Origin of the sequence: Spirillospora albida (assembly GCF_000718255.1) — a bacterium.
Taxonomy (GTDB): domain Bacteria; phylum Actinomycetota; class Actinomycetes; order Streptosporangiales; family Streptosporangiaceae; genus Spirillospora; species Spirillospora albida.
The window spans coordinates 1-56,172 of sequence record NZ_JOFJ01000022.1 but is presented as its reverse complement, the minus strand read 5'-3'; the positions used below and the strand labels follow the sequence as shown (position 1 = coordinate 56,172).

General features: G+C 72.2%; 52 protein-coding genes, 1 tRNA gene and 1 riboswitch (1 of these 54 only partly in view). Of the genes, 27 read left to right on the top strand and 26 right to left on the bottom strand.

Annotation, left to right across the window (positions count from 1 at the left end):
• Together IE99_RS0124680 and IE99_RS0124675 are read left to right on the top strand one after the other, a co-directional pair.
• Positions 1 to 1,031, top strand: partial view of a Glu/Leu/Phe/Val family dehydrogenase gene (locus tag IE99_RS0124680; RefSeq protein ID WP_030175576.1) — the 3' portion only. Its footprint begins 94 nt before the window's first position; 1,031 of the gene's 1,125 nt are visible here — the last part of the coding sequence; its start codon lies off the left edge, out of view; its stop codon occupies positions 1,029 to 1,031.
• A 257-nt stretch (positions 1,032 to 1,288) separates the two neighbouring features.
• The gene (locus IE99_RS0124675) at positions 1,289 to 1,495 is read left to right on the top strand and encodes a DUF3073 domain-containing protein (protein ID WP_030175572.1); all 207 of its coding nucleotides are present in this window, start codon (positions 1,289 to 1,291) and stop codon (positions 1,493 to 1,495) included.
• Positions 1,496 to 1,546: 51 nt separating this feature from the next.
• Here the strand turns inward: IE99_RS0124675 and IE99_RS0124670 are convergent, their stop codons facing one another.
• The 5 genes from IE99_RS0124670 to IE99_RS0124650 all read right to left on the bottom strand — a co-directional run bounded on the left by IE99_RS0124670 (position 1,547) and on the right by IE99_RS0124650 (position 6,408).
• Positions 1,547 to 2,170, bottom strand: coding sequence for a SanA/YdcF family protein (locus IE99_RS0124670; RefSeq protein ID WP_245623331.1), 624 nt, complete (start codon positions 2,168 to 2,170; stop codon positions 1,547 to 1,549).
• A gap of 263 nt (positions 2,171 to 2,433) precedes the next feature.
• On the bottom strand, positions 2,434 to 3,459 hold the full coding sequence (gene purM, locus IE99_RS0124665) for a phosphoribosylformylglycinamidine cyclo-ligase (protein WP_030175567.1): 1,026 nt from the start codon (positions 3,457 to 3,459) through the stop codon (positions 2,434 to 2,436).
• Positions 3,460 to 3,714: 255 nt separating this feature from the next.
• Positions 3,715 to 5,169 (bottom strand): amidophosphoribosyltransferase, encoded by a 1,455-nt coding sequence (gene purF / locus IE99_RS0124660; RefSeq protein WP_030175564.1) that lies wholly within the window; start codon positions 5,167 to 5,169, stop codon positions 3,715 to 3,717.
• 88 nt (positions 5,170 to 5,257) lie between these two features.
• Entirely contained in the window at positions 5,258 to 5,929 is a 672-nt protein-coding gene (locus tag IE99_RS0124655; RefSeq protein ID WP_157610478.1) for a LamG domain-containing protein, read from the bottom strand.
• 164 nt (positions 5,930 to 6,093) lie between these two features.
• Entirely contained in the window at positions 6,094 to 6,408 is a 315-nt protein-coding gene (locus tag IE99_RS0124650; RefSeq protein WP_425423856.1) for a sterol carrier family protein, read from the bottom strand.
• 240 nt (positions 6,409 to 6,648) lie between these two features.
• Between IE99_RS0124650 and IE99_RS30715 the strand changes: the two genes are divergently transcribed.
• The 3 genes from IE99_RS30715 to IE99_RS0124635 all read left to right on the top strand — a co-directional run bounded on the left by IE99_RS30715 (position 6,649) and on the right by IE99_RS0124635 (position 10,876).
• Complete coding sequence (locus IE99_RS30715) at positions 6,649 to 8,259, top strand: serine/threonine protein kinase (protein WP_051713180.1); 1,611 nt, start codon at positions 6,649 to 6,651, stop codon at positions 8,257 to 8,259.
• Between the two features lie 180 nt (positions 8,260 to 8,439).
• Positions 8,440 to 9,612 carry a S8 family peptidase gene (locus IE99_RS0124640; RefSeq protein ID WP_030175552.1) on the top strand — a complete coding sequence of 391 codons (1,173 nt, stop codon included), beginning with the start codon at positions 8,440 to 8,442 and terminating at the stop codon, positions 9,610 to 9,612.
• Positions 9,613 to 9,751: 139 nt separating this feature from the next.
• Positions 9,752 to 9,910: riboswitch (cyclic di-AMP (ydaO/yuaA leader) on the top strand.
• 3 nt (positions 9,911 to 9,913) lie between these two features.
• Entirely contained in the window at positions 9,914 to 10,876 is a 963-nt protein-coding gene (locus tag IE99_RS0124635; protein ID WP_030175549.1) for a coiled-coil domain-containing protein, read from the top strand.
• 161 nt (positions 10,877 to 11,037) lie between these two features.
• Here the strand turns inward: IE99_RS0124635 and purL are convergent, their stop codons facing one another.
• The 4 genes from purL to purS all read right to left on the bottom strand — a co-directional run bounded on the left by purL (position 11,038) and on the right by purS (position 15,768).
• Complete coding sequence (purL, locus tag IE99_RS0124630) at positions 11,038 to 13,227, bottom strand: phosphoribosylformylglycinamidine synthase subunit PurL (RefSeq protein WP_211258915.1); 2,190 nt, start codon at positions 13,225 to 13,227, stop codon at positions 11,038 to 11,040.
• A gap of 868 nt (positions 13,228 to 14,095) precedes the next feature.
• Positions 14,096 to 14,776 (bottom strand): phosphoribosylformylglycinamidine synthase subunit PurQ, encoded by a 681-nt coding sequence (gene purQ, locus IE99_RS0124625; protein WP_030175541.1) that lies wholly within the window; start codon positions 14,774 to 14,776, stop codon positions 14,096 to 14,098.
• Between the two features lie 94 nt (positions 14,777 to 14,870).
• Positions 14,871 to 15,266: an ATP-binding protein gene (locus tag IE99_RS0124620; protein ID WP_245623330.1), complete on the bottom strand. Its 396-nt coding sequence runs from the start codon at positions 15,264 to 15,266 to the stop codon at positions 14,871 to 14,873.
• A gap of 259 nt (positions 15,267 to 15,525) precedes the next feature.
• On the bottom strand, positions 15,526 to 15,768 hold the full coding sequence (gene purS / locus IE99_RS0124615; RefSeq protein WP_030175536.1) for a phosphoribosylformylglycinamidine synthase subunit PurS: 243 nt from the start codon (positions 15,766 to 15,768) through the stop codon (positions 15,526 to 15,528).
• Between the two features lie 95 nt (positions 15,769 to 15,863).
• Here purS and IE99_RS0124610 point away from each other — a divergent pair, with 95 nt between their 5' ends.
• From IE99_RS0124610 to IE99_RS0124595, 4 genes are all read left to right on the top strand, one after another.
• The gene (locus IE99_RS0124610) at positions 15,864 to 17,483 is read left to right on the top strand and encodes a hypothetical protein (protein WP_030175534.1); all 1,620 of its coding nucleotides are present in this window, start codon (positions 15,864 to 15,866) and stop codon (positions 17,481 to 17,483) included.
• Between the two features lie 209 nt (positions 17,484 to 17,692).
• Positions 17,693 to 18,823 (top strand): pyruvate dehydrogenase (acetyl-transferring) E1 component subunit alpha, encoded by a 1,131-nt coding sequence (pdhA, locus tag IE99_RS0124605; protein WP_030175532.1) that lies wholly within the window; start codon positions 17,693 to 17,695, stop codon positions 18,821 to 18,823.
• Positions 18,820 to 19,797 (top strand): alpha-ketoacid dehydrogenase subunit beta, encoded by a 978-nt coding sequence (locus IE99_RS0124600; protein WP_030175529.1) that lies wholly within the window; start codon positions 18,820 to 18,822, stop codon positions 19,795 to 19,797. The genes pdhA and IE99_RS0124600 overlap by 4 nt, the downstream gene beginning before the upstream one ends.
• On the top strand, positions 19,791 to 21,182 hold the full coding sequence (locus IE99_RS0124595) for a dihydrolipoamide acetyltransferase family protein (protein ID WP_030175527.1): 1,392 nt from the start codon (positions 19,791 to 19,793) through the stop codon (positions 21,180 to 21,182). The genes IE99_RS0124600 and IE99_RS0124595 overlap by 7 nt, the downstream gene beginning before the upstream one ends.
• Before the next feature lie 78 nt (positions 21,183 to 21,260).
• Here IE99_RS0124595 and IE99_RS0124590 read toward each other — a convergent pair whose 3' ends face one another.
• The gene (locus tag IE99_RS0124590; RefSeq protein ID WP_030175525.1) at positions 21,261 to 23,096 is read right to left on the bottom strand and encodes an acyl-CoA dehydrogenase; all 1,836 of its coding nucleotides are present in this window, start codon (positions 23,094 to 23,096) and stop codon (positions 21,261 to 21,263) included.
• 464 nt (positions 23,097 to 23,560) lie between these two features.
• Between IE99_RS0124590 and IE99_RS0124585 the strand changes: the two genes are divergently transcribed.
• The 4 genes from IE99_RS0124585 (at position 23,561) to IE99_RS0124570 (ending at position 28,146) form a co-directional block, all read left to right on the top strand.
• A complete protein-coding gene (locus tag IE99_RS0124585) occupies positions 23,561 to 24,892 on the top strand; it encodes a UDP-glucose dehydrogenase family protein (protein ID WP_030175523.1) in 1,332 nt (443 codons plus the stop codon).
• Between the two features lie 126 nt (positions 24,893 to 25,018).
• Positions 25,019 to 25,804 carry a sporulation protein gene (locus IE99_RS0124580; protein WP_030175521.1) on the top strand — a complete coding sequence of 262 codons (786 nt, stop codon included), beginning with the start codon at positions 25,019 to 25,021 and terminating at the stop codon, positions 25,802 to 25,804.
• 75 nt (positions 25,805 to 25,879) lie between these two features.
• Positions 25,880 to 27,334, top strand: a complete 1,455-nt coding sequence (locus IE99_RS0124575) for a hypothetical protein (protein WP_030175519.1) — start codon at positions 25,880 to 25,882, stop codon at positions 27,332 to 27,334.
• A gap of 56 nt (positions 27,335 to 27,390) precedes the next feature.
• Entirely contained in the window at positions 27,391 to 28,146 is a 756-nt protein-coding gene (locus IE99_RS0124570; RefSeq protein WP_030175516.1) for an SDR family oxidoreductase, read from the top strand.
• Positions 28,147 to 28,152: 6 nt separating this feature from the next.
• Here IE99_RS0124570 and IE99_RS0124565 read toward each other — a convergent pair whose 3' ends face one another.
• The gene (locus IE99_RS0124565; RefSeq protein ID WP_030175514.1) at positions 28,153 to 28,764 is read right to left on the bottom strand and encodes a rhomboid family intramembrane serine protease; all 612 of its coding nucleotides are present in this window, start codon (positions 28,762 to 28,764) and stop codon (positions 28,153 to 28,155) included.
• Positions 28,765 to 28,855: 91 nt separating this feature from the next.
• On the opposite strand from IE99_RS0124565, the gene IE99_RS0124560 reads away from it, so the two are divergent.
• On the top strand, positions 28,856 to 29,794 hold the full coding sequence (locus IE99_RS0124560) for an NADPH:quinone oxidoreductase family protein (RefSeq protein ID WP_030175512.1): 939 nt from the start codon (positions 28,856 to 28,858) through the stop codon (positions 29,792 to 29,794).
• Between the two features lie 30 nt (positions 29,795 to 29,824).
• Here the strand turns inward: IE99_RS0124560 and IE99_RS0124555 are convergent, their stop codons facing one another.
• On the bottom strand, positions 29,825 to 30,163 hold the full coding sequence (locus IE99_RS0124555; protein WP_030175509.1) for a WhiB family transcriptional regulator: 339 nt from the start codon (positions 30,161 to 30,163) through the stop codon (positions 29,825 to 29,827).
• Positions 30,164 to 30,325: 162 nt separating this feature from the next.
• On the opposite strand from IE99_RS0124555, the gene IE99_RS0124550 reads away from it, so the two are divergent.
• Together IE99_RS0124550 and IE99_RS0124545 are read left to right on the top strand one after the other, a co-directional pair.
• Positions 30,326 to 30,778: a GNAT family N-acetyltransferase gene (locus IE99_RS0124550; RefSeq protein ID WP_030175507.1), complete on the top strand. Its 453-nt coding sequence runs from the start codon at positions 30,326 to 30,328 to the stop codon at positions 30,776 to 30,778.
• A 95-nt stretch (positions 30,779 to 30,873) separates the two neighbouring features.
• Positions 30,874 to 32,391: a CYTH and CHAD domain-containing protein gene (locus IE99_RS0124545; protein ID WP_030175504.1), complete on the top strand. Its 1,518-nt coding sequence runs from the start codon at positions 30,874 to 30,876 to the stop codon at positions 32,389 to 32,391.
• Between the two features lie 9 nt (positions 32,392 to 32,400).
• On the opposite strand, the gene IE99_RS0124540 is transcribed toward IE99_RS0124545, so the two are convergent.
• Both IE99_RS0124540 and IE99_RS0124535 read right to left on the bottom strand, forming a co-directional pair.
• On the bottom strand, positions 32,401 to 33,288 hold the full coding sequence (locus tag IE99_RS0124540) for an NUDIX domain-containing protein (RefSeq protein ID WP_037560036.1): 888 nt from the start codon (positions 33,286 to 33,288) through the stop codon (positions 32,401 to 32,403).
• Positions 33,281 to 35,365 carry an RNA degradosome polyphosphate kinase gene (locus IE99_RS0124535; RefSeq protein WP_030175500.1) on the bottom strand — a complete coding sequence of 695 codons (2,085 nt, stop codon included), beginning with the start codon at positions 35,363 to 35,365 and terminating at the stop codon, positions 33,281 to 33,283. Before IE99_RS0124535 ends, IE99_RS0124540 begins: the two co-directional genes overlap by 8 nt.
• Positions 35,366 to 35,647: 282 nt before the next feature.
• Here IE99_RS0124535 and IE99_RS0124530 point away from each other — a divergent pair, with 282 nt between their 5' ends.
• Positions 35,648 to 35,983, top strand: a complete 336-nt coding sequence (locus IE99_RS0124530; protein WP_157610477.1) for a hypothetical protein — start codon at positions 35,648 to 35,650, stop codon at positions 35,981 to 35,983.
• A 123-nt stretch (positions 35,984 to 36,106) separates the two neighbouring features.
• Here the strand turns inward: IE99_RS0124530 and IE99_RS0124525 are convergent, their stop codons facing one another.
• Both IE99_RS0124525 and IE99_RS0124520 read right to left on the bottom strand, forming a co-directional pair.
• Complete coding sequence (locus tag IE99_RS0124525) at positions 36,107 to 37,231, bottom strand: CU044_5270 family protein (protein ID WP_030175495.1); 1,125 nt, start codon at positions 37,229 to 37,231, stop codon at positions 36,107 to 36,109.
• Complete coding sequence (locus tag IE99_RS0124520) at positions 37,228 to 37,794, bottom strand: RNA polymerase sigma factor (protein ID WP_030175494.1); 567 nt, start codon at positions 37,792 to 37,794, stop codon at positions 37,228 to 37,230. Before IE99_RS0124520 ends, IE99_RS0124525 begins: the two co-directional genes overlap by 4 nt.
• 299 nt (positions 37,795 to 38,093) lie before the next feature.
• On the opposite strand from IE99_RS0124520, the gene IE99_RS0124515 reads away from it, so the two are divergent.
• Positions 38,094 to 39,002 (top strand): L,D-transpeptidase, encoded by a 909-nt coding sequence (locus tag IE99_RS0124515; RefSeq protein WP_084219907.1) that lies wholly within the window; start codon positions 38,094 to 38,096, stop codon positions 39,000 to 39,002.
• A 44-nt stretch (positions 39,003 to 39,046) separates the two neighbouring features.
• Positions 39,047 to 39,700: a choice-of-anchor P family protein gene (locus IE99_RS0124510; RefSeq protein ID WP_030175488.1), complete on the top strand. Its 654-nt coding sequence runs from the start codon at positions 39,047 to 39,049 to the stop codon at positions 39,698 to 39,700.
• Positions 39,701 to 39,837: 137 nt separating this feature from the next.
• Here the strand turns inward: IE99_RS0124510 and IE99_RS0124505 are convergent, their stop codons facing one another.
• The 4 genes from IE99_RS0124505 to IE99_RS0124490 form a co-directional block, all read right to left on the bottom strand.
• Positions 39,838 to 40,242: an ATP-binding protein gene (locus IE99_RS0124505; RefSeq protein WP_030175485.1), complete on the bottom strand. Its 405-nt coding sequence runs from the start codon at positions 40,240 to 40,242 to the stop codon at positions 39,838 to 39,840.
• A 157-nt stretch (positions 40,243 to 40,399) separates the two neighbouring features.
• The gene (locus IE99_RS0124500; protein WP_030175482.1) at positions 40,400 to 41,566 is read right to left on the bottom strand and encodes an acyl-CoA dehydrogenase family protein; all 1,167 of its coding nucleotides are present in this window, start codon (positions 41,564 to 41,566) and stop codon (positions 40,400 to 40,402) included.
• On the bottom strand, positions 41,566 to 42,207 hold the full coding sequence (locus tag IE99_RS0124495; RefSeq protein WP_030175479.1) for a carboxymuconolactone decarboxylase family protein: 642 nt from the start codon (positions 42,205 to 42,207) through the stop codon (positions 41,566 to 41,568). Before IE99_RS0124495 ends, IE99_RS0124500 begins: the two co-directional genes overlap by 1 nt.
• Positions 42,191 to 42,772, bottom strand: a complete 582-nt coding sequence (locus IE99_RS0124490) for a VOC family protein (protein ID WP_037560035.1) — start codon at positions 42,770 to 42,772, stop codon at positions 42,191 to 42,193. The genes IE99_RS0124495 and IE99_RS0124490 overlap by 17 nt, the downstream gene beginning before the upstream one ends.
• 115 nt (positions 42,773 to 42,887) lie before the next feature.
• Here IE99_RS0124490 and IE99_RS0124485 point away from each other — a divergent pair, with 115 nt between their 5' ends.
• Positions 42,888 to 43,535, top strand: coding sequence for a TetR/AcrR family transcriptional regulator (locus IE99_RS0124485; protein ID WP_051713174.1), 648 nt, complete (start codon positions 42,888 to 42,890; stop codon positions 43,533 to 43,535).
• Between the two features lie 10 nt (positions 43,536 to 43,545).
• Positions 43,546 to 44,874 (top strand): phosphotransferase family protein, encoded by a 1,329-nt coding sequence (locus IE99_RS0124480; RefSeq protein ID WP_030175470.1) that lies wholly within the window; start codon positions 43,546 to 43,548, stop codon positions 44,872 to 44,874.
• 39 nt (positions 44,875 to 44,913) lie between these two features.
• On the opposite strand, the gene IE99_RS0124475 is transcribed toward IE99_RS0124480, so the two are convergent.
• The gene (locus tag IE99_RS0124475) at positions 44,914 to 45,813 is read right to left on the bottom strand and encodes a hydroxymethylglutaryl-CoA lyase (protein WP_245623329.1); all 900 of its coding nucleotides are present in this window, start codon (positions 45,811 to 45,813) and stop codon (positions 44,914 to 44,916) included.
• A 71-nt stretch (positions 45,814 to 45,884) separates the two neighbouring features.
• Here IE99_RS0124475 and IE99_RS0124470 point away from each other — a divergent pair, with 71 nt between their 5' ends.
• Genes IE99_RS0124470 through IE99_RS0124460 form a run of 3 tightly spaced genes read left to right on the top strand, consistent with a single transcriptional unit; the run spans position 45,885 to position 49,445 of the window.
• Positions 45,885 to 46,511 (top strand): GntR family transcriptional regulator, encoded by a 627-nt coding sequence (locus tag IE99_RS0124470; protein WP_030175464.1) that lies wholly within the window; start codon positions 45,885 to 45,887, stop codon positions 46,509 to 46,511.
• Positions 46,508 to 47,704 carry a CaiB/BaiF CoA transferase family protein gene (locus tag IE99_RS0124465; protein WP_030175461.1) on the top strand — a complete coding sequence of 399 codons (1,197 nt, stop codon included), beginning with the start codon at positions 46,508 to 46,510 and terminating at the stop codon, positions 47,702 to 47,704. Before IE99_RS0124470 ends, IE99_RS0124465 begins: the two co-directional genes overlap by 4 nt.
• A gap of 55 nt (positions 47,705 to 47,759) precedes the next feature.
• Positions 47,760 to 49,445, top strand: coding sequence for a sulfatase-like hydrolase/transferase (locus IE99_RS0124460; RefSeq protein ID WP_157610476.1), 1,686 nt, complete (start codon positions 47,760 to 47,762; stop codon positions 49,443 to 49,445).
• A 55-nt stretch (positions 49,446 to 49,500) separates the two neighbouring features.
• On the opposite strand, the gene IE99_RS0124455 is transcribed toward IE99_RS0124460, so the two are convergent.
• Positions 49,501 to 50,085 carry an NlpC/P60 family protein gene (locus IE99_RS0124455; RefSeq protein ID WP_051713172.1) on the bottom strand — a complete coding sequence of 195 codons (585 nt, stop codon included), beginning with the start codon at positions 50,083 to 50,085 and terminating at the stop codon, positions 49,501 to 49,503.
• A 372-nt stretch (positions 50,086 to 50,457) separates the two neighbouring features.
• Here IE99_RS0124455 and IE99_RS30710 point away from each other — a divergent pair, with 372 nt between their 5' ends.
• Together IE99_RS30710 and IE99_RS31475 are read left to right on the top strand one after the other, a co-directional pair.
• Positions 50,458 to 51,438 (top strand): helix-turn-helix domain-containing protein, encoded by a 981-nt coding sequence (locus IE99_RS30710; protein WP_051713170.1) that lies wholly within the window; start codon positions 50,458 to 50,460, stop codon positions 51,436 to 51,438.
• Between the two features lie 87 nt (positions 51,439 to 51,525).
• Positions 51,526 to 51,966 (top strand): hypothetical protein, encoded by a 441-nt coding sequence (locus IE99_RS31475; protein ID WP_084219905.1) that lies wholly within the window; start codon positions 51,526 to 51,528, stop codon positions 51,964 to 51,966.
• On the opposite strand, the gene IE99_RS0124435 is transcribed toward IE99_RS31475, so the two are convergent.
• Positions 51,866 to 52,522: a class I SAM-dependent methyltransferase gene (locus IE99_RS0124435; protein ID WP_245623328.1), complete on the bottom strand. Its 657-nt coding sequence runs from the start codon at positions 52,520 to 52,522 to the stop codon at positions 51,866 to 51,868. The genes IE99_RS31475 and IE99_RS0124435 overlap by 101 nt on opposite strands.
• 29 nt (positions 52,523 to 52,551) lie before the next feature.
• Positions 52,552 to 53,043: a GNAT family N-acetyltransferase gene (locus tag IE99_RS0124430; RefSeq protein ID WP_030175448.1), complete on the bottom strand. Its 492-nt coding sequence runs from the start codon at positions 53,041 to 53,043 to the stop codon at positions 52,552 to 52,554.
• A 302-nt stretch (positions 53,044 to 53,345) separates the two neighbouring features.
• Here IE99_RS0124430 and IE99_RS0124425 point away from each other — a divergent pair, with 302 nt between their 5' ends.
• Positions 53,346 to 54,029: a hypothetical protein gene (locus IE99_RS0124425; RefSeq protein WP_211258913.1), complete on the top strand. Its 684-nt coding sequence runs from the start codon at positions 53,346 to 53,348 to the stop codon at positions 54,027 to 54,029.
• 12 nt (positions 54,030 to 54,041) lie between these two features.
• On the opposite strand, the gene IE99_RS0124420 is transcribed toward IE99_RS0124425, so the two are convergent.
• Positions 54,042 to 55,868 (bottom strand): ABC transporter ATP-binding protein, encoded by a 1,827-nt coding sequence (locus IE99_RS0124420; protein ID WP_245623327.1) that lies wholly within the window; start codon positions 55,866 to 55,868, stop codon positions 54,042 to 54,044.
• 229 nt (positions 55,869 to 56,097) lie between these two features.
• Positions 56,098 to 56,171, bottom strand: a tRNA-Gly gene (locus IE99_RS0124415).
• Between the last annotated feature and the right edge of the window lies 1 nt (position 56,172).

The following is a 56,172-nucleotide window of genomic DNA, read 5'->3' as shown; positions in this document are numbered from 1 at the left end:
AGGTCGTCTTCTGCCAGGACGAGGCGAGCGGCCTGCGGGCGATCATCGCGATCTACTCCACCGCGCTCGGCCCGTCCCTGGGCGGTACCCGCTTCTACCCCTACGGGTCCGAGGACGAGGCGCTCGCCGACGTGCTCAACCTGTCGCGCGGCATGGCCTACAAGAACGCCCTGGCCGGGCTTGACCTCGGCGGGGGCAAGGCCGTCATCATCGGCGACCCGTCGGCCGACAAGTCCGAGGCGCTGCTGAGGGCGTACGGGCGTTTCGTCCAGTCCCTCAACGGCCGCTACTACACGGCCTGCGACATGGGCACCTTCAGCGAGGACATGGACGTCATCGCCCGTGAGACCCGGTTCGTGACCGGGCGGACGGTCGCGCACGGCGGCGCGGGCGACTCGTCCATCCTCACTGCCTACGGCGTGTTCCAGGGGATGCGCGCCGCGGCCGAGACCGTCTGGGGCACCCCCACGCTGCGCGGCCGGCGCGTCGGCGTCGAGGGCGTCGGCAAGGTCGGCCACCGCCTCGTCCAGCACCTCCGGGAGGACGGCGCGGACGTCGTCGTCTGCGACGTCAGCGAGGCGGCCGTCGAGCGGGTCAGGGCGCAGCACCCCGAGGTGGAGGTCGTCGCGGACAAGGACGCGATGGTCCGCACCCCGCTCGACGTGTACGCGCCCTGCGCGCTGGGCGGGTCCCTGAACGACGACACGGTTCCCGCCCTGACGGCCCGGATCGTCTGCGGCGCCGCCAACAACCAGGTCGCCCACACCGGCATCGAGAAGCAGCTCGCCGACCGCGACGTCCTGTACGCGCCGGACTACGTGGTCAACTCCGGCGGCGTCATCCAGGTGGCGGACGAGATCGGCGGGTTCGACTTCGAGCGCGCCAAGGCCCGGGCGTCCGGGATCTTCGACACGACCCGGAAGATCTTCGCGCTCGCAGCGGACGAGGGCGTTCCGCCCGCGGTCGCCGCCGACCGCCTGGCCGAACGCCGCATGTCCGACATCGGCCGCCTGCGGGGAATCCTGCTCTGACCCGGCACGTCGCGGGCCGGGCGCGGCCCGGCCCGCGACGGCGCCTCGTCGTCCCTCGTCGGGCCACGGAGACCCACCGGATACAATGGGATTCCGCAACAAGAGCGCCGCCACGTACCACCGATGTACCGAGCCGGGCGCAAAACGGGTACGGTTGTACCCGTGACTGACGCATGGCTCATCAGGCATCGGTTCGTGTGGTACACGCGCGCGTTGATGGGCCCACGAAAGCCCTGACCATCGAGGGGGTCGAGCCAATGGGTCGCGGCCGAGCCAAGGCCAAGCAGGTGAAGGTTGCCCGCCAGCTCAAGTACAACAGCGGCAACACGGACCTCGACCGCCTGAAGAGCGAGCTGGGAGTCAACGACCCCGGCGACGACTCCTACGACGAGCTTGCCGAGAAGTACGCCGACTACGCCGAGGACTACGGCACGGAGGGGCGCAAGGACGGCACCTCCGGCTGAACGCACGACGTCGCGCCACTGCCCGGCCCCGGGCAGTGGCGTTTGTTCTGGTCACGGTGAGGTGAGCGCCTCGCCCACGCCGTTCTCCGTCCGTCCGAGCAGTGCCGGATCCGGGTGGAAGACGAGATTTCCGGTGGCCTTCAGCATCGCCAGCGGCTCCCGCAGGTAGCCGTTGACGGTCGGCCCCGTGAGGTTGCCGCCCATGCTGTCGTCCCCGACGCCCCACGCCTGGATGCCCGCCCCGCGGCAGAGCGCGACCGCCCGCGGCAGATGGAACGCCTGCGTGACGACGGTCAGCCGGGTCACCCCGAAGATGCGCTTCGCGCGGGCGCACGAGTCCCACGTGTCGAGGCCGGCGAAATCGCGGACGACCTTGCGTTCCGGGACGCCCTTCCGCTCCAGGTAGGCGCGCATCACCGTCGGCTCGTCGTAGTCGTCGAACCGGTTGTCCCCCGAGACGAGGACCACCTTCACCTTCCCCGTCCGGTAGAGCTCGGCCGCGAGATCGAGTCTCCGCGCCAGGAGCCTCGACGGGTTCTGCCCCCAGATCCCGGCCCCCAGCACCAGCGCCACGGGCGTCTCCGGCACGTTCTGGACGGAGAACCGGTGCGGGGCCGTGCCCGCGTAGGCCCAACCCATCGGCACGAGGACCGCGTACGTCCCGAGTCCGCCCACCACCGCCAGAGGACCCGCCGTTCGCCGCGCCCGCCTCAGGAACCCCCGGACGACCTTCGGCCCCCTGGAGGCCTCTTGATCTCGCCAACGCAAAGCACCCACATCCCTTCGATGCCCGGCCCCCCGGGGAAGTTCGGACAATCATGTATAAAACGCCGTTCATGGCCGTGACGCGCGACGGCGTTTTCCACAGAACGGAGTTCTGGTGACGGGGGGAGGTCGTACGGGGCAGCCTCGGACCTGACGGCCCGAGACCGAGGAGGTCAGATGAGTGCGGCGGTACCGCTCCCGGCGGTGATCTCCCCCAGCACCCAGGCGGGGACGCCCCGCTCCCCGAGCAGGCGCAGCGCGGCGTCGGCCGCGTCCGCTCCGACGATCGCGGCCATGCCCACCCCGAGGTTGAACGTCTTGTCCATCTCGGCCTGCGCCACGTCCCCGTGGCCCTGGAGCACCCGGAACACGGCCGGAACCTCCCACGACGAGCGCCGGAGCACGGCGTCCACCGTGGCGGGCAGGGAGCGCGCCAGGTTGGCGGCCAGGCCGCCGCCGGTGATGTGGGCGAACGCCCGGACGCCGCCGGCGCGCATGAGCGCGAGGCAGTCCTGCGCGTAGATCCGGGTGGGGGTGAGCAGTTCCTCGCCGAGGGTCCGGCCGAGTTCCTCGGGCCGCGCCTCGATCGTGAGGCCCGTGGTGGCGAGGATATGGCGGACGAGCGAGTACCCGTTGGAGTGGATCCCGGACGACGCCATGCCGAGCACGACGTCCCCGGCGCGGACGCGTTCCGGGCCGAGCAGCTCATCGGCCTCGACGACACCCGTCCCGGCTCCGGCGATGTCGAACTCGTCCGGCCCCAGCAGTCCCGGGTGCTCGGCGGTCTCTCCGCCCACCAGGGCGCACCCCGCCAGCGCGCACGCGTCGGCGATGCCCCCGACGATGTCGGCGATCCGCTCCGGCACGACCTTGCCGCACGCGATGTAGTCGGTCATGAACAGGGGCTCGGCGCCGCACACGGCCAGGTCGTCGATGACCATGCCGACGAGGTCGTGCCCGACGGTGTCGTAGACGCCGAGCCGCCGCGCCAGGTCGACCTTGGTCCCGACGCCGTCGGTGGACGTCGCCAGCAGCGGACGCCGGTACCTCAGGAGCGCCGACGCGTCGAACAGCCCCGCGAAACCGCTGGCGTCGTCGACGACCTCCGGCCGCCGCGCCCGCGCGACCCGCGACTTCATCAGCTCGACGGCCCGCTCACCCGCCGCGATATCGACCCCGGCCGCCTCGTAGGAGGTCATCTCATCCTCTCGAACCACTCAGAACGAAAACCGCACGCCCCACCGGCACCCCCGGCGATCGGCCTTCCGCCTCCGCGGGGCGGGCGCCCACCCCCGGCGCTCGGCCGCCCGACTCCGGCGGCCGGCTCCCCGCTTGAGGCGATCGGCCCCCCGGCTCCGGCGGCCGGCGCCTCGTTCGAGGCGATCGACCGCCCGACCCGGCGCGGGCGCGGTGGCCTGCGGCAAAGGCCCGGTCGGACCCTCCCGAGCGGAGGGTCACGTGGGGGTGACTTCCAGAAGGTGCTTGCCCCGGGCGGCCTCGTCCACCTCGATGGGGTAGACGCCGTCGAAGCAGGCGCGGCAGAGCTTGTCCTTGGCGATGTGCGAGGCGGAGATCAGCTCGTCCAGGGAGATGTAGCCGAGGCTGTCGGCGCCGATCGAGTCGCGGATCTCCTCGACCGACAGGTGCCCGGCGATCAGCTCGGCGCGGGTGGCGAAGTCGATGCCGTAGAAGCAGGGCCACGCCACGGGCGGGCTGGAGATCCGGACATGGACCTCGGCGGCGCCCGCGTCGCGGAGCATCTGGACGATCGCGCGCTGGGTGTTCCCGCGCACGATCGAGTCGTCCACCACCACGAGGCGCTTGCCCTCGATGGCCTCGCGAAGGGGGTTCAGCTTGAGCCGGATGCCGCGCTGGCGGATGGTCTGCGACGGCTGGATGAACGTCCGGCCGACGTAGGTGTTCTTGACCAGGCCCTGCCCGTACGGGATCCCGGACGCCTCGGCGTAGCCGATCGCGGCGGGGGTGCCCGACTCGGGCGTCGGGATGACCATGTCGGCCTCGACCGGGTGCTCGCGCGCGAGCCGCCGGCCGACCTCGACGCGGGTCGCCTGGACGCTGCGTCCGGCGATCGTCGTGTCGGGCCGGGCCAGGTACACGTACTCGAACAGGCAGCCCTTGGGGCGCGCCTCGGCGAACCGCTCGGAGCGGACGCCGTCGCCGTCGATGGCGAGCAGCTCACCCGGCTCGACCTCCCGGACGAACCGGGCGCCGACGATGTCGAGGGCGGCGGTCTCCGAGGCGACGACCCAGCCGCGGTGGTCCTCGAGGGAGCCGAGGACCAGCGGGCGGATGCCCTCCGGGTCGCGGGCGGCGTAGAGGACGTTCTCGTCCATGAAGACCAGCGAGTACGCGCCGCGGGTCGCCGGCAGGATCTCCCGGGCCGCCGCGAGCGGGTCGCCGTGCTCCGCGAGGAGCGCGGTCAGCACCTCGGTGTCGGTGGTCGCGGTCAGCACCGAGGCGTCGAGGCGCGCCGCCAGCTCCGGCGTGTTGATCAGATTGCCGTTGTGGGTGAGCGCCAGCCCGCCCGCGTCGGTCGACCGGAACGTGGGCTGGGCGTTCTCCCACGTCGGCGACCCGGTCGTGGAGTAGCGGCAGTGGCCGACGGCGATGTGGCCGCGCAGCGTGTTCAGCACCGACTCGTCGAAGACCTGGGCGACGAGCCCCATGTCCTTGTAGACGACGATGCGGGACCCGTCACTGACCGCGATTCCGGCCGACTCCTGCCCGCGGTGCTGCAGCGCGTAGAGCGCGAAGTAGGTGAGCTTGCTCACTTCGGCCCGTGGCGCCTGGTCCGAGGGGACCCAGACGCCGAATACGCCGCAGGCGTCCTGCGGGGGGCGGTCGGAGGGATCGAGGTCGTGGCTCAGACGTCCATCGCGAAGAGGCACGCCCGCCAGTGTAGATGCCCCCCTCACCTGCTCCGATCGGCGGATCTCCTGAACCGCCCGTTACCTCCCGTCCCAGGGTGCCCGCCGCTCAGCCCCGAAGCTCACCGAGGGCTGCGATCGCGGGCTTGTCCAGGGGTGTCGCAAAGATCCGGAAGTCGTCCATCAAGCCACTGAAGCCCGGTTTGCCGGGCTCTCCGCCGAGATACAGCGGCCCCGCCGGACTCACCACCGCGTGCTCCAGCGGGACGGCCGCGTCCAATTCACCGTCGACGTAGACGAACATGCCGTCGGTGTCGACGACCAGCGCCACGTGCGCCCATTCGCCGAGTCCCAGCCGCGCCCGGCTGTCGGCGAAGTCCGGCCCCTTCACGGTGAACAACTGGACGCGCAGCCGCATGGCGTCCGGATAGAGCCAGATGCCGAGGCCGCGGGCGTCCTGGTCGGCGACCGGTTTGTAGACGAGCCCCCGCCATTCGCCGGTCGGCCCCTGCGTGACCTGCACGGAGAACGCCAGCGTGAACCCGAAGACCTGGCTGAGGACGAGCTGCGGCGCCGCCGGGACCACGGCGTGCCCCCGCCCGTCGAGGGCCAGCGCCTCCCCCAGGCGGCCCGGGACGATCTCCGCGTTCTCGTCCAGCTCCAGCGCCGGGGCACCACCGCCCGCGGCGGCCACCCGCCGCCCGTCCACCGTGTCGAGGTCGAACGTCCAGTGCGCGACGAGCACGGCCATCACCTCCGCGCCCCGATACGTGATTGCCACCACGCTCGCAGCGCCCGCCCGAACGAACAAGACCCCAATCGAAGGACCACCCCTTCCCGCCCCTCCGGGGGGACGAGGGCCAGCCCGCCTGCGGCCCTGCCACCTGGAGGGGCGGTCCACCCGCCGCCACTTGTGGAAGGGCGAGCAGCTCGGCGGGGGGCCGGTCAGTCCAGGGTGAGGGGGAGGTGGGAGGAGAGGTCGGCGCGGGAGCCGCTGGCGCGGATCCTGCCCGCGGCCAGGGCCTCAGGCCAGGCCAGGGTGCCGGTGGCCAGGGCTATCCAGGTCGGTGCGTCCATCTCCACGACGTTCGGGGGGGTCCCGCGGGTATGGTGCGGGCCGGCGATGCACTGGACGGCGGCGTGCGGCGGGATCCTGACCTCCACCGAGCGGCCGGGGGCCGTGTCGGCCAGGCGGTCCAGCAGGTAGCGCACGGCGGCCCGGACGATGGTGCGGGACGGTTCGGTGTCCGCCGCGAGCACGGTGTCGAGGGCCGCGCGACGGAGTGTCGCGGGATCTTCTGGGCCTGGATGGGGCGGGAGCCCTAGAGTGGCGCGTTGCTCGTTCAAGAGGCCGAGGGAGAGCGGTGTTCGTGGCATCGGGGTCGACGGTACCGCCGTCAATGCGGCCCAGGCCGGGTCGCGGGCGGTAAAAATGGACCCCGGTGCCAGGTGGGACCGGCGGGGGGCGTGATCCCCGCGAGCAACACGGAGGTTCGTCAGATGCCCGAGGCGCTGCCTCTGCAGTCCGGTGACCCGCGGCGGCTCGGTTCGTACGAGCTCACCGCGCGGCTGGGCGTGGGCGACCAGGGTGCCGTGTTCCTCGGCCGGGCCGGGGTGGCGGTCAAGCTCCTGCACCTTCGGCTGAGCGGTGAGCCGGTGGCGCGGGAGCGGTTCACGAACGCGTTCGCGGCGGCGCGGCGGGTTTCGGGGTTCGGCACGGCCGCGATCCTGGACGCGGACGTCGACGGTGACCGCGCATACGTGGTGAGCGAGTTCGTGGACGGCCCGTCCCTGCAAAGGCTGGTGGACGAGGAGGGCGCGCGCGGCCCCGCGGTGGTGGAACGGCTGGCCGTGGGCGTGGCGGTCGCGATGGCGGCGGCGCATCGGGCGGGTGCGGCGCATCTGGACCTGAAGCCGGGCAATGTGCTCCTCGGGCAGGACGGCCCGAGGGTGAGCGACCTCGGCATCGCGGGCGCGCTGGAGGCCGTGAACGCGGTGCCGCTGGGCGCGATCCCCCGCAATCCGGCGTACAAGGCCCCCGAGCAGCTCAGCGGGAAGGGCATCGGCCCGGCCGCCGACGTCTTCGCCTGGGCGTCGGTCATGCTCTTCGCCACGTACGGACGGCCCGCGTTCCAGGGCGGTTCCGCGTCCGAGGTCATGCAGCGGATCGTCTACGACGAGCCCGACCTGTCCGCGGTGCCCGACGGGCTGCGCGAGGTGATCGCGGCGGCGCTGGCGAAGGACCCGGCGGAGCGTCCGACCTCGGAGGCCGTGCTCGGGCGGCTGCTGGACGCGCGGAGCCCCCTCGCCGCCCGCATACCGGCGTCGCTGCTGGAGGAGGGGCGCGCGCTCCTCGGAGGTGCCGCCGTCCCGCCGCCGCGGCGCGCGGAGCCGAAGGCCGGGGCGAGGCGGTCCAGGAGGGCGGAGCCGGCGGCGGCGGACATCGATCCGGCGTCGTTCGAGGCGACGACGGCGTTCGGTGCCCTCGGCGCGGACGCCACGTCGATCGACCTGGTCGCCGTGCCGGCGGAGCCGGGCGAGGCCACGGCCCTGTTCACTCCGTCTCCGGAGTTCGACGTCCCGCCGTCGGGATTCGGCGAACGCGGGTCCACGGCGGCGCTGAAGGTGCCCGGCATCAAGCGCCCGGGGGGCCATGTGCTGGGGGTCGCGCTGTCGCTCAGCATCGGCGTCGGGGTCGGTATCGCGATCATCGCGCTGGTGCTGTGGCCGCAGCTCAGGCGGGAGGACGCTCCGCCCGCCGACCAGACGAACGCCGCCGACAACCGTCCGGTGACGACGATCCCGGCGTCGTTCGCCGGACGGTGGACGGGACGCGCCGTCAACAACGCGCGGAACACCTCGTTCCCCATCGAGGTGACGTTCGAGGCGGGCGGCACGACGGCGCGCGCGGTGTACCCGCGGGAGAAGTGCGACGGGCTGCTCACGCTGACCAAGGGCACGGGCAGCAGGCTGGACATGGCGCTGACCGTCGACAAGCCCTGCACCAGCGGGAACGTGCAGATCACCCGGAAGTCCGACGGGACGCTCGAGTACGCGTGGTCGCGGTCCGGCACGAGCCTGCGGTACGCCGGGCGCCTCAGCCGCGGCTGATTCCCCGCACTACCACGGTCGACCTCGGCACCTCCGCGTTGACCGGCTTGGGGCTTTTAGCGGGCTTTATCTGGACATTTCCGCTAGGGTGCCGTCGGTCGAATCGATCGATCTTCCTTGCGGGCAGCAGAACGCGGGCGGCCCTCCGCGCGCGCTGGCCCCCCGACAGAAGGAGACGACTTGCGGGTTGTCCACCGGAGGATGCTGCTGGCCGGCGGGATGGCGGTCGCCGTGGGCGGCGCCGTCGCGCTCCCGACCTTCGCCGCCGATAACTCCCCCTCCCTCGTCCAGGTGACCTCCGCCACCGACGGCACGCCCGTCCCCGGCCGGTACATCGTCACGCTGAAGAGCGGCGCGTCCACCGCGACCACCGCCCAGAGCCTCAAGGCCGCCGACGTCAAGCGGTTCGACGGCGTCCTCAACGGGTTCGCCGCCAAGCTGACCGGCGACCAGCTCCAGAAGCTCCGCCGCGACAAGCGCGTCGCCGCCATCGAGCAGGACCAGATCGTCCGCGCGTCGACCACGCAGAAGGCCCCGCTGCCGTGGGGCCTCGACCGCATCGACCAGCGCGGCCAGAAGCTCTCCAAGAGCTACACCTACACCGCGACCGGCAAGGGCGTGACCGCCTACGTCATCGACTCCGGCATCCAGGCGGGCCACCCCGAGTTCGGCGGGCGCGCCGCCGTCGCGTGGTACGCGTCCCGGTACGCCAACGGGTCGGACTGCAACGGGCACGGGACGCACGTCGCCGGCATCATCGGCTCCAAGTCGTACGGCGCCGCCAAGGGCGTCAAGATCCGGGCGCTGAAGGCGCTCGACTGTGACGGCAGCGGCTACCTGTCCGACATCGTCGCGGCCGCGAACTGGGTGCGGGCGAACGCCGCCAAGCCGGCCGTCGCGAACCTGTCGCTCGGCGGCTCCAAGTCCGCGTCGCTGAACACCGCCGTCACGAACCTGTCCAAGTCGGGCGTGTTCGTGACCGTCGCCGCCGGCAACGACAACATCGACGCCTGCAAGACGTCCCCGGCGAGCGCCGGCTGGGTCATGGCGGTCGGCGCGACCACCGTCTACGACAACCGGGCGGCCTTCTCCAACTGGGGCAAGTGCGTCGACATCAGCGCACCGGGCTACGGCATCTGGTCGACCTGGCCGGGCAGCACCAAGAACAAGATCAGCGGGACGTCGATGGCGGCCCCGTACGTGACCGGTGTCGCGGCGCTGATCCTCCAGAAGTACCCGAAGGCGACGTTCCCGTCCGTGCAGAAGTGGCTGAACGACAACTCCACCAAGAACGCCCTGAAGAAGCTCCGGGGCGGCACGGCCAACCGCATGGTCTACAAGGCCAAGCTCTGACGCTCATCCCGTAGGATGGCCCGGCTCCCGCCAGGGGGCCGGGCCTCTCGGGTTGTATTCCGTGGCACGCGCCACAGGCGTTAACCTTGGCGCGGCAATGAACGTTTCTTTACAGTGCTTTGACGGTTCGTCCGCGCTCGCGACGGACCGGCCGAGTCTCGTGGCGCAAGCCCGAGAGCCGGGGACCCAACACCGTGGACGGCGCACCGTCCCGGAGGGGTGAACTCGCACACCGCGATAGGGCGTACTCCAGCCCGAACCCGTCAGCTAACCCGGCAGGCCTTCGAGGAGAGGAGAAGACGTGGAGATTCCCGCCTCCACCCTTCGGCGCGGCGGACGACGCGCCGCCGTGGCTCTCGTGGCCATCGCCACCGGGCTTTCGGTACCGGGCGTCATCGCCCCGTCCGCCGCGGCCGTCCCCACGGCGCCCGCGCTGCCGGCCGACCCGGGCGACAGCACCAAGTACGACCAGCTCAGCAAGCAGATCGCGAAACTGGACAAGGCCTACGGCGGTGACCTCGCCAAGCTGCGGGACGCCCAGTACGCCGCGAAGAAGGCCCTCGACAAGGCCAAGGTCCTGCAGAGCGACCTCATCAAGGCCCGCGACCTCGTCGCGCAGCTCGCCGCGAACCAGTACATGATGAACGGCGAGGACCCGTCCGTCAGCGTCCTGTCCAGCGACAACCCGTCCGACGTGCTGAACAGCGCCGGCCTGATCAGCCACCTCGCACGGAACAAGGCCGCCCGCGTCGACCAGATCCAGAAACTCATCGACGAGCAGGAGCAGGCCCGCAAGGAGGCGCAGAAGAAGGTCGACGAACTCCGCAAGGAGATCAAGGACCTCCTCGCCAAGAAGGCCGAGATCCGCACCCTCGTCAAGAAGTACAAGCCGGAGTCCCCCAGCGCCGGCATGGGCGGCGTCACGCCCCGCATGCTCAAGGTGAAGAACACCCTGGACGTCGAGTTCGGCCCCTTCCCCCTGATCGGCTGCGTCCGCTACACCGGCGACCCCCAGGACCACGGCACCGGCCACGCCTGCGACTTCATGGTGACGACGGGCGGCGCGATGGCCACCGGCAGCGCCCAGCGCCTCGGCGACCAGGCCGCCCAGTACGCCATCACCCACGCGAGCCGCCTCGGTGTGAAGTACGTCATCTGGCGCCAGCGCATCTACGACATGCGCAGCCCCGGCTGGCGCTTCATGGAGAACCGCGGCGGCGCCACCGCGAACCACTACGACCACGTCCACATCTCGGTCTTCTAGCCGTGTTCTCGTGGGTGCGGCCCCGGGGGGTCGCTTAGCGGTTCGGGCGCGCTGGCCCGTGCCCCTTGCGAGCGCGGCGGTTCGCAGGCTGAGGCCCTCGCTCAGGTCGGGTCCACAGACGCAGAGGCCGCCCCGGGGACGGGGCGGCCTCTTTCGTGGGGTTAGTCGGCGTAGCTGGGGAGCATCCGCTCGTGGGCTTCGCGGAGTTCGGCCAGCGGGATGTTGAAGATCTCTCGCTGGTCGGTACCCGACACCTGGAGGGAGTCGCCGCCCGTGATGCCCAGCTGAGTGACGGGGACGCCCGCCTGCTCGCAGAGGGCCGCCAGGCGGGCCTCCGCGCCGGGGCGGACGGCCACCATCGCGCGCGCCACCGACTCGCTGAACAGGGTGACGAACGGGTCGCCCGGCAGGGTGATGCGGGCGCCCAGGCCGCCGCGGAGGCACGCCTCGACGAGGGTCTGGGACAGGCCGCCGTCCGACAGGTCGTGCGCGGCGGTGATCAGGCCGTCGCGGGCGGCCGTGACGAGGACGCTCGCCAGGGCGCGTTCGGCGGCCAGGTCGACCAGCGGGGGCAGGCCGCCCAGGTGGCCGTAGACGACGTGCGCCCATTCGGAGCCGCCGAACTCCTCGCGGGTCTCGCCGAGCAGCGCGATCGTGGCGCCGTCGGAGGTGAGGGCCATGTTCACGCGGCGGCGGACGTCGTCGTGGACGCCGAGGACGCCGATCACCGGGGTCGGGTTGATCGGGGTCGTGCCGGTCTGGTTGTAGAAGCTGACGTTGCCGCCGGTGACGGGGACGCCGAGGTACTGGCAGGCGTCCGCGAGGCCCTCGACCGCGCGCGCGAACTGCCACATGACGCCCGGGTCCTCCGGGGAGCCGAAGTTGAGGCAGTTGGTGACGGCGAGGGGGCGGGCGCCCGTCGCGGCGACGTTGCGGTACGCCTCGGACAGCGCGAGCTGCGCACCCGCGTACGGGTCGAGGCGGGTGTAGCGGCCGTTGCCGTCCAGGGAGATCGCGACGCCGAGGCCCGACTCGTCGTCGATCCGGACGACGCCGGAGTTCTCCGGCATCGCCATGACCGTGTTGCCGAGGACGTACCGGTCGTACTGGGACGTCACCCACGTCTTGCTGGCGAGGTTGGGAGAGCTGGCGAGCCACAGGACGGTGCGGCGCAGCTCCTCGCCGGTGGACGGGCGGGTGAGGCGGCCCGGCGTGTCGGACTGGAGGGTGCCGAGGTCGTGGGGCGGCGCGAGGGGGCGCTCGTACACGGGGCCCTCGTCGGCGGCGGTGCCGGGCGGGATGTCGACGATCGTGTCGCCGCGCCAGGTCATGACGAGGCGTCCGGTGTCGGTGACGGCGCCGATCACGGTCGCGGGGATCTCCCAGCGGCCGCAGATCTCCATGAAGCGGTCGACCTTGTCGGGCGCGACGACCGCCATCATGCGCTCCTGCGACTCGCTCATGAGGATCTCCTCGGGGCGGAGCGTCGCGTCGCGGAGCGGGACGAGGTCGAGCTCGACGTGCATGCCGCCGGTGCCGGCGGCGGCAAGCTCGGTGGTCGCGCAGGACACGCCGGCGGCGCCGAGGTCCTGGATGCCGACGACGAGGTCCTCGCGGAACAGCTCCAGGCAGCACTCGATCAGGAGCTTCTCCATGAACGGGTCGCCGACCTGGACCGAGGGCCGCTTCTGCTGCGACTCCTCGTCAAAGGTCGCGGACGCCAGGACGGACGCGCCGCCGATGCCGTCCGGGCCCGTCAGGGCGCCGAAGAGGATGACCCGGTTGCCGGGACCGGGGGCGACGGCGCGCTTGATGTCCTCGTGCTTCAGCACGCCCACGCAGAGGGCGTTGACGAGGGGGTTCTGCGCGTAGCAGGCGTCGAAGACCGTCTCGCCGCCGATGTTCGGGATGCCGAGCGAGTTGCCGTAGCCGCCGATGCCTGCGACGACGCCGGGCAGGACGCGGTGCGTGTCCGGCGCGTCGGCGGGGCCGAAGCGCAGGGAGTCCATCACGGCGACCGGACGGGCGCCCATCGACATGATGTCGCGGACGATGCCGCCGACGCCCGTGGCCGCGCCCTGGTGGGGCTCCACGTAGGACGGGTGGTTGTGCGACTCGACCTTGAAGGTGACCGCCCAGCCGTGGCCGACGTCCACGACGCCGGCGTTCTCACCCATGCCGACGAGCAGCGCGTCCGTCTGCGGGGCCTTGTCGCCGAACTGGCGGAGGTGCACCTTGGAGCTCTTGTAGGAGCAGTGCTCGCTCCACATGACGGAGTAGATCGCCAGCTCGGCGGAGGTGGGGCGGCGGCCGAGGATGGACCGGACGCGCCGGTACTCCTCGTCGTTCATGCCCAGCTCGACGTAGGGCTGCGGGCGGTCGGGGGTCGCGGCGGCGATCGCCACCGTGTCCGTGCCGAGTTCGAACGCCGGGGCCTCGAGCTCGGGGGCGGACTCGACCGCCGGCTGCGGGCCGGTGCCGCCGATCGCGGGCTGCGGGCCCGTGCCGGAGCCGATGGCGGGCAGCGGGCCGGTGCCGTACAGGGGCGGCTGGTTCGGGGCGGGCAGCGCGGGCTGCGGGCCGCTGTCACCGGACGGGAAGGGGCCGGAGCCGGCGCGCGTGAACTGACCGGTGCCCGGGTCGCCGGAGGGGACGACCGGCAGCGCGCCCGTGTCGAGGCCCGGCAGGGGCCGCTGGCCGGTGCCCACGGCGGGCTGGGGGCCCGTGCCGAACGGCGCCTGCGGGTCGGTGCCGTAGGCGGGCTGCGGGCCGCTGCCGAAGCCGGGTTCATAGGTCGGCTGCGGGCCCGTGCCGCGGACGGGCTGGGGGCCCGTCGTGCGCTCCTCCGCCAGGGCCCGGGTGAACTCCTGGGGCGGAGGGCCGGACAGCGCCTCCGGGGGCGTCGACAGCGCTTCGGGGACCGGGGGGAGGACTTCGGGCTCGGCGGCGGGCGGCGGGCCCTGGACGGGGCCGGGGGCCGGGGCGGGCGCGGGCGGGATGCCCGGCGGCTGCTCCTCCTCGAGGATCGCCTCGAACGCCTGGGTGACCGCCGGGTCGACCGGCTGGAGCTCGGGGTCGTCCGCGTCGGACTTCAGGGCGCCGAGCCACTCCATGGAGGGCTCGTCCGAGGTGTCCCGCCCGGAGGATTCGGGCCGTTGCTCGCTCATGCTCGTGTTTCCGTTCGCGTCCGTGGCGCTGTCGCGCGCCCCTCGCGGCCACTCATGCGTTGACCAGTCTCTTGACGATCGAGGTGAAGAAGCCGAGCCCGTCCGTGGACGGACCGGTCAGCGATTCCACGGCGTGTTCGGGGTGGGGCATGAGCCCGACCACGTTGCCGGCCTCGTTGCAGATCCCGGCGATGTCGTCCTGGGACCCGTTGGGGTTGAGGTCGAGGTAGCGCGCGACGATGCGGCCGGAGTCGGCCAGCTCGCGGAGCGTCTCGCGGTCGGCGACGTAGCGTCCGTCGCGGTTCTTGATCGGGACGACGATCTCCTGGCCCGCGCGGTACTCCGTCGTCCAGGCCGTGTCGGCGTTCTCGATGCTGAGGCGCTGGTCGCGGCAGACGAAGTGGAGCCCGGCGTTGGGCAGCAGGGCGCCCGGCAGCAGGTGCGACTCGCACAGGACCTGGAACCCGTTGCAGATGCCGAGGACGGGGAGCCCCGCCTTCGCGGCCGACACCAGCTCCGTCATGAGGGGCGCGAACCGCGCGATGGCCCCCGCGCGGAGATAGTCGCCGTAGGAGAACCCTCCCGGCAGGACGACCGCGTCCACCCCCTGGAGGTCGTGGTCGGCGTGCCACAGCATGACCGGCTCGGCGCCGGCCAGCCGGACGGCGCGTGCGGCGTCCCTGTCGTCAAGGGAACCAGGGAAGGTGATGACCCCAACCCGGGCAGCGTCCATCAGTTCTGTTCCTCCGAAACGAGGTGCGGCCGGGACGGTCGGGTGTGGTCCCCCGTTCACCTGCGCGTCGCAATCCCCCCGCGCGGCTACCAATCTACCCGGCGCTGTGGACGAGCCGGTGATCGAGGCGTCCCCCGAGGGCGCCGTCCCGCCAGGTGAGGCGTTTCCGCAGGCGGACGATCGTGCCCCGGTCGGGCGCGGTGTCGATGCTCAGGTCGTCCATCAGCGCCTGCATGATCTTAAGGCCGCGCCCGGATTCGGCCAAGATCCCCCGGTCCGCCGGGGCGGGGCGCGGGCCGCGGCCGCCGTCGCGGACGGTGAGGACGCAGACGCCGGCGTCGATGGAGCCGGTGACCTCGAAGCCGCCGGAGGCGCGCGCGTGCAGGATCGCGTTGGTGCACGCCTCGGACGTGGCGACGAGGATGTCGGCGACGCAGTCCTCGCAGACGCCGAGGCCCCGCAGCGCGCCCCCCAGCACTTTGCGGATCACCGGAATGCTCGGTGCCTCACGCGGTAGCGCGAGCGAGAACCTCATATCCACCCCGGACACCCTCTGTCATGTCCCGGGAGGTTCCCCCGCCCCGGGAGCGTCTCGACGACTCGACGCAGCTAACAGTTCCCCGGGGGAATCTTCCGTAATCGCTAGACTGTCGGGTCTTTCCGTCGAATCACCGGCGTCCCGGCAAAATGTGCGGAGGTTTTGGAACGAAACAAGACGAACATCATTCCGTGCCATTACCCGCCGGACGTTAGAGAACGCGGACCTCGAAGTTCTCGATGACGGGGTTCGCCAGCAGCGCCTCCGCGATCTTGTGGACCCGCTCCAGGGCCGCGTCGTCCGCGGGCCCCTCCAGTTCCACCTCGAACCGCTTGCCCTGCCGGACGGCGACGACGCCCTCGTACCCCATCTGCGGCAGTTTCCGGGCGATCGCCTGGCCCTGCGGGTCGAGGATCTCCGGCTTGAGCATGACGTCCACGACGACGCGCGCCACGACCGCCCCCTCACTGATCTGCATTTTTCCTGACGATGGAGAAGCGTACGGCACCATTACGGGGCAGAGCCCACCCGCACCCACGGAGCCGCCCGATGAACATCGACGACCTGACCCCAGCGGAACGCCGGCTGTGGACGGCGTTCCCGAGCGGTGAGTCCGTGGACCTGTCGTCCGGCGACGCCGCCCTCGACGACCCGGCCTACGCCGACCGCTGGGGCCGGGAGCGCGTCATCCGGGCGGAGGTGCTCGTCGCGCTGCTCGTCGGGGCGGTGGAGCGGGTTCCGGGGCAGGTCGCGGCGGTCCGCCTGACGGGCGCGCGGGTGACCGGCTCGCTGAACCTCGGGCACGCCGAGGTGACGGTGCCGCTGGCGCTCACCGGATGCGTGTTCGACGAGGCGCCGCACCTGTACTGGGCGACCATGAACAGCGTCCATCTGATGCGCTGCCGCCTGCCGGGGCTGGTCGCGTCAGGCACCCGGGTCGACGGCCACCTGTGGCTGGAGGGCAGCTACATCTCCGGCGGGCTCTGGCTGGACGGGGCACACATCACCGGCATCCTGAACATGTCGGGCGTCCAGCTGGCCAATCCCGGCGGTGACGCCCTGCTCGCCGACCGGCTCAGCGTCGACGCGAACGTCTACTGCGACCAGGGTTTCGCGGCGAACGGCGAGGTCCGGCTGCCCGGCGCGCACGTCGGCGGCCAGCTGATCTTCCGGCAGGCGCGGCTGCACAACCCGTCCGGTGTCGCCCTCTACGCGAGCCGCCTGGACGTCGCGGCGAACGTGTTCTGCGACGGCGGTTTCACCGCCGAGGGCGAGGTCCGGCTGCGCGGCGCCCGCGTCGGCGGCTACCTGTCGTTCGTCGGCGCCCGCCTCACGCACCCCGGCGGGACCGCGCTGAACGCCGATGACCTCGCCGTCGAGACCGACGTCTACTGCTCGGACGGCTTCACCGTGGCCGGCGCCGTCAGCTTCGCGGGCGCCCGCGTCACCGGGCAGCTCAGCCTGCGCGGCGCCATCCTGAACCACGAGGAGGGCACCGCCCTGAGCCTGCAGCGGCTCCAGGCGGAGGAGGTCCTGCTGCGGCCCGCTGAGGCGATCAAGGGCGTCGCCGACCTGTCGTTCGCCCGCATCAACCTCCTGCGGGACGCCAAGGACACGTGGGCGAGCCGCCTCCAGCTGGACGGCCTGCAGTACGAGACCCTCGATCCGCCCCTCACCGGACGCGAGCGCCTCGCCTGGATCCGGCGCGACACCGACGGCTACGCCCCGCAGCCCTACGAGCGCCTCGCGCAGACGTACCGCGCCCTCGGACTGGACGCCGATGGGCGCTCGGTCCTCCTCGCGAAGGCCCGCGACCGGCGCCGCACCCAGGGCGTGCCGCTGCGCGTCTTCGGCTACCTGCAGGACGCCCTCGTCGGCTACGGCTACCGCCCGTTCCGCGCCGCGAGCTGGCTGATCGGGCTGCTGGCATTCGGGACGATCGTGTTCTCGCTCCACAAGCCGTCCGTCCTCGACGACGGACATCATCCACATTTCAACCCTTTCTTCTACACGCTCGATCTCCTCCTGCCGATCGGATATCTCGGCCAGGAAATGGAATTCGCGCCCAAAGGCGTCTACCAGTGGATCGCGAACTTCATCGTCGTGAGCGGCATCCTCCTCGGCCTGACGGTCGCCGCCGGAGCCACCCGGGCACTGTCCCGCGAGTAGCGGAGGGCGACCGGGGGCTCACGGCCGGTTCCGGGTGGACGGCGCGGGTGGCGGGTAGGGACCCGTGCAAGTAGGGCTTGCGAAGATGGGTGTGATGTCTGCCACCATGGGTGTCAGCGGCTTTTGTCCCTTACCGGGGTGAAGAGGCCACTGATACCGGCCGGCGTGCGGCGATCCCGCGTTCCGGCCCCGACCGAGGAGTGTCATCGATGACGATCGACTCCGTCCGCGGCGCGCCGGGCGACCCTGGGCCCGCCGAGCCGGAACTCGTCCAGCTGCTCACCCCCGAGGGGCAGCGGGTCGAGCACCCCGACTACCCCCTCGAGCTCGGCGCCGACGAGGTCCGCGCGCTGTACCGCGACCTGGTGACCGTCCGGCGCATCGATCTGGAGGCCGTCGCGCTCACCCGGCAGGGCGAGCTCGGCATCTGGGCGTCGCTGCTCGGGCAGGAGGCGGCGCAGATCGGGTCCGGGCGCGCGCTCGGCGAGCACGACATGGTGTTCCCGACGTACCGGGAGCACGGAGTGGCCTGGTGCCGGGACGTCGACCCCCTGAACCTGCTGGGGCTGTTCCGCGGCGTCAACCACGGCGGCTGGGACCCCGCCAAGTACGGGTTCCACCTCTACACGATCGTGATCGGCAGCCAGACGCTCCACGCCACCGGGTACGCGATGGGCATCCAGCGGGACGGGGTGCTGGGCACGCCCTCGGCGGGCGCCACGATCGCCTACTTCGGGGACGGCGCCACCTCGCAGGGCGACGTGAACGAGTCGTTCGTGTTCGCGTCCGTCTTCAACGCGCCGATCGTGTTCTTCTGCCAGAACAACCAGTGGGCCATCTCCGAGCCCCTGGAGAAGCAGACGCGCATCCCGCTGTACCGGCGCGCGCAGGGGTACGGGTTCCCGGGCGTCCGGGTGGACGGCAACGACGTCTTCGCCTGCCTCGCCGTAACCCGCAAGGCCCTCGAGGCCGCCCGCACGGGGCAGGGCCCCACGTTCATCGAGGCGTACACCTACCGGATGGGCGCCCACACCACCACGGACGACCCCACGCGCTACCGGCTCAAGGCCGAGGAGGAGGCGTGGAAGCTCAAGGACCCCATCGAGCGGGTGAAGGCATACCTCGTCCGGGGCGACCTCGCCGACTCGGCCTTCTTCGAGGAGGTCGAGGCGGACGCCAAGGCCATGGCCAGGGAGCTGCGGGCGGCGTGCCTCGCGCTGCCCGACCCGGAGCCGCTGTCCATTTTCGAGAACGTGTACGCGGAGCCGCATCCGCTGATGACGGAGGAGCAGGAGCAGTTCGCCGCCTACCTGGCGTCCTTCGAGGAGGCTTCCCGATGACGACCCTGACGCTCGGCAAGGCGCTGAACGAGGGCCTGCGCAAGGCCATGGACGACGACCCGAAGGTCCTCATCATGGGTGAGGACGTCGGGAAGCTCGGCGGCGTGTTCCGCATCACGGACGGCCTGCAGAAGGACTTCGGCGAGGAGCGCGTCATCGACACGCCGCTCGCGGAGTCCGGCATCGTCGGCACCGCGATCGGGCTGGCGCTCCGCGGCTACCGGCCCGTCGTCGAGATCCAGTTCGACGGGTTCGTGTTCCCCGCCGTCGACCAGATCATCACCCAGCTCGCGAAGATGCGGATGCGGTCGCTCGGCAAGGTCGAGCTGCCGGTCGTCGTCCGGATCCCGTGCGGCGGCGGCATCGGCGCGGTCGAGCACCACTCGGAGTCGCCGGAGGTGTACTTCACGCACACCGCGGGCCTGCGGGTCGTGGCGTGCTCGAACCCGGCCGACGCGTACTCGATGATCCAGCAGTCGATCGCCTCGCCCGACCCGGTCGTGTTCTTCGAGCCGAAGCGCCGGTACTGGGACAAGGCCGACGTGGACACCGAGACCGCGGACTGGACGCCGCTGCACGCGGCGAGGGTCGTCCGGCCCGGCGACGACGTCACCGTCCTGTCCTACGGGCCGGCGGTGAAGACGTGCCTGGAGGCGGCCGTCGCGGCGGGCGAGGAGGGCCGGTCGGTCGAGGTCATCGACCTGCGCTCGCTCAACCCCCTCGACATCGAGACGGTCACGGCGTCGGTCCACCGGACGGGGCGCTGCGTCGTCGTCCACGAGGCGGCCGTGTTCAGCGGCTACGGCGCCGAGCTGGCCGCCCGCATCACCGAGCGGTGCTTCTACCGGCTGGAGGCGCCGGTGCTGCGCGTCGGCGGCTTCTCCACGCCCTACCCGCCGTCCCGCATCGAGGACCACTACCTGCCCGACCTCGACCGCATCCTGGACGCGGTCGACCGGACCTTCGGATGGTGACGGCGGTGAAGCAGTTCAAGCTCCCGGACGTGGGCGAGGGCCTCACCGAGGCCGAGATCGTGAAGTGGCACGTCCAGCCGGGCGACACCGTCGAGGTCAACCAGACGATCGTGGAGATCGAGACCGCGAAGGCGATCGTCGAGCTGCCGTGCCCGTTCGAGGGCGTCGTCGCCGAGCTGCTGGTCGAGGAGGGGCGGACGGTGGACGTCGGGGTCCCGATCATCTCGGTCGACACCGGCGAGGGCGAACCGGCCGAGTCGCAGCCGGCGCAGCCCGCCGCGCTCAAGCAGGACATGATCCCGACCATCGACGAGCCGGGCATGACGGCGCCGGAGCCGAAGCGCCAGCCCGTCCTGGTCGGTTACGGGGTCAAGGAGGGCGCGACCAAGAGGCGGCCCAGGAAGGGCGCGAACGGCGCCGAGGCGCCCGCTCCCGCCCCGGCGGCACCTGTGTCCGCCCCCGCCCCGGCTCCCTCCGCTCCGGCGCCCACGGCCCCGCGCAACGCGCTGCCGCTGGCCAAGCCCCCCGTCCGCAAGATGGCCAAGGACCTCGGCGTCGACCTCGCGACGATCACCGGGACCGGCCCGCAGGGCTCCATCACGCGGGACGACATCCTGGCCGCGCGGTCGGGGCCGGCGCAGGCGCCCCGGGTCGCCCCCCAGGCGGCACCGGCGGGCCGGGAGGAGCGCATCCTCGTCAAGGGCGTCCGCAAGGCGACCGCGGCGGCGATGACCGGCTCGGCGTTCTCCGCGCCGCACGTCACCGAGTTCCTCCAGGTCGACGTGACCCGCACGATGGAGACCGTCAAGCGCCTCCGGGAGCTGCCGGAGTTCGCGGACGTGAAGGTCTCCCCGCTGCTGCTGGTGGCGCGGGCACTGCTCACGGCCGTGGCCCGTCACCCCATGGCGAACGCGGCCTGGGCGGATCTGCCGGACGGCTCCGCCGAGATCGTCGTCAAGCGGTACGTGAACCTCGGGATCGCGGCGGCGACCGAGCGCGGCCTGCTCGTCCCGAAGATCAAGGACGCGCAGGACCTCTCGCTGCCCGGCCTGGCCCGCGCGCTCACCGAGCTGGCGGAGAAGGCGCGGGCGGGCAGGGCGTCGCCCGCCGACCTGTCGGACGGCACGATCACGATCACGAACGTGGGCGTGTTCGGCGTGGACACCGGCACCCCGATCATCACGCCCGGGGAGGCCGCGATCCTGGCGTTCGGCCAGATCCGCGACATGCCGTGGGTCCACGAGGGCGAGCTGGCGATCCGCAAGGTCACCACGCTGGCCCTGTCGTTCGACCACCGCATCATCGACGGCGAGCTCGGCTCCAAGGTCCTCAAGGACGTCGGAGCCATGCTGGAGGACCCCATCCGCATGCTCGCCTGGGGATAGGCGCGCCTTAACGACGACGGCCCCCGCCACGAGGCGGGGGCCGTCGCCATTGACTCCGCGGGAGGCGGAGGTACCGACTTAGAAGGACTCCTCCGGGAGGTCCATCACGTCGAGGTTGGTGTTCTCGGTGACGACGCGGTCGGACGCCAGGCGCGGCAGGACGGTCTGGCAGAAGAACTGCGCGGCCGCGACCTTGCCGTTGTAGAACGTCGTGTCCGCGTCGGAGACGTCGCCGCCGCCGAGGGCGGTGAGGGCGACCTCCGCCTGGCGGCACAGCAGCCAGGCGACGACCAGGTCGCCGAGCGCCAGGAGGAACCGGGACGAGTTGAGCCCGACCTTGTAGAGCTCCTTCGGGTCCTCCATGGCGCCGAGGGCCCACCCGATCATCGGGTTGAGGATGCCCTGGACGTCGTCCAGGCCCTTGGCGAGCAGGGCGCGCTCGTTCTTGAGGCGGCCGTTGCCGGCCTCGCTCTCGGCGAACGCCTTGATCTCGCCCGCGAGCACCTTCAGCGCCTCGCCGTTGTCCCGGAGGATCTTCCGGAAGAACAGGTCCAGGCCCTGGATGGCGGTGGTGCCCTCGTACAGGGTGTCGATCTTGGAGTCCCGGATGTACTGCTCGATCGGGTACTCCTGCAGGAAGCCGGAGCCGCCGAGGGTCTGCAGCGACTCGCCGCCCAGCAGCGCGTAGGCGCGCTCGGAGCCGAAGCCCTTGACGATCGGGAGCAGCAGGTCGTTGAGCTTCTCGGCGAGCTCGTCCTTGCGGCCCTCGAACTCGGCGATCTGCACGGCGTCCTGGTAGGACGCGGTCAGCTGGACGAGCGCCCGCATGCCCTCGGCGTACGCCTTCTGGGTCATGAGGCTGCGCCGGACGTCCGGGTGGTGGGTGATCGTGACGCGCGGCGCGGTCTTGTCCGTCATCTGCGTCATGTCGGCGCCCTGGACGCGCTCCTTGGCGTACTCGAGCGCGTTGAGGTAGCCGGTGGAGAGGGTGGCGATCGCCTTGGTGCCGACCATCATCCGGGCGTACTCGATGACGAGGAACATCTGCTTGATGCCCTCGTGGACGTCGCCGACCAGGTAGCCGATCGCGGGGTGCTTCTCGCCGAGGGTGAGCTCGCAGGTCGTGGAGACCTTGAGGCCCATCTTCTTCTCGACGTTGGTGACGTAGGCGCCGTTGCGGTCGCCGAGCTCACCGGTTTCGACGTCCACGAGGTACTTCGGCACGAGGAACATCGACAGGCCCTTGGTGCCGGGGCCGGCGCCCTCGGGGCGGGCGAGCACCAGGTGGAAGATGTTGTCGGACATGTCGTGCTCGGCCGAGGTGATGAAGCGCTTGACGCCCTCGATGTGCCAGGTGCCGTCGGGCTGCTCGACGGCCTTGGTGCGGCCGGCGCCGACGTCGGAGCCCGCGTCGGGCTCGGTCAGCACCATCGTGGCGCCCCACTGGCGCTCGAGGGCCAGCTCGGCGAACTTCTTCTGCTCGGCGTTGCCGATGTGCCAGAGGATCTGGGCGAAGCCGGGGCCGGACGAGAACATGTACACGGCCGGGTTGGCGCCCAGGACCTGCTCGGCGACCGCCCAGGTGAGGGAGCGGGGAGCGCCGCTGCCGCCGAACTCGGGGTTGAGGTCGAGGCGGAACCACTCGGCGTCCATCCACGCCTTGTAGGACTTCTTGAAGCTCTCCGGCATCGTGACGGTGCCGGTGGCGGGGTCGAACTTCGGCGGGTTGCGGTCGGCGTCCTCGAAGGACTCGGCGAGCGGCCCTTCGGCGAGGCGCTTCACCTCGTCGAGGATGCTGCGCACGGTGTCCTCGTCGAGCTCCGCGTACGGGCCCTTGCCGAGGAGGTCCTGGCGCCTGAACACCTCGAAGAGGTTGAACTCCAGGTCCCGGAGGTTGCTCTTGTAGTGCCCCATTCGAGACTCCGTTAGATCCCGCGGCGACCTGCGGCCCCGCTCCATACTGGTCAGTAACTCGACATCATGCTACCCGCTGGTAACCAGTGACAACCCCCCAGAACCCGGGGAATCTCCGACCTGAGGCCGCAGAGCGGTCACCGTCCGGGCAATGATGTGACACTGATCACCCCACGTCCGGGTAAACGCGTCACGTCAGTGGTCGCGCTTTCCCATCGCGCGACCACCATGGGTCTCCGCACGTCACCCGACATTCGGGCCATCCTTGCGGATTCCGCACAACGATTCAGGTAGATCGCCCTATTCCGTCCGAATCAGATGGGGGCCCAGCGGCCCCCGCCGCGAGAGGCGGCACACTGATCAAGGTCGCGAGCGATCCCCGCGACCGGACAGGGTGGTCCGCGCAGCGCCGGGCGGACCGACGAAGCCAGAAGCCTCGCAGCCAGCGGTAAGGAGATGCGCCAATGAAGTCGACGGAGGTCCCGAGGCTCACCGTCATCGGCACCGGCTACCTCGGTGCCACGCACGCGATCTGCATGGCCGTCCTCGGCTACGAGGTCATCGGGCTCGACGTCGACCAACGCAAGATCGACAAGCTCGCGTCCGGCGAGGTGCCCTTCTTCGAGCCGGGCCTGCCCGAGCTCCTCACCAAGGCGCTCGAATCGGGGCGGCTGCGGTTCACCACGTCGTTCGCCGAGGCCGCCGCGTTCGGCGACGTCCACTTCATCTGCGTCGGCACCCCCCAGCAGCCCGGCTCCGACGCCTGCGACCTCACGTTCGTGGACGCCGCCGTCCGCGGTCTCGCCGTCCACCTCGACCGGCGGGCCCTCGTCGTCGGGAAGTCGACCGTGCCGGTCGGCACGGCGCAGCGCCTCACCTCGCTCGTGCAGGAGCTGGCCCCGGCGGGCACCGACGTGGAACTCGCCTGGAACCCCGAGTTCCTCCGCGAGGGCTTCGCCGTGGACGACACGATGCGCCCGGACCGCCTGGTGTTCGGCGTCGCCTCCGCGTGGGCGGACGAGCGGCTCAGCGCCGCGTTCGCCCCGATCCTGGAGCAGGGCACCCCGGTGGTGCGGACCGACCTGGCCACCGCCGAGCTGGTCAAGGTCGCCGCGAACTCGTTCCTGGCGACCAAGATCTCCTACATCAACGCGATGGCCGAGGTCTGCGAGGCGGTCGGCGCCGACGTCAAGGACCTGGCCGACTCCCTGGCCCTGGACGACCGGATCGGCGGCAGGTTCCTCAAGCCCGGCCTCGGCTTCGGCGGCGGCTGCCTGCCGAAGGACATCCGCGCCTTCGCCCACCGCGCCGAGGAGATCGGCGTCGGCCAGGCCGTCTCCTTCCTCCGCCAGGTCGACGACATCAACCGCCGCCGCCGCGCCCGCACCGTCGACCTCGTCCGCGAACTCCTCGGCGGCAGGATCTCCGGCCACCGCATCGCCTGCTGGGGCGCCGCCTTCAAACCCAACTCCGACGACATCCGCGACGCCCCCGCCCTCGACGTCGCCCGCACCCTGCACGGCCTCGGCGGGCACGTCCGCGTCTACGACCCCGCCGCCCTGGACAACGCCCGCCGCGCCTTCCCCGAGCTCCGCTACGGCGACAGCGCCCTCGACGTCGCCCACGACGCCGACGTCATCGTCCTGCTCACCGAATGGGCCGACTTCCGCGAGATCGACCCCGCGGCGCTGGCGGGGGTCGTCCGCGACAAGCGCATCGTCGACGGGCGCCACGCCCTGGACGCCGCCCAGTGGCGCGCCGCCGGCTGGGAGTACCGGGCGCTCGGCCGCTCCTGATGTCCGCTCCCGGCCGCGGCCGGCGGATCGCAGGTCACGGCCGGAACGGGGAACGTAACCTCCGAGCAGGACGTCTATGGGACGGACGAGGGCGCTCGAGGCGCCCGAACACGGGAGGACGGGCCATTGGTCTTCAAGAAGCTGCGGCAGGCGATCGGCATCGGCGGGCCGTCGATCGAGACGGTCCTGCACGATCCGAACACGCGGCCGGGCGGAGCGGTCACCGGTGAGATCACGATCATCGGCGGCCAGTACAACTCGGACATCAAGGCGGTGACGCTGGCCCTGCGCAGCCGGGTGGAGGTCGAGTCGGGCGACAACGAGTACACCTCCAACCTCGACTACGCCAAGCTGCCGGTCGCGGGCGGCTTCTCCCTGCAGGAGGGGGCGCGGCACAGCGTCCCGTTCCAGTTCCCGATCCCGTGGGAGGCGCCGCTCACCCACATGTACGGCCGCCAGCTGCACGGCACGACCGTCGGCATCGCGACCGAGCTGGAGGTGGCGGGCGCGGTCGACCCGGGCGACCTCGACCCGATCGCCGTGCACCCGCTTCCCGCGCAGGAGCGCATCCTCGCCGCCTTCTCCAACCTCGGGTTCGTGTTCCGCAACGCCGACTGCGAGAAGGGCCGCATCTGGGGCGTCCACCAGGAACTGCCCTTCTACCAGGAGATCGAGTTCCACCCGCCTGCGCGCTACGCGAGCGGCATCAAGCAGCTCGAGGTGACGTTCGTCTCCAACCCCCATTCCATGGAGGTCGTCCTGGAGCTGGACAAGCGCGGCGGGGTCTTCACCGAGGGCCACGACGCGTTCAGCCGCTTCACCGTCGACTACGCGACGGTCGACAACACCAACTGGGAGCAGCAGCTCGACGGCTTCCTCCAGCAGGCCGGACGCCGCCGCGGCTTCTTCTGACCGCGCCCGCCGCAGACCCCCGCCGCGATCAACGAGCTTGATCACGGCGGGGGTCTGCGCGTAGAAAGGGGTAACGTGCCCCAGCCCCCCGGATTGAACGACGCGGAACGGCGCCTCTGGGCCGCGTTCCCCGCCGGTACGACGGTCGAACTCGGCGACGATCGTCCGGCCGGTCCCCTGCCCGACCGGATCGTGCGGGCGGAGGTCATCGGGCAGCTGCTGCTCGGCGCCTGCGAGACCCGCCCGGGATCGGTCGCGGCGGTGCGGTTACGGGGGGCCTACATCCTCGGGCGACTCGACCTGGCGGGCGGGCTGGTCGAGCACGAGCTGCGGCTGGAGCGGTGCAGGCTCGTGGAGGAGCCCGACCTGTCCAACGCGCAGACCCGCCAGCTGCGGTTCGCCGAGTGCCGCATGCCGGGCTTCGACGGCGGCGGGCTCCGCGCCGACGGCTATCTCAGCCTGTCCGGCTCCGAGATCGAGGGGCAGGTGCGGCTGCCGCGCGCCCAGCTCGGCGGCGGACTCCGCATGAACGGCACGACGATCACGGTGGCGCCCGAGGAGTGGGCCGTCTACAGCGGCGGGCTCGTCGTCGACGTCGGCACGTTCATCCGGGACGCGAGGATCACCGGCGGGGTCCGGTTCGTCGGCGCCCGCATGAACGGCGGCCTGTTCATGGAGGGCACCGTGATCGAGAGCCCCGGCGGGCACGCCCTCGACGGCCAGAACATGGTGGTCGAGGACGCGTGCGAGCTCAGCCGGGGGTTCTCCGCCCTCGGCACGGTGCGGCTGCGCAGCGCCCGCGTCAACGGCATCGTGTCGTTCTCGCGCGGACGGCTCGACTCCGGCGACCCGGCGCGGCAGGCGCTGCACGCCAGCCACATGCAGGCCGACGAGCTGCTGCTGTGGCCGGACCGGAAGATCAACGGCCGGGTGTCGCTGTCCTACTCCCGCATCGGCGTGATCATGGATCATCCGTCGGTCTGGCCGGACGAGCTGTGGCTCAACGGCCTGGTCTACGAGACGCTGCGCGGCGCCGACTTCAAGGACCGGCTGAGCTGGGTGTCCCGCGACAACGAGTTCCACCTCCAGCCGTACGAGCAGCTCGCCGCCTGGTACCACGGCACCGGGTTCGACGACCTGGCCCGCAAGGTGCAGCTGGCCAAGCTGCGGGCGCGCCGCCGCCGGCTGCACGTCGTCGGGCGCGTCTGGAACCACGTCCTGGACTGGACGGTCGGGTACGGCTACCGGCCCTGGCTCGCGTTCGCGTGGTTCGCCGCGCTGCTCGCGCTCGGCACCACCGTGTTCTCGATCGAGCATCCGCGTCCGATGAAGCCGAAGGACGAGCTGCCCGCGTTCCACGCGCTCGTCTACTCCCTCGACCTGCTGATCCCCCTCGACACGTTCGGGCAGCAGCTGGCCTACGACGCGCTGGGCTGGTCCCGCTGGGTCGCGTACGGGCTGGTGACGACCGGCTGGGTGCTCGCCACGGCCCTCATCGCGGGGGTGACCCGCGTCCTGCGGCCGAACTAACCGCGTCCCGGGGGCGTCCACCCGGATAGGTGGACCATCAGTGAGAATGGGGCCTCATGGGCACGTATCTGATCACGGGGGCGACCGGCGGCATCGGCGCGGCGGTCGCGGAGCTGCTGCGCGAGCGCGGGCACGACCTGATCCTCACCGGCCGCTCCGCCGAGCGGCTGGACGACCTCGCCACCCGGCTGAGGGCCGGCGCGCACGTCGCCACCCAGCTCATCGCGACGGTGGGGCCGGGACAGACGCCGGCGCCCTCGGCGGGCCCGGCCATCCGGACGATCCCGCTCGACCTGACCGAACCACGCAGGATCGAGGCGGCGCTCGCGCTGGACGGGCCGCCCGCCCGGCTGGACGGGCTCGTGCACGCCGCCGGGATGGTGCACCTGTCGCCGGTCGCCGAACTCGAGGCCGACGAGTGGATCGAGCACCTGTCGGTGAACCTCGTGTCGGCGGCGGAGATGACGCGGCTGCTGCTGCCCGCGCTCCGCGCCGCGGAGGGGCATGTGGTGTTCGTCAACTCGACCGCGGGGCTGCGCGCCAACCCCGAGTGGTCGGCGTACGCCGCGAGCAAGTTCGGGCTGCGTGCCCTCGCCGACTCGCTGCGCGCCGAGGAGCCGGCGCTGCGGGTGACGACCGTCTACCCCGGACGCACCGCGACGGAGATGCAGCGCCGCGTCCGGGCGCAGGAGGGCCACCCGTACGCCGAGGACGACTTCGCCGCCCCGGGCACCGTGGCGCGGGTCCTGGTCGCGGCGCTGGAGACGCCCCGCGACGCGGTCGTGTCGGACGTGACCGTCCGGCCGCACTGAGGGCGGTCAGCCACGCGCGGTGTCGCGGCGCAGGAACCAGGCGCCGAGGACGCCGCCGATGAGGCCGAACAGGTGGCCCTGCCACGAGATCGCCGGGTCGCTCGGGAGGACGCCGAGCAGCATCGGCGTGCCGTAGAGGGCGACGACGGCGATGGCGATCGCGATGTCCAGGAGCCTCCGCTCGAAGACGCCGCGGCCGACGAGGTAGCCGAAGAACCCGAAGATCAGGATGCTGGAGCCGAGGGTGTTCGCCGAGCTCGTGAACCACACCCCCAGCCCGCCCACCACCGTGATGATCAGGGTGGCGCCGATGAACTTCCAGATCCCGCGCGCCGCCGCGAGGAACCCGAGCACCACGAACGGGACGGTGTTCGCCGCCATGTGCGCCACGCCCCCGTGCATGAAGGGGGCGGTGAAGATGTCGGGCAGGTCGCCGACGGCGTGCGGCTGGATGCCGTACGCGTCGAGCCGGTTCCCGGCCGCGTAGACGTCGAACAGTTCGAGGGCCCACATGACCACGGTCACGGAGCCGATCAGGAACGCCGCGGTCAGCGCGCGGGCGCCGTGCTTGACGAGTCCCTCCGACCGCTGCCGGGAGGGCACCTCGGGATAGCTCATGTACGCCACCGTAAGTCTCGGTTCCGTTGTTCCCTCAACGGTTGATCCCCCCGGATGGTGCCGTGATTCGCTTCACCGGCATATTGGGCGGATGCGTGCAGTGGTGTGTGAAGAGCTCGGGTCGGTCGCCGTCCGGGAGCTCCCGGACGTGAGGCCCGCCGCCGGGCAGGTCGTGATCGCCGTCGAGGCGGCCGGGGTCAACTACGTGGACGGGCTGTTCGTCCAGGGGCGGTACCAGATCAAGCCGGAGCCGCCGTTCGTGCCCGGCAGCGAGGTGGCGGGCACGATCGTCGCCGGTCCCGGCGCCGGGACGCGGGTCCTCGCCATGTGCGGTCTCGGCGGTTTCGCGGAGCGGGTGGCGGTGGCGGCGGAGGCGGCGGTCCCGATCCCCGCCAAGCTGGACGCGGCGCGGGCCGCGACGTTCACCCAGAGCTACAGCACGGCGCTGTTCGCGCTGCGCGACCGGGCGGGGCTGGCGCCGGGCGAGTCCGTCCTGGTGCTGGGCGCGGGCGGCGGCACCGGACTGGCGGCGGTGCAGGTCGCGAAGGCGCTGGGCGCGCGGGTGCTGGCCGCCGCGTCGTCGGCGGACAAGCGCGACGCGGCGATCGCGGCGGGCGCCGACTCGGCGACCGACACCTCCGACATCAAGACCGCCGCCCGGACGTGGTCGGAGGGCGGCGTGGACGTGGTCTACGACCCGGTGGGCGGCGGGCTCGCCGAGCCCGGCCTCCGCTCGCTGCGCGAACGGGGCCGGTACGTCGTGATCGGGTTCGCGTCCGGGGACATCCCGGCGCTGCCGCTCAACCAGGTCCTGCTGCGGAACCGGTCGGTCGTCGGCGTCGACTGGGGCGCGTGGGCGATGACCCGTCCGGTGGAGCAGCGGGCTCTGCTCGACGGGCTGCTCGGCCTCGTCGAGAGCGGCGCGCTGGAGCCGGTGGCGCCGCGGACGGAGCCGCTCACCGCCGCCGGGGCCGTCCTGGACGACCTGATGAACCGGAAGGTCGTCGGCAAGGTGGCCCTGCTCCCGTGAGGGCGGGCGGCGGCGTACCCGACGGGGTGCTCAGGCGGCGCGGGTCGCGGCGGCCTCGGCGGGCTCGGACGCGTCGCCGCGGACGACGATGACGGGCAGCGGCGTGCGCTCGGGGGCCTCGGCGGTGCGGCGCAGGTAGCGGCGCTCCTCCGGGGTCGTGCCGCCCCAGATGCCGTCGGGCTCACCCACCCGCAGTGCCCAGGCGAGGCACTCGGCCCGGACGGGGCAGTTGGCGCAGACCGCCTTGGCGGCGCGCTGCTGCTCCGCCAGCACCGGCGCGGAGTATCCGATCGGGAAGAACAGGTCGGGATCGGTGCCACGGCAGATGGCGTGGTCGGTCCAGTGTTCCTCGTTCGGGTCGCTGTGCATGGTTTCTCCCTGCGGTGCGGCCTCGTCGCGCACACCGGCAGTTCGCGGTAGGGGTGGTTGTCGGACTCAACGTAGTACTACGGCTCGTAGTACTACAAGCCGATGTGAAACATTGCACCGTAACGTCCGGATAACCTGTTGCGCGTGCTGCGTGATCAAGAAGTGACCTTTCGCGAGGCGACGGCGGACGACCTGGCGGAGATCGTCCGGCTCCTCGCCGACGATCCCCTCGGAGCGACCCGCGAAACGCCCGGGGACGACATCCCGGAGGCCTACTTCACCGCCTTCGCGGCCATCGAGAAGGACCCCAACAACGCGGTGATCGTCGCGGAGATCGACGGCCGGATCGCGGGCACCCTCCAGCTGACCTTCATCCCCGGCCTCACCTACACCGGCGGCGAGCGCGCGCAGATCGAGGGCGTCCGGGTCGCCGCCGAGGCGCGCGGCCACGGCGTCGGCCAGGCGATCATCGGCTGGGCGATCGAGCGGGCCCGCGAGCGCGGCTGCAGGGTCGTCCAGCTCACCACCGACCGGCAGCGCCCGGACGCGATCCGCTTCTACCAGAAGATGGGCTTCCGCCCCTCACACATGGGGATGAAGTACCCGCTCACCTGATCCACTGGGCATTCTGTCGCCGTTCACCTGCGCGTGCGATGCTGGCCACCTGGGTGTGCAAGACCCGTTTCGAGCGTCCCCTGGAGGAGCCGACCGTGCCCGTGAAGCATCTGGAGATCGAGCAGAAGTACGACGCCGGCGCCGACTTCGCCCTGCCCGATCTCACCGGCTCGCCCGGGGTCGCCGCCGTCGACGCGGCCCGCACCTACGAGCTGCACGCCACCTACTTCGACACCGCCGACCTGCGCCTCGCCGCGCACGGCATCACGCTCCGCCGCCGCCGCGGCGGGACGGACTCCGGCTGGCACCTGAAGATGCCCGCCGGCACCGACAGCAAGCGCGAGCTGCGGGCGCCGCTCGGCCGGCCGCTGATCGTCCCGGCACGGCTCGCCGCGCTCGTCGCGTCCCGCACCCGGGGCGAGTCGCTCGTGCCGGTCGCGACGCTGGAGACCGTCCGGACCGTCGTCCACCTCCGCGACGCCGAGGGCACGCTGCTCGCCGAGGTCGCCGACGACCTGGTCACCGGACGCGACGTCCGCGCGGCCGACGGGAGCGGGCCGGGGGCCGACCGATGGCGCGAGATCGAGGTCGAGCTCGGCGAAGGCGGCGGCCCCGACCTGCTGAAGGCGGCCGGCAAGCAGCTGCGGAAGGCGGGCGCGCGGCGGTCGAAGTCGTCCTCCAAGCTGGGGCGGCTGCTGGACGGCGCCATCGTCCCCTCGCCGACCCGGCAGGCCCGCGCGGACGCCCGCGCGCGGCTCGTCGCCGCCACGTCCAACGGCAAGGGCCCGTCGGTGACCACCGGCGAGACCGTCCTCGCCTACCTCGCGGCGCAGGTCGACGCCGTCCACGAGCAGGACCCCCGGGCGCGGCTCGGCGAGGAGGACGCCGTGCACCGGATGCGGGTCGCCACCCGGCGGATCCGCAGCACCCTGCGCAGCTACAAGAGCGTCCTGGAGACCGACCGCGCCCTCGGCGAGGAGCTGAAGTGGCTGGCCGGCGTCCTCGGCGAGGTCCGCGACCTGGAGGTGCTGCGGGCGCGGTTCCAGGAGCGGCTGGACGGCGCGGCCGCGTCCTGGCTGGAGGAGCTCGCCCGGCGCGAGCGCGTCGCCTACCGGCGGCTCAACGCCGCCCTGAAGGAGCCCCGCTACTTCGCCCTGCTGGACGCGCTCGACGCGCTGACCACCGACCCGCCCTTCACCGAGTCCGCCGGGCGGAAGGCGCGCAAGGAGCTGCCGGGCCTCGTCACGCAGGCGTGGGACCGGCTGTCGAAGGCGTACGAGGGCATCGCGGCGGCGGACGCCGAGGACGTCGCGCGGCACGACACCCGCAAGGCCGCCAAGCGCGCCCGGTACGCGGCGGAGGTGGCGGTCCCCGTGCTGGGCGCCGGGGCGAAGCGGGCCGCGAAGGACGCCAAGCGCATCCAGGAGGTCCTCGGCGAGCACCAGGACGGCGTGATCGCGATGGAGCACCTGCGGGCCGCCGCGGCGCGGGCGCGGACCGTCGAGGACGCGTTCGCCCTCGGCGTCCTGTACGGCGCGGAGCGGGCCGCGGCGGAGGCGGCGCGCGACCGGCTCGCCGTCACCTGGTCGCGGACGCTCGGCCCGTCCTTTTGAGCCGGTCCCTCACGGAGCGGGCGTGTGCCGCTCCAGTGAGGCGATGCCCTGCTCCGCCATGTGCGCGACCCAGAACTCGCCCTTGCGCAGAGCCGGGTCGTCCGGCACCTTCTCGCCGAGCCGCGTGCAGAGCCCGGTGACGAGGTCGGCCACGACCTCGCCGTGGGTGCACACGATCGTCGGGACGCCGTCGCCGACCAGATCCAGCAGGCGGTCGGTGGCCCGCTCCGAACTCGTCTCGCCGACGGTGAACGCCGGTTCGGTCACGAGCGTGCCGTGCAGCCGCCGGATGTACGGCAGGACGGTCTCCAGGCAGCGCGCGGTGCCCGAGCTCACGACCCGGGCCGGGCCGTAGGCGAGCAGCAGCCCGGCGAGGCCGGCCGCCTCGGCGCGGCCGGCCTCGTCGAGGGGGCGCAGCTCGTCCGGCTCCGGCCAGTCGCTCTTCTCGCCCGCCGAGGCGTGCCGCAGGATCACCAGCGGCCACGTGCGCAGGGGGCCGCGTCGGAACTCGCTCAGCAGGTCGACGTCGTGGCCGTAGCTGAGCCGCCGCTCCGCCTCGTCCGGCGGCAGCCACGCGAGCAGATCGACCTCCTCGTCGGGCACGAACGCGCCCTCCGCGACGGCCCGCGCCGCCCAGTAGTCGACCTGCTTGGGGCGTCCCTTCACCGGATACGCGGCGGTGGGGAGGCGGCGCCCGAGGCGCGCCACGACGCCCGTCTCCTCCTCGATCTCCCGGACGGCCGCGCGCAGCACGTGCTCGCCCGGGTCGACCTTCCCCTTGGGGAACGACCAGTCGCCGTAGCGGGGCCGGTGCACGACGGCGACCTGGGGCTCGCCCGTGCCCGACGGGGCGTCCCGCCACAGGACGGCGCCCGCCGCGCGGATCAGCTCAGCCATCGACCGTCCTCCAGCGCCTTCTCTTGACCAGATGGGTCTGCACGTCCAGCAGTGTCTCGTCCGGACGCGGGCGGTTGCGCGTCCACGTCCCGTCGGCGGCGAGGCACCAGGCGTGCGTGCCGTCCTCCATCGCGAGATCGAGCAGGGTGATCAGCTCGTCCCGCTGCGTGCGGTCGGTGACGGTGACGAGCGCCTCGACCCGCCGGTCGAGGTTGCGGTGCATCAGGTCGGCGCTGCCGAACCACACCTCGGGCTCACCGCCGTTCGCGAACGCGAACACCCGGGAATGCTCCAGGAACCGCCCGAGGACGCTGCGGACCCGGATCGTCTCCGACAACCCCGGCACGCCCGGACGCAGCGCGCAGATGCCGCGGACCCACACGTCCACCGGCACGCCCGCCCGCGACGCCCGGTACAGCGCGTCGATGATCACCTCGTCGACCAGCGAGTTGCACTTGATCCGGACGTGCGCGGCGTGCCCGGCCCGGTGGTTGTCGATCTCGTGCTCGATCCGCTGGACGAGGCCCGCCCGCAGGCTGTTGGGCGCGACCAGCAGCCGGTGGTAGGAGCTCTGCCGCGAGTAGCCGGTGAGGTGGTTGAACAGCGCGCTGACGTCCTCGCCGACCTCGGGGTCGCAGGTGAGGAGGCCCAAGTCCTCGTACAGCCGGGCGGTCTTCGGGTGGTAGTTGCCGGTCCCGATGTGGCAGTAGCGGCGCAGGATCCCGTCGGAGTCCTGCCGGACGACCAGCGCCAGCTTGCAGTGCGTCTTCAGCCCGACGAACCCGTACACGACGTGGCAGCCCGCCGTCTCCAGTTTGCGCGCCCACGCGATGTTGGCCCGCTCGTCGAACCGGGCCTTCAGCTCGACCACCACGACGACCTGTTTGCCGGCCTCGGCGGCGCTCATCAGCGCGTCCACGACCGGGGAGTCGCCGCTCGTCCGGTACAGCGTCTGCTTGATCGCGAGGACGCGGGGATCGGCGGCGGCGTCCTCGATCAGCCGCTGGACGGTCGTCGCGAACGAGTCGTACGGGTGGTGGACGAGGATGTCCCGCTCCCGGATCGCGGAGAAGACGCCGACGTCCTCCGGCAGCGCGTCCTTCGACGGGACGAACGGGGGGTACTTCAGCTCGGGCCGGTCGAGGTCGGCGATGGCGGCGAGCCCGCCGAGGTCGAGCGGGCCCTCGGCCCGGTAGATCTGCGTCTCGTCCACCATGAGCTCGCCGGTGAGCAGCTCGAGCACCTCGTCCGAGATGGACTCCTCGACCTCCAGCCGGACCACGGGGCCGAATCGGCGGCGCAGCAGCTCCCGCTCGAGGGCCTGCAGCAGCCCCTCGCTGATGTCCTCGTCGATCTCCAGGTCCTGGTTGCGGGTCACCCGGAACGCGTGGTGGTCGACGACCTCCATTCCGACGAACAGCTGCCCGAGATGCGCGGCGATCACGTCCTCGAGGGGCGTGAAGCGGTCGGGGGACGCCTCGATGAAGCGGGGCAGCAGCGGCGGCACCTTCACCCGCGCGAACATCGTCGCGTCCGTCTCCGGATCCCGGACGATCACCGCGAGGTTCAGCGACAGGCCCGAGATGTACGGGAACGGATGCGCGGAGTCGACGACGAGCGGCGTCAGCACCGGGTAGATCCGGTCGCGGAACAGCCTGCGGAGCCGCTCCCGCTCGGTCTCGGAGAGCTCGTCCCAGCGCAGGAGTTCGACGCCCTCCTTGGCGAGGGCGGGCCGGATGCCTTCCCGGAAGCACTCCGCGTGCCGCGCCATCAGCTCGTGCGCGACCGCCGCGATGCGGCCGAGGACCTCGCGCGGCTGCCGGCCGCTCGCCGCCTGGACGGCGAGGCCCGTCGCGATCCGCCGGGTCAGGCCGGCGACCCGCACCATGAAGAACTCGTCGAGGTTACTGGAGAAGATCGACAGGAACCGGACGCGTTCGAGCAGCGGCAGCGCCGGATCCTCCGCGAGCTCCAGGACGCGCTGGTTGAAGCGGAGCCAGCTCTCCTCCCGATCGAGGAACCGGTCGTCGGGCAGCACGCCGCCGCCAAGGGGGAGATGTCCTGGGTTGGTGGTCATAGCGTAATTTTCCCTGATCAAGGTGAACGGGAGGGGAACTTCGGTTACGTCACTGGGTCGGATATGACGATCATCCCCCGGATCGGGGTGATCACTCAGGACCGCGCCCGCCCGTCCGCACCGGATCCCGCCCCGCCCCCGCACCCGGCCCGCCTCCCGGCCGGTGCCCGTCCGCCGAGCCCTCCCCCCGGCCCGCCCGTTCATTGCCCGCAACACCGGCCCGCGGTGATCGGAAAGGGCACCGCTCTTGTTTTGTCAGACCCCTGGGTAATCATTCGTGATATGAGCAGAGACACGCACCCGGGAATGCAGTGTCCGCACTGCCGATCCCATCTCGCGCTCGTCCCAGCGACCGGAAACTCCGACCCCTCCGCCGCCGCCGCACCGCCCGCCCTGCCGCCCGTCCCGCAGATCCTCCCGGTCGCCCCCGCCCGCGAGGAATGGTCCCCGCCGCCCGTCGCCGAGGTCCTCGCCGTTTATGCCGGGCGCACCAAGGACACCGCCACCGCAAAACGCGGCGCGGCCCGCGTCAGGGAAAGCATGAACCGCGCCAAGACCGCCGCCGCGCAACGCGCCGCCGTCCGGAAAGCCGTCCGCCGCACCCCGCGGAGCGCCTGATCACGAACTGATCACGACAGCCGTGCGCGAGGGGCGGCGCCCGGCCTGAACCGGACCACCGCCCCCGCCGGCGCACCGCGCCGAGTCATTCCTCCGTGTCGAGGCCGCTCCGGCCCCGTGCGATCACCGGACGGCGTCCGTCCACGCCGCCGTGAGGACCGCCGTGGAGCCGAGGACCGTCCCCGGCGCCCGCCCCTCGCCTGCGGCCGGGCGCACCAGCACCCGCTCGCCCGCCAGCGCGCCGCCGGTCGCCGGATCGATGACCAGCCGGTGCAGGACGAGCCCCGCGCGGGTCTTCTCGTCCAGCCCGACGCCCAGGCCCGTGCGGCCCTGCGCGTCCGTCACCCTCCCCAGCGACCGCACCCGCGGGAGGTCCGCCAGCATCCGGAACGCGGCGGCCCGCACCTTCGGCGCGACCGGCATGTCGGTCACCAGGCCGCTCGCGACCCGGTACAGCCACGCGTCCCGGCTCATCGGCGCGCCCGACTCGGTGTCGCGGCCGTCGTACCAGCGCAGCAGCCCCGCCCTGAGCCGGGCCGGGTCGGCGGGAAGCGCCCGCAATTCCTTCACGCCCACGTTCCGGCCGAGCCAGAAGAGCTTGCCGTCGCCGGGCCGCGGGGACGTGCCGCGCCGCACCGGGCCCTGCTTCACCGAGGTCACGAAGGTCTTCGTCACCGTGCTGTTCGGCCCGATCGGCACCCGGATCTCGAACCGGGCCGGCGCGCCCGCCCGCCGCCAGGCCGCCTCGTCCTTCGCCGTGGCGGGCCGCGCCCCGAGGTTCTGGACGTCCGCGCGGATCTTCGCGCCGGGGCGGCCCGGCGTCCACGTCTCGTGCCGCTGCCGGTCCACGACCGTGTACCGGACGCCGCCCGTCGAGACCTGATGCGCCATGGACGAGACCGTCGCGACGTGCCAGAAGGCGCCGGTCCCGTCCGGCCGGCCGTCCGCCTTGCCGGCGGCGGCGAGCAGCACGGTGCGCGCCGTCGCCGGCTGCGCGGCCGGGGCACCGGGCTCCCCGTCCGCCGGGACGTTCACCGCGACGAGCGCGGCGGCGACCGCGCCGGCCAGCCCGACGGCACCGAGCCCCCACACCGGCCGGACGCTCCGCCGCGCCCTCGCCCGCCCGCCCACGGGACGGGACGCCATCGCGTGCGCCAGTTCGGCGCGCCGGACGTCCTCGGCCACCGGCAGGTCCGGTGCCAGCTCCTCGGGCCGCGCCTCGCGCAGCGTCCGCAGAATGTCGCTCATGCCCTTTCCTCCCTGATGATCCCAACCTGCGAACGCGATGCCGCGCTCCCCTTCTCCTCGCCGGCGGCGCGCGGCTCCTCGACCGCGCGCACCAGCCGGCGCCGGGCGCGGTGCAGGCGGACGCGCAGCGCCGCCGCCGAGCAGCCGACGACGCGGGCCGCCTCGCGCGGGGCGAGCCCCTGCCAGGCGACGAGGATGAGGATCTCCCTGTCGTCCTCCGGCAGGGCCGCCATCGCGCGGACCACCGCCAGCCGCTCCGCGACGTCCTCGGCGATGTCCCCGCCGGGCGGCGGTGCCCACCGGGAGAGCTCCGCCGCGAACGACTCGCGGCGCACCTGCGCCCGGTGGCTCTCGCGCAGCACGTTGCGGGCGACGCCGAGCAGCCACGGCAGCGGCGGATCCGGGACGTCCCGGAAGCGCCGCCAGGCCACGGCGAAGGTCTCGCTCACCACCTCGTCCGCCGCCTGCCTGCCGGCGCGGCTCGCCGCGTAGGCCCACACGCGCTGCCGGCACTCGTCGTACATCGCGGTGAAGCGCCGCTCCTCGGAGGCTTCATCTGCCACCGGCCGCCCCCTCCGTCCGTCCAGGTGTGTTCCGTCACCAGGTAGTGGCGCGGGGCGGGCCATCGTTACCGGGCGATCCAGGCGATCCGGACGGCCTCCGGTCTACCCGCCGACACCCCTAATCGCCAAATCTCCTCCCAAATCGGAAATAGATAGATTTATACAAATGTCACGGAGCGGCGCCGGCATCTTTTTCGTTGTTTCCGGATACGCGCCGCTTCGGGCGCACTAACATCCCGCGACATGGCGATATGGAATGCCTTTTCACATGAAGGCCATGACGCCGCGGGGGAGGAACGATGAGCAAGCACGGCGCGCGCCCGGCCCGGCGCCATGCCCGCCGTCCCGGCCGGCACGCGGCCGGGCGGCCCCGGCCGCGGCAGCAGCCGCAGCGCCCCGCGGACGCCGCCGGACGGCATCGCGCGCCCGGCCGGCAGCCCGGCCGGGCCGTGGTCCCGGCGGCGGCCGCGGTGCTGCTGCTCAGCGCCTGCGGCGCGCCGGCCACCGGGAACGCCTCGGGGACCGGCACCGCAAGCGGCACCGCGAAGCCCCGGCCGCCCGAGGCCACCACCTTCACCACCGTCCGCGGCGCCCCGGCGGACCCCACGCCCGACGGCGTCACCGACGGCCTGGTCGTCCACCCGACCAGGCCGCTGCCCGTCCTCGACCGGCCCGGCGGCCGCGTCATCGCGACGCTGCCCGTCAACCAGATCGGCGGCCCCACCTGGGTCCCGGTCGTCGAGGGCTCCGGGACGTGGCGGCGCGTCCTGCTGCCGAGCCGCCCGAACCGCGCCACCGGCTGGATCTCCGCGGCCGGCGGCGCGCTGACCTCCGCGCACACCCCCTACACCGTCCAGGTCAGCCTGGCGAAGCGGCGGCTGACGCTGCTGCGGTCCGGCCGGGCGATGGGCGGCTGGCCGGTCGCGATCGGCGGGCCGCGGACCCCGACCCCCACCGGCCGCACGTTCGTGCTGGCCACCCTCGCCCCCGCCGGCGGGACCCCGAGCCCGCTCGTGCTGCCCCTCGGCGCGCACTCGGCGACGCTCGACACCTTCGGCGGCGGTCCCGGCACCGTCGCGCTGCACGGCTGGCCCGACGCCGCCGTGTTCGGCAAGGCCGTCACGCACGGCTGCGTCCGGGTGCCGCAGGACGCGCTGCGGCGGCTGGCCCGGGTCCCCCTCGGGACCCTCGTGTTCATCACCGGCTGACCCGCGCCCGTCGGCCCCATCCACGAACGATCGGAGACATATCCATGCGTATCGCACGCCTCGCCGCGGCGAGCCTGCTCGCCGCCGCCGGCGGCGGCCTCGCCCTCGGCGCCGCGCCCGCGGCGGCCGACGGCGGCCCGGGTGCCTCGGCGTACGGGCTGACCGCGACCGGCCCGGCGGCGGTCCCGCCGGCCCCGGCGGTGTCGTCCTCGTCCGGCACGGTGGGCAAGCGCCTGCTGCGGACGCCGCGCACGAAGCTGCTGTCGGCCTCGGCGCTGGACGTCCGCGCGGCCGCGAACCGCTCCCGCTCCCGGGCGGCCGGCGTGTCGGTCCCCATGGCCCGCCTGACGGCCGCCGCCGTGTCCGCCGCCTGCACGAACGGCACCGGCTCGGCCCGCCTCGCGGGCGCCGTGGTCGGCGGCAGGAGGCTCGCTTCCGCGCCGCCGCCGAACACCACCGTCCCCGCCGACATCGAGGGGCTCGGGCGGGTCGCGCTCGTCCTCAACCGGCAGCAGCGGCTCCCCGACGGCCGGCTGTCGGTCACGGCCGTGGAACTGACCCTGCCCGTCAAGAACACGCAGGTGCGGATCGCGTCCGCGACCTGCGGCCGCGGCCCGGCCGGCGGGCACGAGGGCGGAGGCGGCGCTGAGGCCCCGGCGCCGACCCCCGTCCGGCGCGACCTGCCCGTCACGGGCTGAGCCGCGGCGCACGAAGGACGGCCCGGGCGGATCGATCCCGTCCGGGCCGTCCCCTGACAGAGACGGCCCGGCGGGGGTGTCCCGCCGGGCCGTGCCTGCGTGCCGGAGGCGAGTGATGTCGCTCCGGCCGCGAGTTCTCAGCCTGCGAACGATTTCTCGAAATGCACGATCGCGCCGTTCCGGCGCACCCGGTCCATGATGCGGACGTCGTCGGTGAACGCCCGCATGAGGCGAAGCCCCCGGCCGTGTTCGGCGTGCAGGGGCACCTCCGGTTCCCCCCATCCGTCCGTGGCGTCGGCCGCGCCGCCGTCGATCACCTCGACGACGCAGCGGAGCCCGTCCATCCGGGCACGGACCTCGTACTCCATGCTCGCGGCGGCGTGCTGGATCACGTTCGCGCACGCCTCCCCGAGTGCGAGCGCGATGTCGGCGCGCACCTCGGAGTCCACGCCGAGGCCGCGGAGCGAGGCGTCCAGCGTGTGCCGGACGAGCGGTGCGCTCTCGGGATCCCTCGGCAGGATCATGTCGAGGACGACCTCCAAGGTCGACCGCCTCCCTTCCGTCTCGCCAAGAGGCAGATTTCCCAATGGCGCACCGAGAAAACTCGAGGCTCGCCCAGCCGGAAACAAAGATCCGGTACCGCACCGGTGAATTGCGGCGTGGCGCGTCCCCATGAGTGCGCCGCGCCGCAATTCCGGGTCAGGCGGAGGCCGCTTTCAGGATGCGGCGGGCCGTGCTCTGGATGTGCACTTCGTCCGGGCCGTCGTAAATGCGGGCCTCTCTCGCGTGGCGGTACATCCGCGACAGCGGGAGGTCGTCGGTCAGGCCGGCGGCGCCGTGCACCTGGATGGCGCGGTCGACGACGTTGTGCAGCATCCGCGCGCCCACGACCTTGATCGCGCCGATCTCGACGCGCGCCTGGTCCCCCGCGTCGATCCGCTCGGCGGCCTGGAGGGTGAGCAGCCGCGCGGCCTGGATCTCGGTGTAGGAGTCGAACACGTGCTGCTGCATCAGCTGCTTCGCCGACAGCGGCTCGCCGAACGCGACGCGCGCGTTCAGGCGGGCGCACATCAGCTCGAACGCGCGCTGCGCCTGCCCGAGCCAGCGCATGCAGTGGAAGATGCGGCCGGGGCCGAGGCGGTCCTGCGCGATGACGAAGCCGTGCCCGCGCGGGCCGAGAAGGTTGTCGGCGGGGACGCGGACGTCGTCGTAGACGACCTCGTAGTGGCCGCCCTCGATGCCCAGCACCGGCGTCTCCCGGACGATGCGGTATCCGGGCGTGTCCGTCGGGACGACGATCATGCTGAAGGCGCGGTGCGGGGTCGGGGCGTCCGGTTCCGTCCGGCACATGACGGTCGTGTACGCGGCCTGGGCGGCGCCGGTCGTGAACCACTTGCGCCCGCGGATCACCCATTCGTCGCCGTCCAGCTCGGCGGTCGTCTGGATGCCGGTCGGGTCGGACCCGGCGACGGACGGCTCGGTCATCGCGAAGCTCGGCGACACGTCGCCCGCGACGAGGGGCGCGAGGTACCGCTCCCGCCAGCGGGGGCTCGCGTACTTGTGCAGCATCAGGGAGTCCTGCAACGTGAACGTGCCGAGCGCGAGCTGGCCCCATTCGCTGCGGCCCTGCACCTCGTTGACGTACACGTAGTCGAGGAACGGCATGCCGCCGCCGCCCAGCTCGGCCGGGTGGCCGAGCGCCCACAGGCCCTCCCGCTTCGCCTGGCGGCGCAGCTCCTGGAGGGCGTCGCGGGACTCCTTCCCGCCCGCGTTCAGGACGGGTTCGGCCGGTTCGACCCGCTCGGTCATGAAGGCGTGGACGGCGTCGCGGACGTCCTTCACCCGGTCCGGGACGGGGAACGGCATCAGGACCCCCCGGTGAGATCGGACGCGATGTCGCGGCTGCCGTAGCCCTCCGGCGCGGCGACCTCCACCACCGGTTCCGGACGGTCGTCGAACTCGACGCGCAGCGCCTTCGACATCGTCGCGTGCATCTCGTACATGCAGGTGATGTAGGTGAGGAGCAGGATCTCCCGGTCGGTCAGATGCTCCTTCAGGACGTCGAAGGTCGCGTCGGCGACGCGCCCGCCGTCCAGGACGAGCCCGTCGGTGTAGGCGAGGACGGCCCGCTCCAGCCGCGAGTAGCAGTCGGCGGTCTGCCAGTGCGGGATCGACTGGATCTTCTCCTCGTCCATGCCGAGCGCCCGCATCTGCTTGCAGTGCTGCGAGAACACGAACTGGCTGCCGCGCGCCCAGCCGGCCCGGCACTGGCCGAGCTCGCGGAGCGCCGGGTCGAGCTCGGCGTTGCGGTACAGCGCGAACCCCTGCACGCAGTGCTTGAACACCTCCGGCGACTGCGCGAACACCGTCCACCAGTCGCCGGGCGAGCCGGTCGCGGTGCCGTGGTCGACGGCCGGGTCGCGGTCGGGCGCGAACAGGTGGTCGTAGAAGAACAGGATGCGCTCGTCGGTGACCTCGGCGCGGGGGACCTCACGCAGGCGCGGCATGGCTCTCCTTGGGAATGGTCCGGTCGGCGGCCGTCTTCGGCTCGTGGGACACGTCGGCGTCGGTGAAGGTCTTCGTCCAGCAGGCGAACTCCAGGAGGATGCCGTCCGGGTCCTGGAAGTAGAACGAGCGGACGAACACGCCCTCGTCGACCCGTGGCGCGACGCCGAACTCGCTGTCGTCGTGGTTGAGGATCGGGCTGACCGTGACGCCCTTGTCCCTGAGCCTGCGGCGGTACTCCTCGAACTTCTCCGGCGGGACGTGGAACGCGACGTGGTTCATCGAGCCGACCGCGCTGACCAGCTCGCCCTGCTCGGGACGGCCGGCGGGCGCGGAGACGCCGGGCACGCCGTCGGGCGCGTCCGGGAACCAGAAGAACGCGACGCAGTCGCCGCCGCCGCAGTCGAAGAAGAAGTGCTGGCCCATCCCGCCCGGCAGGTCGATCGTCTTGATCAGCGGCATGCCGAGGACGCCGCTGTAGAAGTCGACGGTCCGCTTCATGTCGGAGCAGACGAGGGCGAGGTGGTTGATGCCGCCGATCTCGAATTCGGGATTCGTGGCGGTCATGGAGACCTCCAAATTGACTTGACAGTCATGTCATTTAAGTCGATGCTCGGGATCCTGTTCCTGAGAGCATCGGTTGTCAAGGCCCGGACCGGAACCGATGAGGAGGGACCGCCACATGATCCCGGACGCCGACCCGAGCGCGGACCAGGCGCCTGCGCTCGCCGAGCAGGCGCCGCTCACCGAGCGCGGCGCCCGGACGCGGGCGCGCATTCTCGCCGCCGCCCGCGAGGTGTTCGAGGAGCGCGGCTACCCCGAAACCCGCGTCGCCCACATCACCCGGCACGCCAGGGTCGCCTACGGCTCCTTCTACACGTACTTCCCGTCCAAGGAGGCCGTGTTCCTCGAGGTCGCCGACCTGCTGTTCCAGACGATGATCCAGCTGGACCTCGTCCCGTCCGACGGGTACGAGCCCGCCACCCTGATCCGGCGCGCGAACCGCGCGTACTACGCGTCGTACCGGCGCAACGCGAAGATGATGGCGATCATCGAGCAGGTCGCGACGTTCAACGTCGCGTTCCAGGAGATGCGGCGCAAGCACCGCGCGGGGGCGGTCGCGCGGTCCGCCAAGGCGATCGAGCGCTGGCAGCGCGCCGGGCTCGTCGACACCGCGCTGGACGCCGAGATGGCCGCGCGCGCCCTGGCCGCCATGGTCGACCACTCGCTGTACCTGTGGTTCGTGCAGGGCGACGACGTCCCCGACACCGAACGCCTCCTCGACACGCTCGACACCCTCACCCTCCGCGCCCTCGGCCTGCGACCCTGAAGGAGCCCTCGTGGAACTCACCGACCGCGTTTCGGAAGCACTCGCCGCGCAGCTGTCCGGGTCGGTGACGGGGCTGCGGCGGCTTCCGGGCGGGGCGAGCCGCGAGACCTGGTCGTTCGACCTGGACGGCCGGCCGCTGATCCTGCGCCGCGACACCCCGTCCTCGCCCGACCCGACGGCGATGGGACGGGAGGCCGCGCTGCTGGCCGCCGCCGCGTCGGCCGGGGTGCCGGTGCCGACCCTGGCCGGGCACGGCGACGACCTGCTCGGCATGCCCTACCTGGTGATGGAGCGGCTGGAGGGGGAGGCCATCGCCCGCCGCCTGCTGCGCGACGACCGGTTCGCGGCAGTCCGGCCCCGGCTCGCGCGGGGGCTCGGCGGCATCCTCGCGCGGCTCCACACGATCGCGCCGGACGCGGTGCCCGGCCTGCCCGCCGGAGACCCGCTGACCGAGCTGACCGAGCACTACGAGGCGTTCGACGAGCCGCGCCCCAGCGTCGAGCTGGCCCTGCGGTGGCTGCGGGAGAACCGCCCGGCGCCGTCCGGGCGGGTCTCGGTCGTGCACGGCGACTTCCGCAACGGCAACCTGATGATCGACGAGAGCGGGGTGCGGGGCGTCCTGGACTGGGAGCTCGCCCACGCCGGCGATCCCGCCGAGGACCTCGGCTGGCTCTGCGTGAAGGCGTGGCGGTTCGGCTCGCCGCATCCCGCCGGCGGATTCGGCTCCCGCGAGGACCTCCTCGCCGGATACGCCGACGCCGGGGGCGCCGCGCCCAGCGAGTCCGAGCTGCACTGGTGGGAGGTCTACGGCACGCTCCGCTGGACGATCCTGTGCCGCCACCAGGCCGAACGCCATCTGAGCGGCAGCGAGCCGTCGATCGAGTACGCCGTCCTCGGCCGGAAGGTCTGCGAGCAGGAGCACGACCTGCTGCTCGCGCTCGGGCTGGCGGAACCCGTCGAGGTCGCCGACGTCCTGGACGCCGCGGGCGAGGACGCGGCGCCCGCGCCGCACGACCGCCCGTCCGCGCACGGGCTGCTGGACGCGGTCACGATGTTCCTGGTCGGGACGCCGCAGCCCGACGCGCACCTGCGCTTCCACAGCCGGGTCGCGGCGGGCGCGCTCCGGATCGTCCGCCGCGAGATCCTGCTCGGCGAGGCCCATCGCGCGGCGCACGCCGAGCGGCTGAAGGCCCTCGGGTGCGCCGACGACGCCGAACTGGCCATGGCCGTCCGCGAGGGGACCCTTGACGACCGCCGCGACGAGGTGGTGGCGGCCGTGCGGGCGTCCGTCCAGGACAAGGTGGCCGTCTCCGATCCGGCCCATCTCAGCACGCGCTGACCCGGTGGCGACGAGCCCGCGCGACGACGCGTGCTCAGGTCAGCGGCCTGGGGACGGGAAGGGGCCGGCGCGGTCGAGGAGGGCGGGGGCGGGCTTTCCGAGGAGGCCGCCGAGCCAGGTGCCCGTGGCGGCGACCGCCCGCATGTCGATCCCCGTCTCGACGCCGCCGCGGTGGAGGGCGTAGAGGAGGTCCTCGGTGGCGATGTTCCCGGTCGCGGACGGAGCGAAGGGGCAGCCGCCGAATCCGCCCGAGCTCGCGTCGAGCGTCGCGGCGCCCTCGTCCAGGGCGGTGAGCGCGTTGGCGTAGCCGGTGTTGCGGGTGTTGTGGAAGTGGAAGCGGAGCGGGGTGCCCGGGGCGGCCTCCCGCGTCCGGCGGGCCAGATAGCGGACCTGTGCCGGGACGCCCACGCCGATCGTGTCCGCCAGTGCGATCTCGAACGCCCCCGCCGTGTGCGCGCGGCGCGCGATCTCCGCGACGCGGTCCGGGGGGACCTCTCCCTCGAACGGGCAGCCGAACGCGGTCGCGATCGTGACACCGGCCGGGACGCCCGCGTCGTGCGCGGCGGCCGCGATCGCGTCCCATTCGTCCAGCATCTCCCCCGACGCGCGGCCCTGGTTGCGGACGCCGAACGTGTCGGACGCGGTCACGACGACGTTGACCTCGTCGACCCCGGCGGCGAGCGCGCGGTCAAGGCCCCGCCGGTTGAGGACGAGACCGCTGTAGAGGACGCCGTCGCGGCGCGGGACGCCCGCCATGATCTCCTCGGCGCCCGCCATCTGCGGCACCCGCCCGGGATGGACGAACGAGACGGCCTCGACGCGGCGGGTCCCGGCGTCCACGCAGCGGGTGATGAAGGCGACGCGGTCGTCGGGGGAGAGCGCGCGGTCCTCGTTCTGGAGCCCGTCGCGCGGACCGACCTCCAGTACCGTTGTATGCAATCCAGCCTCCGGTATGGTGAATTCTCCGGCTCTTTGCCACTATTGCATGCAATTGCCGTCAGGGAGAGGGTATGCCGCGCGCAGCCGACACCGCCTACGCGACGCTCCGCCAGATGATCCTGTCGGGCGAGGCCGCCGCCGGGTCCCGGCTGGGCGAGGCGGAACTCGCGGAGACACTGGGGCTGTCGCGGACGCCCGTCCGGGAGGCGCTGCAGCGGCTCGGCGCCGACGGCCTGGTGGAGGTGCTCCCCCACCGCGGCGCCCGCGTCGTCCGGTGGAGCCGCGCCGACCTGGAGGAGATCTTCGAGTTGCGCGCGCTGCTGGAACCGTACGCGGCGGAGCGCGCGGCCCGGCGGCGCCCGGACGCGGCGGTCCTGGCGGAGCTGACCGCGCTGTGCGACGCGATGGAGCGGTCCGGCGACCCGGCCGAGATCGCCCGGCTGAACTCCGCGTTCCACGGCGCGGTGATCGACGCGTCCGGCAACCGGCGGCTGCCCGCGCTGCTGACGTCCGTCATGCACGCGCCGCTCATCGTCGGAACGTTCCGCCGCTATGACGCCGGGGCCCTCGCCCGCAGCATGAACCACCACCGCGAACTGGTCGCCGCCCTCACCGCCGGCGACCCCGACTGGGCCGGCTCGGTGATGCGGGCGCACATCCGCGCGGCCGCCGCCGGACCGATCTCGGAGGAAGAATGACCGATTCCCCCCGCGCGCTCGGCGATCTGCGGGTCGTCGAGATGGGCCAGCTGCTCGCCGGCCCGTTCTGCGGCCAGCTCCTCGGCGACTTCGGCGCCGAGGTCGTCAAGATCGAACCGCCGGGCGCGGGCGACCCGATGCGCGAGTGGGGACGGGAGAAGCCGCACGGCAAGTCGCTCTGGTGGCCGATCCTCGCCCGGAACAAGAAATCGGTCACGCTCGACCTGCGCACGGCGGAGGGGCAGTCGCTCGCGCGGCGCCTCATCGCCGGGGCCGACGTGCTCGTGGAGAACTTCCGTCCGGGGACGCTGGAGCGCTGGGGTCTTGGGCCGGACGTCCTGCACGCCGACAACCCGGGTCTGATCATCACCCGCGTCACCGGTTACGGGCAGGACGGCCCCTACGCCCCCCGCGCCGGGTTCGGCTCGATCGGGGAGGCGATGGGCGGCATCCGCTACGTCACCGGCGACCCCGACCGTCCGCCGTCCCGTGCCGGGATCTCCCTCGGCGACGAGCTCGCCGGGACGTTCGCCGCGCTCGGCACCCTCGTCGCCCTGCACGCCCGGCACCGGACGGGGCGCGGCCAGATCGTCGACTCCGCGCTCTACGAGGCCGTGCTCGCGATGATGGAATCACTCGTCCCGGAATGGGAGGTCGCCGGCTACCAGCGGGAGCGCACCGGTTCCGTGCTGCCGAACGTCGCCCCCAGCAACGTCTACCCGACCAAGGACGGACCCGTCCTCATCGCCGCGAACCGGGACACGATCTGGCGGCGCCTCGCCGGACTGATGGGCCGTCCGGAACTCGCCGACGACGACCGCTACGCCACCCACGGCGCGCGCGGCGCCAACGCCGAGGAACTCGACGACCTCATCGCCGAATGGACCGCCGGCCAGGACTCCGCGTCCCTCCTCGACCTCCTCCACGAGAACGGCATTCCCGCCGGGCTCACGTACCGCGCCAAGGACATGCTCGCCGACCCGCACTACCGGGCTCGCGAGGCGATCATCCGGCTGGCGCACCCCGAGTTCGGCGACTTCCCCATGCACAACGTGTTCCCGAAGCTGTCCGGGACACCGGGCGAGGTGCGCACCCTCGGACCCTCGCTGGGCGAGCACAACGCGGAGGTGTACGGGAGCCTCGGCCTGGACGCCGGCGACCTCGCCCGCCTCGGGTCGGCCGGGACGATCTGACCCGGTGCGGCGCGGCGGCCTCGAACCGGGCCGTCCGGCCGGACGTAATAGGGACGTGGGCCGGTCAACAACGCACGACGAACCCCGTCACGACGCAGCCGAGCAGGAGGTCGACACGGACGACGGTCCGGAGGAGGAACCGAGAGGCAGGCTGCGTTCCGTCCTCGCGGGAGCGGTGACGGTCACGGCGGCCGTCCTGGTGCTCGCCGCGCTTCTCACCCCGATCCATCTCAGCGCCGTCGAACCCGGGACGTACCTGCGCATCCCGGTCGAGGCGCTCCTGCTCGCCGCCCTCGTCCTGGTGCTGCCGCCCCGGGCGAGGCGGCCGCTCGCGATCACGGCGGGCGCCTTCCTCGGCGTGCTGACGATCGTGAAGGCGCTGGACATGGGATTCCTGGAGATCCTCGTCCGGCCGTTCAACCCGGTGCTCGACTGGATGCTGGCCCGGCCCGCCGTCGAGTTCCTCACCTCGTCCTTCGGCCGCACGGGCGGGATCGCCGCCGCGGTCGGCATCGGACTGCTCGCCGTCGCCCTCATCGCGGCGATGGCCCTCGCCGTCCTGCGCCTCACGACCCTGATGACACGGCACCGCACCGCGGCGTCCCGCTCCCTGGTCGTCCTCTGCGCCGCCTGGATCGTCCTCGCGGCCCTCGGCGCCCAGGCCGTCCCGGGCGCGCCGCTGGCGGCCAAGAGCAACCTGACCCTCGTCTACAACCACGCCCGCCAGGTGAAGACGACCATCGGCGACAGGGAGAGGTTCGCCGCCCTCGCCTCCGTGGACGCCTTCCGCAACACCCCCGGCGACCGGCTCCTCACCGCCCTCCGCGGGAAGGACGTCGTCCTCACCTTCGTGGAGAGCTACGGCCGCACCGCCCTGGACGACCCCGCGGTCACGTCCCTCCTGGCCGACGGGACGCGCCGCCTGGGCAGCGCCGGGTACTCCTCGCGCAGCGGATTCCTGACCTCCTCGGTGACCGGCGGCGGGAGCTGGATGGCGCACGCCACCCTCCTGTCCGGTCTCCCGGTCGGCGACCAGCAGCGCTACCGCATGCTCGTCTCCAGTGACCGCCTCACCCTGAACGGCGCCTTCAAGCGGGCGGGCTGGCGGACGACCGGCATCATGCCCGGCGTCACCCGGGCCTGGCCCGAGGGCCGCTTCTACGGCTACGACAAGACGTACACCTCGACCGACCTCGGCTACCGCGGTCCCAACTTCAACTGGGCGACGATGCCCGACCAGTACGTCCTGTCGGCCTTCGGGCGGCTGGAGAACGGACGGCCGCACGCGCCCTCCATGGCCGAGATCGTGCTGGTCTCCAGCCACGCGCGCTGGGCCGCCATCCCGCGCTTCATCGACTGGAACGACGTCGGCGACGGCTCGGTCTACCACCGGATCCCCCCGGCGGTGAACGAGGCGAAACTCGACCCCGGCCGCGTCCGGCGGAACTATCTGACGTCCATCAAGTACTCGGTCGGCAGCCTCATCTCCTACGTGGAGAAATACGGCGACGACGACCTCGTCCTCGTCTTCCTGGGCGACCACCAGCCCGCCCCGATGGTGGCCGGGGAAAACGCGAACCGCGACGTCCCCATCACCATCGTCAGCCGCGACAAGAAGGTCCTGGACCGCATCGCCGCGTGGAACTGGAAGGACGGCCTGAATCCCGCGCCGGACGCCCCGGTCTGGAAGATGAGCGACTTCCGCGACCGTTTCCTCACCGCTTTCGGGCCGACGCCCTGATGGACGCCGGAACGCCCGGCCGGAGCGCACCGGCCGGGCGTTCCCCGCTCTCACGTCACTTGATGTTCTTCGGGCGGTACGCCTTGTACTGGCTGCCCTTCGACAGCCCGTAGGAGCGCTTCCGGTAGTCGGTGCCGTAGCCGCCGCGCTGCTCGTACGCCCAGTAGGCGGTGTGCTTGCTGTTCGCCCACTTCTCGAAGATCACGACGTGCCGGGTGGTGTTGCTCCCGATCGCGTCGATGACGAGGTCGCCCTTCTTCAGCTGCGACATCTTGATCTTCGTGCTGTACGTCTTCGACGCGAGGCCGACGGTGTTCGGGCCGGGCTTCGGCAGCCGCAGCGTCATGGACGCGTAGCCCGAGCAGTCGGTGCGGTACCCGCCGTGCTTCCTGTTCTGGCTGTAGGGGATCCGCTTGCCGGTGTGCGGGTTCCACGTCTTGGCGCGGGCGATGACCTGCGCGCGGGTGACCTTCGGGACGGCCGCCACCGTGACGGTCTGGCCCGCCGCCTGGAGCTGCGCGCCCTGCACGGCCGCCGGCCGCTCCTGCGCCGTGCTCGCCGCTCCGGTCAGGCCGAAGGCCGTACCGCCGGCCAGCGCCAGCGAGGTGACGCCGATGAGAATGGCTCGAGGGGAAGCCATGGATAATCCTCCGGGTGAACGCTCGTGGAATTGCGCCGTTGCGGGCGCCGAATGGAAATGCCGTCGATCGACGCAGCAGACGCTAGACGGCGGCGGACGCTCCCGGCCAGAGCACCCGAAAGAGCGGGACAACGACCTGTCCCAATGCCGCTGACCTGCCGTGATGAAGCAACTCGCGAGACCCGTGCGGGACAGCGGGACAACATTGCCGCGGCCCGTCGATCACAATTCGTGGAGCGTCCGGAACGCAGGGTGAAGATGCGCGAATCGGCCACCGGCCGCGTCCCGCTGGGCATAATGGTCCGCCGTGCCCGAAGCGCTCGCGAAAGGCAGGACCGACCGGAGATGAGCCGCCCCCGAAAATCCGCTCCATTGCCGGAGGCAGCGGAAGCCCTCCTCACCGAGTTACGCGCGCTGAAGGAGGAGGCCGGCTACGACCTGCGCTCGCTGGAGCGCAAGACGCATGCGAGCCGGTCGTCCTGGGGGCGCTGGCTCAGCGGCGAGACCTGGATCCCGGCCGACGCGGTCACCGCACTGGCACGGCTGTGCGGCGCCGACCACCGCCGCCTGGAGATCCTCTGGGAACTGGCGGACACGGCCCGGCGCTCCCCGGCCACCGGCCCCGCGGAGGAGTCGCCCGCCACCCCGGAGTCCGTGGCCCCCGAACCGGTCGCCGGGGAACCCGCCGTTCCGGCCGAGGAGGTCTCCACGGAACCGGCCGCTGCGGAACCCACCGCTCTCGTCGAGGAGATCTCCCCGCCGCCGGAGCGGCCGCGCCGCGTGCTCTTCGCCGCCGCCCTCGTCGGCTGCGCCGTCACCGCGGGAGCCGCCGGGGTGGTGCTCGGCGCGTCCCTCCAGTCCAACGCGACGGAGCCGCCCGCCCCGCCGAGCCCGCACGCCGCGTCCGCACACCGCCCGGCCGCCACGATCACGCGGAGCGAGGTCATCGCGCGCGCCCGCGCCTGGCATCCGCGCACCCCCCGGCGAGTGCCCTACGACCAGGCGGCGAACTACCAGGGCTACCGGACGGACGGTTCGGGCTACGCGTCCATGGCCCTCGGCCTCCCGAAGCCGGGCCCCAACTCCGCGAGCCTCGTCACCTCCTACTGCCGCCCCATCGCCGCCCGCGACCTCCGCCCCGGAGACCTCATCATCAACCCCACCGGCGGCGCCGGCCAACGGGAAGTGATGATCTTCGAGCGGTGGACGACCCCCGCGCGCACCGCCTACCGGGTGTTCCAGCAGCGCCGCGGCTACGGCACCGACCACCTCGTCCTCCGCGACGTCACCGGCTCCGCCGGCGGCCACCGGCCGTGCCGCCCCACGAACGTCCGCGAGGACCCCACCGGCTGACCCCGCGGCCGGTGAGCACCGCTACTCAGGCACGGTTGAGTCGCCGCGCCCTGCTCGCCGGGCCCCGCCGGGCCGCAGGCTGGTCACATGAACAAGCACCTCTCGACCGCGGCCGGCTTCCTCCTGCTGACCGCGGCGGCCGCCGCGAACTGGGCCGCCTGGCTCGGCTGGGACCAGAAGCATGACGTCGCCCCGGACGGCGACGTGTCCGGCCCGTACCAGCCGTGGCAGGTCGTCGGCCTCATCCTCGTCCTGGTCGCGATGACCGCCGCCGCGGTCGCCCGCCGCCATTCGTTCACCGCCGTGGCCGCTCCCGTCCTCGGCACCATGGCCGCGCTGTGCCACGACTGGTCCGACGACGACTCCGGCCTCTGGGCGGTCGGAGCCGCCATGGCGTTCGTCGGCCTCACGACCAGCGCGGTGATCATCACCGCCCTGGCCCACGCCGTCCGCCGCGCATCAGCAGACGGCCCTGGCGGAACCGCTCGTTCTCGTGGGTTTCGCACAGCACCCGGCCGACTTCACTGAAGCCCGCCTCGCGGGCCAGGGCGGACACGGCGTCGACCGGCCACCGGTAGGCCGGCGCCACCCTGTGATCGAAGACCGTGACCGGATCGCCTTCCGACTCGAAGAAGCCGAGCAGGAGGTGGCCGCCCGGAGCGAGGACCCGGCGGAACTCCGCGAGGTACGCCGGCAACTCCGGCCACGGCACATGGATGGCGGAATACCAGGAGACGGCTCCGCTCAGCTCACCATCGGCCAGGTCCAGCGCGTCCATCGAGCCGACATCGAACCGGAGACCGGGATAGGCGCTGCGGGCGAGGTCGACCATCGAGGGCGACAGGTCGATCCCGAAGGCGTCCAGGCCCAGGTCGCGAAGGTGCGCCGTCAGGTATCCCGGGCCGCATCCCAGATCGGCGACGGGCCCGCCGCCCCCGGACCGCACGATCTCGGCGAACGCGGCCAGCGTCGCGCGATCCAACGGCCGGTCGTCGAGGACTCCCCGGACGTGATCTGCGTAGAGGGGCGCGACCGCGCTGTAGGCGTCCGCTATGTCACCGGATCTGAAGGGGGTCTCGGCCACGGAGCGCATCCTAACCCGTCCGCCGGGCCTCAGATCAGGCGGTGCATGATGTGGAGCCCGACATATCCCTTCGCCGGGTGCCGGAAGCCGTCCGGGAGTGTCCCCACCACTTCGAACCCGAGTGACCGGTACAGCCGCACCGCGCGCACGTTCGTCTCCACGACCGCGTTGAACTGCATCGCACGGTAGCCCTCCGCGCGCGCCCATTCCAGCGTGTACTCGCACAGCGCCCGGCCCACCCCCCGTCCGGAGTGGGCGGGGTCGACCATGTAGCTCGCGCTCGCGATGTGCGACGCGTTGCCCATGTGGTTCCGGTTCATCTTCGCCGTGCCGAGAACGGCGCCGTCCGCCTCGTCCACCGCGACGACCGTACGGTCGGGGGCCGGCAGCAGCCACCAGTCACGCCCCTCGTCACGGCCGAGGTCCGTCGGATAGGTGAACGTCTCCCCCGCGGCGACGATCGCATGGAAGAAAGGCCAGATGGCACGCCAGTCGTCCGACGCGGCCTCCCTGATCAGCATGCGACCAGCATGTCCGCAACGGCAACGGGTTCTCCAGCCGTTTTCCGGGTTCCCGCACCGCACCGCATGGAGCTGATCCACCGCCTGTCGCACATCGCGACCGTCCGTGAGCGGCACACCGCCCATTGCCGGCCGGCTGAGCACCCCGACGCGGATCCCGTCGGCCAGGCCTGCGGACGGGGCCGCCGCGCAAATCGCTGACCTGCTCGAACAGGAGGTCACTTCCAAGGATCGATGACGCGCCCTACGCTCATGCCGTCCCGCTCCAACGTGATCCGCTCCAGGACAGTGAGGCGACCTCGATGCCATTGGTGGACCTGGCCTACACCACACTCGGCGGTGTCATAGGCGCGGCGTTGACCAACTACCTATCCAGGAACCACGAACGTCGGCAGCTCCGCGCAGCGGTCATGCAGGAACTCCGTCATGTCGCAGCAGTGCGCGAACAGGTGCGCGACATCACGCCGAGCGACGGATATCCGGCCAGGAACTCCATGGCGTCCCAGCTCGCCACAGACGATTTCAGGATCACAGCGATCCTGGACGACGGCCGCGATGCCGAAAGAGCGCAACAGGAAGCGCTGTCGAACCTGGTAACGGCCTCGCTCTCTGCGGGCATACCGAGAAGAGTCTTGGACTTCGCCGGAGGCGGCGAGGTACGAGCCCTCCGATGCGAGGTGGTCAGACTGATCGATCAGCGCCTGGGTGGAGTCCTGGGCAAGTCGGTCGATGAACTCATGGAACGTTGCGACGCCTACCAGCGGGCGACCTCCCAACTGCTCCTCCGAGCGCTATGGAGTCCATGGCGCACCCGCCTGCGGATGCACGCACGCATTCGAGCGCTGCGCCAGGACGTCAACGAACTGCACCTCATGCAGCAAGCGGCAATGGCCGTCCTCGCCCAGCCGAAGAACATCACCGCACTCGCCGAGCGACTTGCCATTCCCCCACAGCAGGACGGACGCCAAGTCAGCAACGCGCAATAGAACGGCGTCGGCTCAGGCCGGACGGCGGTCGGCGGCCTCGGTGTCGTCGTCCTCGGTGAGGAAACCGCCGGACTGGTGGCGCCAGAGGCGCGCGTACGGTCCCCCGGCCTTCAGAAGCTCCCTGTGCGACCCCTGCTCGAGGACGCGGCCGCGGTCGAGGACGACCAGGGCGTCCATGCGGACGACCGTGCTCAGGCGGTGCGCGACGACCAGCGCGGTGCGGTCGCGCATCAGGCGCCACAGGGCCTCCTGGACCAGGAGCTCGCTCTCGGAGTCGAGGGCGCTGGTCGCCTCGTCCAGCAGCAGGATCGGGGCGTCCCGCAGGATGGCGCGGGCCAGCGCGACCCGCTGCCGCTGCCCCCCGGACAGCTTGACGCCGCGTTCGCCGACCAGCGTGCCGAACCCGTCCGGGAGGCTCTCGGCGAACTCGGTGACGTGCGCGGCCCGCGCGGCCCGCAGCACCTCCGCCTCGGTGGCTCCCGGCCGGGCGAAGGCGATGTTGTCGAACACCGACCGGTGGAACATCGCGGGTTCCTGCGGGACGTACGCGATCTGGCCGCGCAGGTCGGCCTGGCGAAGCCGCGCGATGTCCTGGCCGCCGACGAGGACCCGGCCACCGTCGACGTCCATGAGGCGCAGCAGCAACCGGGTCAGCGTCGTCTTGCCGCCGCCCGACCGTCCCACCAGGCCGACCTTCATCCCACTGCGGATCTCCAGGTCGAGCCCGTCGAACAGGGGCGGGCCGCCGCCGTGCGCGAACCGCACCCCCTCGAACCGGACGGACGCGTCGACGGGGCGCAGCGGCAGCGGATCGGCCGGATCGACGACGGTCGGCGGCGTCAGGAGCAGCTCCGTGAACTGCGCGGCCTCGGTGAGCGTACTCTCCATCCGCCGGTAGACCTGGTTGAACTCGAACATGATCCGGGTGGCGTGGGTGTAGTAGGCGAAGGTCACGACGACGGCCTCCACCCCGAGACCGCCGCGCAGCGCCACCGCGACAAGCAGACCGAGCACGCTCGTCGCGATCGACATCGGCGCGACGATCGTGTCGACCCGGAGGTTTCCGTAGTCCCACGAGCGCAGCGACAGCCGGCGCTGCTCGGCGACGCGGCCCCGGAACTCGGCGGCCTCCCGCGCCTCGGCGGCGAACGCGCGGACGGTCTCCATGTTGCTCAGCACGTCCGCGACGTGACCCGACACCCGCACCTTCGCGGCCTCACGCTCGTCCACCAGCACCTGCCGCCGCCGGATGAACGGGGCGGCGAGGAAGCCGGTGACGATGATCAGGCCCACGAGCACGAGGACGAGCATCGGATGGAACCGCCACAGGACGACCGAGGCGAACGACAGCGGGATCACATTGGCCAGCACCGAGAAGGCGAGCGTGTCGGCGAAGTGCTCGAACCCCCCGGAGAAGCTCAGTATCCGCTTCGTCAGCGAACCGGCGAAGTTCTCGTGGAAGAACACGGAATCCTTGGCGAGCAGGTCGTCCATGCCGGTGTTGGCGAGTCGCTCGATGCCGCGTCCGTCCATCCGGTTGAGGAAGTGCAGCCCGATCCGCCACAGGATCTCGCCCACCAGCATCAGGCCGCCGAACCCGAGGAGGTACGGCCAGAGCACGGCCAGATCGCCCTCCCCGCCGCCGGACAGGCGCCCCACCAGAGCGGCCACCACCAGCGGCGTCAGGTAGAACAGGAAGGTGTTCCCGATCGCCGGCAGGGCCATCGCCGGAACCGAGACCCTCCACTCGCGGCGCAGGACACCGCAGTAGTGGCGAAGAGCCAGCAGAACAGCCCGCTTCCGCACCGCCGGGCCGTCCAGGGAGCCTTCCGGAGCCACGCGTCCTCCCCACGCCGCCGGTATCCCATGCTGCCCCAGCTGCTCCGACCCGAGCGAACGCATTTCCAGAAGGCCGCACACGACCCGAGAAGCCGAAGGGAGAAGTACGACACGGTGACGACGGCGCCTTATGCGGCTGCCTGCACGTTGATTGCACGCCGGTGATCCGGCGGCGAAACGATCAAGGCCCAGGTTCCGGGGATCATGTCCCTGGCCTGGGCCTTCGTGGTGGAGCGGGTGACGGGAATCGAACCCGCGCTGTCAGCTTGGGAAGCTGAAGTTCTACCATTGAACTACACCCGCG

Bases quoted from the DNA above. Each gene is read 5' to 3' on its own strand.
- IE99_RS0124515 (WP_084219907.1), top strand. From the start codon at position 38,094: ATGAGCAAGCACGGCGCGCGCCCGGCCCGGCGCCATGCCCGCCGTCCC.
- IE99_RS0124430 (WP_030175448.1), bottom strand. From the start codon at position 53,043: ATGCTGATCAGGGAGGCCGCGTCGGACGACTGGCGTGCCATCTGGCCT.
- IE99_RS30715 (WP_051713180.1), top strand. From the start codon at position 6,649: ATGCCCGAGGCGCTGCCTCTGCAGTCCGGTGACCCGCGGCGGCTCGGT.
- IE99_RS31475 (WP_084219905.1), top strand. From the start codon at position 51,526: ATGAACAAGCACCTCTCGACCGCGGCCGGCTTCCTCCTGCTGACCGCG.
- purM (WP_030175567.1), bottom strand. From the start codon at position 3,459: ATGACCTCCTACGAGGCGGCCGGGGTCGATATCGCGGCGGGTGAGCGG.
- IE99_RS0124535 (WP_030175500.1), bottom strand. From the start codon at position 35,365: ATGACCACCAACCCAGGACATCTCCCCCTTGGCGGCGGCGTGCTGCCC.
- IE99_RS0124465 (WP_030175461.1), top strand. From the start codon at position 46,508: ATGACCGATTCCCCCCGCGCGCTCGGCGATCTGCGGGTCGTCGAGATG.
- pdhA (WP_030175532.1), top strand. From the start codon at position 17,693: ATGACGATCGACTCCGTCCGCGGCGCGCCGGGCGACCCTGGGCCCGCC.
- IE99_RS0124555 (WP_030175509.1), bottom strand. From the start codon at position 30,163: ATGCACAGCGACCCGAACGAGGAACACTGGACCGACCACGCCATCTGC.
- IE99_RS0124500 (WP_030175482.1), bottom strand. From the start codon at position 41,566: ATGCCGTTCCCCGTCCCGGACCGGGTGAAGGACGTCCGCGACGCCGTC.
- purL (WP_211258915.1), bottom strand. From the start codon at position 13,227: ATGAACGACGAGGAGTACCGGCGCGTCCGGTCCATCCTCGGCCGCCGC.
- IE99_RS0124595 (WP_030175527.1), top strand. From the start codon at position 19,791: ATGGTGACGGCGGTGAAGCAGTTCAAGCTCCCGGACGTGGGCGAGGGC.
- IE99_RS0124510 (WP_030175488.1), top strand. From the start codon at position 39,047: ATGCGTATCGCACGCCTCGCCGCGGCGAGCCTGCTCGCCGCCGCCGGC.
- IE99_RS0124610 (WP_030175534.1), top strand. From the start codon at position 15,864: ATGAACATCGACGACCTGACCCCAGCGGAACGCCGGCTGTGGACGGCG.
- IE99_RS0124600 (WP_030175529.1), top strand. From the start codon at position 18,820: ATGACGACCCTGACGCTCGGCAAGGCGCTGAACGAGGGCCTGCGCAAG.
- IE99_RS0124590 (WP_030175525.1), bottom strand. From the start codon at position 23,096: ATGGGGCACTACAAGAGCAACCTCCGGGACCTGGAGTTCAACCTCTTC.
- IE99_RS0124530 (WP_157610477.1), top strand. From the start codon at position 35,648: ATGAGCAGAGACACGCACCCGGGAATGCAGTGTCCGCACTGCCGATCC.
- IE99_RS0124675 (WP_030175572.1), top strand. From the start codon at position 1,289: ATGGGTCGCGGCCGAGCCAAGGCCAAGCAGGTGAAGGTTGCCCGCCAG.
- IE99_RS0124565 (WP_030175514.1), bottom strand. From the start codon at position 28,764: ATGAGCTATCCCGAGGTGCCCTCCCGGCAGCGGTCGGAGGGACTCGTC.
- IE99_RS0124455 (WP_051713172.1), bottom strand. From the start codon at position 50,085: ATGGCTTCCCCTCGAGCCATTCTCATCGGCGTCACCTCGCTGGCGCTG.
- IE99_RS0124425 (WP_211258913.1), top strand. From the start codon at position 53,346: ATGCCATTGGTGGACCTGGCCTACACCACACTCGGCGGTGTCATAGGC.
- IE99_RS0124495 (WP_030175479.1), bottom strand. From the start codon at position 42,207: ATGCCGCGCCTGCGTGAGGTCCCCCGCGCCGAGGTCACCGACGAGCGC.
- IE99_RS0124470 (WP_030175464.1), top strand. From the start codon at position 45,885: ATGCCGCGCGCAGCCGACACCGCCTACGCGACGCTCCGCCAGATGATC.
- IE99_RS0124490 (WP_037560035.1), bottom strand. From the start codon at position 42,772: ATGACCGCCACGAATCCCGAATTCGAGATCGGCGGCATCAACCACCTC.
- IE99_RS0124525 (WP_030175495.1), bottom strand. From the start codon at position 37,231: ATGAGCGACATTCTGCGGACGCTGCGCGAGGCGCGGCCCGAGGAGCTG.
- IE99_RS0124540 (WP_037560036.1), bottom strand. From the start codon at position 33,288: ATGGCTGAGCTGATCCGCGCGGCGGGCGCCGTCCTGTGGCGGGACGCC.
- IE99_RS0124485 (WP_051713174.1), top strand. From the start codon at position 42,888: ATGATCCCGGACGCCGACCCGAGCGCGGACCAGGCGCCTGCGCTCGCC.
- purQ (WP_030175541.1), bottom strand. From the start codon at position 14,776: ATGGACGCTGCCCGGGTTGGGGTCATCACCTTCCCTGGTTCCCTTGAC.
- IE99_RS0124560 (WP_030175512.1), top strand. From the start codon at position 28,856: ATGCGTGCAGTGGTGTGTGAAGAGCTCGGGTCGGTCGCCGTCCGGGAG.
- IE99_RS0124585 (WP_030175523.1), top strand. From the start codon at position 23,561: ATGAAGTCGACGGAGGTCCCGAGGCTCACCGTCATCGGCACCGGCTAC.
- IE99_RS0124570 (WP_030175516.1), top strand. From the start codon at position 27,391: ATGGGCACGTATCTGATCACGGGGGCGACCGGCGGCATCGGCGCGGCG.